Source organism: Streptomyces sp. NPDC087859 (genome assembly GCF_044742595.1).
Classification (GTDB): domain Bacteria; phylum Actinomycetota; class Actinomycetes; order Streptomycetales; family Streptomycetaceae; genus Streptomyces; species Streptomyces canus_F.
This window is the reverse complement of sequence record NZ_JBIUUU010000012.1, coordinates 280558-335658: the sequence shown is the minus strand read 5'-3', so window position 1 is coordinate 335658 and position 55101 is coordinate 280558. Positions and strand designations below refer to the sequence as shown.

General features: G+C 70.9%; 54 protein-coding genes and 4 pseudogenes (2 of these 58 cut by a window edge). 31 read left to right on the top strand and 27 right to left on the bottom strand.

Annotated features, from left to right (window positions below):
• The 4 genes from ACIOHP_RS30065 to ACIOHP_RS30050 form a co-directional block, all read left to right on the top strand.
• On the top strand, window positions 1-153 hold the final stretch of the coding sequence (locus tag ACIOHP_RS30065) for an NAD(P)-binding domain-containing protein (RefSeq protein WP_401892313.1). Its footprint begins 1227 nt before the window's first position; the window shows 153 of its 1380 coding nt (coding positions 1228-1380); the start codon falls outside the window, past its left edge; it ends in the stop codon at window positions 151-153.
• A gap of 28 nt (window positions 154-181) precedes the next feature.
• Window positions 182-652: an ArsI/CadI family heavy metal resistance metalloenzyme gene (locus ACIOHP_RS30060; protein WP_401892311.1), complete on the top strand. Its 471-nt coding sequence runs from the start codon at window positions 182-184 to the stop codon at window positions 650-652.
• 7 nt (window positions 653-659) lie between these two features.
• The gene (locus ACIOHP_RS30055; RefSeq protein WP_401892310.1) at window positions 660-1868 is read left to right on the top strand and encodes an MFS transporter; all 1209 of its coding nucleotides are present in this window, start codon (window positions 660-662) and stop codon (window positions 1866-1868) included.
• Window positions 1869-2003: 135 nt separating this feature from the next.
• Window positions 2004-2564, top strand: coding sequence for a DM13 domain-containing protein (locus ACIOHP_RS30050; RefSeq protein WP_401892308.1), 561 nt, complete (start codon window positions 2004-2006; stop codon window positions 2562-2564).
• Window positions 2565-2701: 137 nt separating this feature from the next.
• Here the strand turns inward: ACIOHP_RS30050 and ACIOHP_RS30045 are convergent, their stop codons facing one another.
• The 4 genes from ACIOHP_RS30045 to ACIOHP_RS30030 form a co-directional block, all read right to left on the bottom strand.
• A complete protein-coding gene (locus ACIOHP_RS30045) occupies window positions 2702-3958 on the bottom strand; it encodes an MFS transporter (RefSeq protein ID WP_401892307.1) in 1257 nt (418 codons plus the stop codon).
• Window positions 3959-4074: 116 nt separating this feature from the next.
• Window positions 4075-4614 (bottom strand): cyclophilin-like fold protein, encoded by a 540-nt coding sequence (locus ACIOHP_RS30040; RefSeq protein WP_401892306.1) that lies wholly within the window; start codon window positions 4612-4614, stop codon window positions 4075-4077.
• 17 nt (window positions 4615-4631) lie between these two features.
• Window positions 4632-5297, bottom strand: a complete 666-nt coding sequence (locus ACIOHP_RS30035) for an SDR family NAD(P)-dependent oxidoreductase (protein WP_401892305.1) — start codon at window positions 5295-5297, stop codon at window positions 4632-4634.
• 68 nt (window positions 5298-5365) lie between these two features.
• Window positions 5366-6382: a zinc-dependent alcohol dehydrogenase family protein gene (locus ACIOHP_RS30030; protein WP_401892304.1), complete on the bottom strand. Its 1017-nt coding sequence runs from the start codon at window positions 6380-6382 to the stop codon at window positions 5366-5368.
• 172 nt (window positions 6383-6554) lie between these two features.
• Here ACIOHP_RS30030 and ACIOHP_RS30025 point away from each other — a divergent pair, with 172 nt between their 5' ends.
• Entirely contained in the window at window positions 6555-7439 is an 885-nt protein-coding gene (locus ACIOHP_RS30025; protein ID WP_401892303.1) for a helix-turn-helix domain-containing protein, read from the top strand.
• Entirely contained in the window at window positions 7436-8305 is an 870-nt protein-coding gene (locus ACIOHP_RS30020) for a helix-turn-helix domain-containing protein (protein WP_401892302.1), read from the top strand. The genes ACIOHP_RS30025 and ACIOHP_RS30020 overlap by 4 nt, the downstream gene beginning before the upstream one ends.
• 41 nt (window positions 8306-8346) lie before the next feature.
• Here the strand turns inward: ACIOHP_RS30020 and ACIOHP_RS30015 are convergent, their stop codons facing one another.
• Both ACIOHP_RS30015 and ACIOHP_RS30010 read right to left on the bottom strand, forming a co-directional pair.
• Window positions 8347-9468 (bottom strand): MFS transporter, encoded by a 1122-nt coding sequence (locus ACIOHP_RS30015; RefSeq protein ID WP_401892301.1) that lies wholly within the window; start codon window positions 9466-9468, stop codon window positions 8347-8349.
• Window positions 9469-9640: 172 nt separating this feature from the next.
• Complete coding sequence (locus ACIOHP_RS30010; protein WP_401892299.1) at window positions 9641-10540, bottom strand: alpha/beta fold hydrolase; 900 nt, start codon at window positions 10538-10540, stop codon at window positions 9641-9643.
• 57 nt (window positions 10541-10597) lie between these two features.
• Here ACIOHP_RS30010 and ACIOHP_RS30005 point away from each other — a divergent pair, with 57 nt between their 5' ends.
• On the top strand, window positions 10598-11206 hold the full coding sequence (locus tag ACIOHP_RS30005; protein WP_401892298.1) for a TetR/AcrR family transcriptional regulator: 609 nt from the start codon (window positions 10598-10600) through the stop codon (window positions 11204-11206).
• Window positions 11207-11452: 246 nt separating this feature from the next.
• Here the strand turns inward: ACIOHP_RS30005 and ACIOHP_RS30000 are convergent, their stop codons facing one another.
• Both ACIOHP_RS30000 and ACIOHP_RS29995 read right to left on the bottom strand, forming a co-directional pair.
• Window positions 11453-11902 carry an SUKH-3 domain-containing protein gene (locus ACIOHP_RS30000; protein ID WP_361546671.1) on the bottom strand — a complete coding sequence of 150 codons (450 nt, stop codon included), beginning with the start codon at window positions 11900-11902 and terminating at the stop codon, window positions 11453-11455.
• A gap of 148 nt (window positions 11903-12050) precedes the next feature.
• A pseudogene (locus ACIOHP_RS29995) lies at window positions 12051-12362 on the bottom strand (GTP 3',8-cyclase MoaA); the annotation flags it as partial.
• 421 nt (window positions 12363-12783) lie between these two features.
• On the opposite strand from ACIOHP_RS29995, the gene ACIOHP_RS29990 reads away from it, so the two are divergent.
• Together ACIOHP_RS29990 and ACIOHP_RS29985 are read left to right on the top strand one after the other, a co-directional pair.
• The gene (locus ACIOHP_RS29990) at window positions 12784-14757 is read left to right on the top strand and encodes a nitrate- and nitrite sensing domain-containing protein (RefSeq protein WP_401892297.1); all 1974 of its coding nucleotides are present in this window, start codon (window positions 12784-12786) and stop codon (window positions 14755-14757) included.
• Window positions 14754-15164, top strand: coding sequence for a roadblock/LC7 domain-containing protein (locus ACIOHP_RS29985; RefSeq protein WP_401892296.1), 411 nt, complete (start codon window positions 14754-14756; stop codon window positions 15162-15164). The genes ACIOHP_RS29990 and ACIOHP_RS29985 overlap by 4 nt, the downstream gene beginning before the upstream one ends.
• A gap of 407 nt (window positions 15165-15571) precedes the next feature.
• Here ACIOHP_RS29985 and ACIOHP_RS29980 read toward each other — a convergent pair whose 3' ends face one another.
• Window positions 15572-16312 (bottom strand): ANTAR domain-containing protein, encoded by a 741-nt coding sequence (locus ACIOHP_RS29980; RefSeq protein ID WP_401892294.1) that lies wholly within the window; start codon window positions 16310-16312, stop codon window positions 15572-15574.
• A gap of 660 nt (window positions 16313-16972) precedes the next feature.
• On the opposite strand from ACIOHP_RS29980, the gene ACIOHP_RS29975 reads away from it, so the two are divergent.
• Both ACIOHP_RS29975 and ACIOHP_RS29970 read left to right on the top strand, forming a co-directional pair.
• Window positions 16973-17347 (top strand): STAS domain-containing protein, encoded by a 375-nt coding sequence (locus ACIOHP_RS29975; protein ID WP_401892293.1) that lies wholly within the window; start codon window positions 16973-16975, stop codon window positions 17345-17347.
• A gap of 402 nt (window positions 17348-17749) precedes the next feature.
• Window positions 17750-18322: a hypothetical protein gene (locus ACIOHP_RS29970; RefSeq protein WP_401892291.1), complete on the top strand. Its 573-nt coding sequence runs from the start codon at window positions 17750-17752 to the stop codon at window positions 18320-18322.
• 105 nt (window positions 18323-18427) lie between these two features.
• Here ACIOHP_RS29970 and ACIOHP_RS29965 read toward each other — a convergent pair.
• The 9 genes and pseudogenes from ACIOHP_RS29965 to ACIOHP_RS29925 all read right to left on the bottom strand — a co-directional run.
• A pseudogene (locus tag ACIOHP_RS29965) lies at window positions 18428-18926 on the bottom strand (DUF3291 domain-containing protein); the annotation flags it as partial.
• A gap of 98 nt (window positions 18927-19024) precedes the next feature.
• Window positions 19025-19708 (bottom strand): HemK2/MTQ2 family protein methyltransferase, encoded by a 684-nt coding sequence (locus ACIOHP_RS29960; RefSeq protein WP_401892290.1) that lies wholly within the window; start codon window positions 19706-19708, stop codon window positions 19025-19027.
• Window positions 19709-20034: 326 nt separating this feature from the next.
• The gene (locus tag ACIOHP_RS29955) at window positions 20035-20763 is read right to left on the bottom strand and encodes a spermidine synthase (RefSeq protein ID WP_401892288.1); all 729 of its coding nucleotides are present in this window, start codon (window positions 20761-20763) and stop codon (window positions 20035-20037) included.
• Window positions 20764-20867: 104 nt separating this feature from the next.
• The gene (locus tag ACIOHP_RS29950; protein ID WP_361551927.1) at window positions 20868-22553 is read right to left on the bottom strand and encodes a ribonuclease J; all 1686 of its coding nucleotides are present in this window, start codon (window positions 22551-22553) and stop codon (window positions 20868-20870) included.
• Between the two features lie 162 nt (window positions 22554-22715).
• The gene (locus ACIOHP_RS29945) at window positions 22716-24296 is read right to left on the bottom strand and encodes an oleate hydratase (protein WP_401892286.1); all 1581 of its coding nucleotides are present in this window, start codon (window positions 24294-24296) and stop codon (window positions 22716-22718) included.
• Between the two features lie 194 nt (window positions 24297-24490).
• A complete protein-coding gene (locus ACIOHP_RS29940) occupies window positions 24491-24865 on the bottom strand; it encodes a hypothetical protein (RefSeq protein ID WP_401892285.1) in 375 nt (124 codons plus the stop codon).
• 37 nt (window positions 24866-24902) lie between these two features.
• Window positions 24903-26117 (bottom strand): globin domain-containing protein, encoded by a 1215-nt coding sequence (locus tag ACIOHP_RS29935; protein ID WP_401892283.1) that lies wholly within the window; start codon window positions 26115-26117, stop codon window positions 24903-24905.
• A gap of 290 nt (window positions 26118-26407) precedes the next feature.
• On the bottom strand, window positions 26408-26821 hold the full coding sequence (locus tag ACIOHP_RS29930) for an ATP-binding protein (protein WP_401892417.1): 414 nt from the start codon (window positions 26819-26821) through the stop codon (window positions 26408-26410).
• 481 nt (window positions 26822-27302) lie between these two features.
• Window positions 27303-27872 carry a hypothetical protein gene (locus ACIOHP_RS29925; protein WP_401892282.1) on the bottom strand — a complete coding sequence of 190 codons (570 nt, stop codon included), beginning with the start codon at window positions 27870-27872 and terminating at the stop codon, window positions 27303-27305.
• Between the two features lie 332 nt (window positions 27873-28204).
• Between ACIOHP_RS29925 and ACIOHP_RS29920 the strand changes: the two genes are divergently transcribed.
• On the top strand, window positions 28205-29206 hold the full coding sequence (locus ACIOHP_RS29920; RefSeq protein WP_401892280.1) for an Acg family FMN-binding oxidoreductase: 1002 nt from the start codon (window positions 28205-28207) through the stop codon (window positions 29204-29206).
• Here ACIOHP_RS29920 and ACIOHP_RS29915 read toward each other — a convergent pair.
• Window positions 29131-29616, bottom strand: coding sequence for an STAS domain-containing protein (locus tag ACIOHP_RS29915; protein WP_401892279.1), 486 nt, complete (start codon window positions 29614-29616; stop codon window positions 29131-29133). The two genes, ACIOHP_RS29920 and ACIOHP_RS29915, sit on opposite strands and share 76 nt — an antisense overlap.
• A gap of 261 nt (window positions 29617-29877) precedes the next feature.
• On the opposite strand from ACIOHP_RS29915, the gene ACIOHP_RS29910 reads away from it, so the two are divergent.
• The 8 genes from ACIOHP_RS29910 to gap all read left to right on the top strand — a co-directional run bounded on the left by ACIOHP_RS29910 (window position 29878) and on the right by gap (window position 37456).
• Entirely contained in the window at window positions 29878-30948 is a 1071-nt protein-coding gene (locus ACIOHP_RS29910) for a zinc-dependent alcohol dehydrogenase family protein (RefSeq protein ID WP_401892278.1), read from the top strand.
• A 20-nt stretch (window positions 30949-30968) separates the two neighbouring features.
• Complete coding sequence (locus tag ACIOHP_RS29905; RefSeq protein ID WP_401892276.1) at window positions 30969-31130, top strand: hypothetical protein; 162 nt, start codon at window positions 30969-30971, stop codon at window positions 31128-31130.
• A gap of 56 nt (window positions 31131-31186) precedes the next feature.
• Window positions 31187-31432 carry a hypothetical protein gene (locus ACIOHP_RS29900; protein WP_401892275.1) on the top strand — a complete coding sequence of 82 codons (246 nt, stop codon included), beginning with the start codon at window positions 31187-31189 and terminating at the stop codon, window positions 31430-31432.
• A gap of 162 nt (window positions 31433-31594) precedes the next feature.
• On the top strand, window positions 31595-32032 hold the full coding sequence (locus ACIOHP_RS29895; protein ID WP_401892273.1) for a pyridoxamine 5'-phosphate oxidase family protein: 438 nt from the start codon (window positions 31595-31597) through the stop codon (window positions 32030-32032).
• A 37-nt stretch (window positions 32033-32069) separates the two neighbouring features.
• Window positions 32070-32894, top strand: a complete 825-nt coding sequence (locus tag ACIOHP_RS29890) for a universal stress protein (protein ID WP_401892272.1) — start codon at window positions 32070-32072, stop codon at window positions 32892-32894.
• 128 nt (window positions 32895-33022) lie between these two features.
• Window positions 33023-35410, top strand: coding sequence for a phosphoketolase (locus ACIOHP_RS29885; RefSeq protein ID WP_401892271.1), 2388 nt, complete (start codon window positions 33023-33025; stop codon window positions 35408-35410).
• 140 nt (window positions 35411-35550) lie between these two features.
• Window positions 35551-36174 (top strand): hypothetical protein, encoded by a 624-nt coding sequence (locus ACIOHP_RS29880; protein WP_401892270.1) that lies wholly within the window; start codon window positions 35551-35553, stop codon window positions 36172-36174.
• A gap of 253 nt (window positions 36175-36427) precedes the next feature.
• Window positions 36428-37456, top strand: coding sequence for a type I glyceraldehyde-3-phosphate dehydrogenase (gene gap / locus ACIOHP_RS29875; RefSeq protein ID WP_401892268.1), 1029 nt, complete (start codon window positions 36428-36430; stop codon window positions 37454-37456).
• Window positions 37457-37658: 202 nt separating this feature from the next.
• Here the strand turns inward: gap and ACIOHP_RS29870 are convergent, their stop codons facing one another.
• From ACIOHP_RS29870 to ACIOHP_RS29860, 3 genes and pseudogenes are all read right to left on the bottom strand, one after another.
• Complete coding sequence (locus ACIOHP_RS29870) at window positions 37659-37961, bottom strand: 2-oxoacid:acceptor oxidoreductase family protein (RefSeq protein WP_401892266.1); 303 nt, start codon at window positions 37959-37961, stop codon at window positions 37659-37661.
• Window positions 37962-38025: 64 nt separating this feature from the next.
• Window positions 38026-38919 carry a universal stress protein gene (locus ACIOHP_RS29865; protein ID WP_401892265.1) on the bottom strand — a complete coding sequence of 298 codons (894 nt, stop codon included), beginning with the start codon at window positions 38917-38919 and terminating at the stop codon, window positions 38026-38028.
• 142 nt (window positions 38920-39061) lie between these two features.
• Window positions 39062-39191: pseudogene (locus tag ACIOHP_RS29860) on the bottom strand (SpoIIE family protein phosphatase); the annotation flags it as partial.
• A 166-nt stretch (window positions 39192-39357) separates the two neighbouring features.
• Here ACIOHP_RS29860 and ACIOHP_RS29855 point away from each other — a divergent pair.
• The 3 genes from ACIOHP_RS29855 to ACIOHP_RS29845 all read left to right on the top strand — a co-directional run bounded on the left by ACIOHP_RS29855 (window position 39358) and on the right by ACIOHP_RS29845 (window position 42016).
• Entirely contained in the window at window positions 39358-40134 is a 777-nt protein-coding gene (locus ACIOHP_RS29855; RefSeq protein ID WP_401892263.1) for a CBS domain-containing protein, read from the top strand.
• A gap of 141 nt (window positions 40135-40275) precedes the next feature.
• Entirely contained in the window at window positions 40276-41697 is a 1422-nt protein-coding gene (locus ACIOHP_RS29850; protein ID WP_401892261.1) for an MBL fold metallo-hydrolase RNA specificity domain-containing protein, read from the top strand.
• A 121-nt stretch (window positions 41698-41818) separates the two neighbouring features.
• Window positions 41819-42016, top strand: a complete 198-nt coding sequence (locus ACIOHP_RS29845) for a hypothetical protein (protein ID WP_401892260.1) — start codon at window positions 41819-41821, stop codon at window positions 42014-42016.
• 526 nt (window positions 42017-42542) lie between these two features.
• Here the strand turns inward: ACIOHP_RS29845 and ACIOHP_RS29840 are convergent.
• A complete protein-coding gene (locus ACIOHP_RS29840; RefSeq protein ID WP_401892258.1) occupies window positions 42543-42656 on the bottom strand; it encodes a hypothetical protein in 114 nt (37 codons plus the stop codon).
• Window positions 42657-42980: 324 nt separating this feature from the next.
• Between ACIOHP_RS29840 and ACIOHP_RS29835 the strand changes: the two genes are divergently transcribed.
• Together ACIOHP_RS29835 and ACIOHP_RS29830 are read left to right on the top strand one after the other, a co-directional pair.
• On the top strand, window positions 42981-43781 hold the full coding sequence (locus tag ACIOHP_RS29835; RefSeq protein ID WP_401892257.1) for a universal stress protein: 801 nt from the start codon (window positions 42981-42983) through the stop codon (window positions 43779-43781).
• A gap of 2 nt (window positions 43782-43783) precedes the next feature.
• A complete protein-coding gene (locus ACIOHP_RS29830; RefSeq protein ID WP_401892256.1) occupies window positions 43784-46468 on the top strand; it encodes a cation-translocating P-type ATPase in 2685 nt (894 codons plus the stop codon).
• A 48-nt stretch (window positions 46469-46516) separates the two neighbouring features.
• Here the strand turns inward: ACIOHP_RS29830 and ACIOHP_RS29825 are convergent.
• Both ACIOHP_RS29825 and ACIOHP_RS29820 read right to left on the bottom strand, forming a co-directional pair.
• A pseudogene (locus tag ACIOHP_RS29825) lies at window positions 46517-46772 on the bottom strand (LuxR C-terminal-related transcriptional regulator); the annotation flags it as partial.
• 200 nt (window positions 46773-46972) lie between these two features.
• A complete protein-coding gene (locus ACIOHP_RS29820; RefSeq protein WP_401892255.1) occupies window positions 46973-47746 on the bottom strand; it encodes a GerMN domain-containing protein in 774 nt (257 codons plus the stop codon).
• Between the two features lie 512 nt (window positions 47747-48258).
• Here ACIOHP_RS29820 and ACIOHP_RS29815 point away from each other — a divergent pair.
• Entirely contained in the window at window positions 48259-48456 is a 198-nt protein-coding gene (locus ACIOHP_RS29815) for a hypothetical protein (RefSeq protein WP_401892254.1), read from the top strand.
• Window positions 48457-48640: 184 nt separating this feature from the next.
• Here ACIOHP_RS29815 and ACIOHP_RS29810 read toward each other — a convergent pair whose 3' ends face one another.
• Together ACIOHP_RS29810 and ACIOHP_RS29805 are read right to left on the bottom strand one after the other, a co-directional pair.
• Window positions 48641-48820 carry a hypothetical protein gene (locus ACIOHP_RS29810; RefSeq protein ID WP_401892253.1) on the bottom strand — a complete coding sequence of 60 codons (180 nt, stop codon included), beginning with the start codon at window positions 48818-48820 and terminating at the stop codon, window positions 48641-48643.
• Window positions 48821-49262: 442 nt separating this feature from the next.
• The gene (locus ACIOHP_RS29805; protein ID WP_267017230.1) at window positions 49263-49490 is read right to left on the bottom strand and encodes a hypothetical protein; all 228 of its coding nucleotides are present in this window, start codon (window positions 49488-49490) and stop codon (window positions 49263-49265) included.
• Between the two features lie 268 nt (window positions 49491-49758).
• On the opposite strand from ACIOHP_RS29805, the gene ACIOHP_RS29800 reads away from it, so the two are divergent.
• The 5 genes from ACIOHP_RS29800 to ACIOHP_RS29780 all read left to right on the top strand — a co-directional run.
• Entirely contained in the window at window positions 49759-50625 is an 867-nt protein-coding gene (locus ACIOHP_RS29800; protein ID WP_401892252.1) for a universal stress protein, read from the top strand.
• Between the two features lie 2 nt (window positions 50626-50627).
• The gene (locus tag ACIOHP_RS29795) at window positions 50628-51389 is read left to right on the top strand and encodes an HAD family hydrolase (protein WP_401892251.1); all 762 of its coding nucleotides are present in this window, start codon (window positions 50628-50630) and stop codon (window positions 51387-51389) included.
• Complete coding sequence (locus ACIOHP_RS29790) at window positions 51386-53755, top strand: glycoside hydrolase family 65 protein (RefSeq protein WP_401892249.1); 2370 nt, start codon at window positions 51386-51388, stop codon at window positions 53753-53755. Before ACIOHP_RS29795 ends, ACIOHP_RS29790 begins: the two co-directional genes overlap by 4 nt.
• A gap of 126 nt (window positions 53756-53881) precedes the next feature.
• Window positions 53882-54154 carry an SHOCT domain-containing protein gene (locus ACIOHP_RS29785; protein WP_401892247.1) on the top strand — a complete coding sequence of 91 codons (273 nt, stop codon included), beginning with the start codon at window positions 53882-53884 and terminating at the stop codon, window positions 54152-54154.
• Between the two features lie 45 nt (window positions 54155-54199).
• On the top strand, window positions 54200-55101 hold the 5' portion of the coding sequence (locus ACIOHP_RS29780; protein WP_401892246.1) for an Acg family FMN-binding oxidoreductase. The gene runs 79 nt beyond the window's last position; the window shows 902 of its 981 coding nt (coding positions 1-902); the start codon lies at window positions 54200-54202; its stop codon lies off the right edge, out of view.

Sequence of the window (55101 nt, the reverse complement as noted above, 5' to 3'; positions counted from 1 at the left end):
GAGTTGACCCTGCCGGAGACCGGAGTCTGCGGCGGCGCGGGCCTGTTCGACGAGCCGGAGAACGCCGAACAGTCCGGCGGCGGATGCTGCGCCGCCCCCACCACGCTCCAGATCGGCACCGCCGCCCCGGCCTCCACGACCGGCGGCTGCTGAACACCCCATCCACACCAGGAGGTTGACCATGACATCCCGCGTACAACTCGCCCTCCGCGTCCCGGATCTCGACGCGTCCATCGCCTTCTACAGCAAGCTCTTCGGCACCGAACCCGCCAAACTCCGCGACGGCTACGCCAACTTCGCCATCACCGAGCCACCGCTCAAACTCGTCCTGATCGAGGGAGCGGCAGGCGAGGCGACCCGCATGGACCATCTCGGCGTTGAGGTGGCGAGCACCGAGGAGGTCCACGCCGCCACCGCGCGGCTGAGCGGAGAAGGCTTGGCCACCGACGTCGAGAACGACACCACCTGCTGCTATGCCCTCCAGGACAAGGTCTGGGTCCACGGCCCCGGCCAGGAACCCTGGGAGGTGTACGTCGTCAAGGCCGACGCCGACTCCCTGGCCAAGCAGCAGGGCAGCACCTGTTGCGCCGACCCGACAACGGCCGACACCAGCGGCGCGAAGGAACCTGTCGCTACGGGCGGCTGCTGCTGATCCGCCGATGACCGGCCTTCACACCAGCGAGGCCGCGACCGGAACGGGAGACCGGTCGCGGCCTCGCGCCGCCCTGCCCGCCCTCTGCGCCAGTCAGATCACCAGCTGGGGCATCGTCTACTACGCCTTCCCGGTCCTCAACGTCCGCATCACGGCCGACACCGGCTGGTCGACGACCGCCACCACCGGAGCCTTCTCCGCTGCCCTGATCGTCTCCGCGCTCGCCGGGGTACCTGTCGGCCGAGTCCTCGACCGTCGAGGCCCACGCGCCGTGATGACCCTCGGATCCGTCCTCGGCGTCGCCGCGGTGCTGGCCCTCGCGTACGCACCGAACCTGACCGTCTTCACCCTGGCCTGGCTGCTCGCGGGACTGTCCATGGCGTCCACCTTCTACCAACCGGCCTTCGCCGCCCTCACTCGGTGGTGGGGAGAGGACCGCGTCCGCGCACTCACCATCGTCACCCTCGCCGGGGGCCTCGCCTCGACCGCCTTCGCACCCCTGACGGCAACCCTCGCCGAACACCTCAGCTGGCGCACCACGTACACCCTCCTGGCGTTGATCCTCGCCACCGTCACCATCCCGGCCCACGCCCTCGGCCTGCGAGCCCCCTGGCCGCCGGCCCCCGCGCACCCCACCGGACAGACCGACGACAACCGATCGGTCGCCCGCAGCCGCCCCTTCCTTCTGCTCGCCGCCGCGCTGACACTGAACGGCTTCGCGATGTACGCCGTCGTCATCGCCCTGGTCCCGCTGCTGACCGAACGCGGCGCGAGCCCCACCGCGGCCGCGTGGGCGCTCGGTCTCGGCGGCGCGGGCCAGACGCTGGGCCGCACCCTGTATTCCGCCCTCGCCCGCCGTACCGGCGTCACCACCCGCACGGTCACCCTGATCACGGCAGGCGGTGCGACAACCGCGGCGCTCGCCGTCGTATCAGGGCCGTACCCCCTCCTGCTCCTCCTGGCGGTCACAGCGGGCATGGTCCGAGGCAACCTCACCCTCCTCCAGGCCACCGCGGTCAGCGACCGCTGGGGCACCACCCATTACGGACGCCTCTCCGGCCTCCTGCTGGCACCCGTCACCATCGCCTCCGCAGTGGCTCCCTTCGCGGGAGCAGCCCTCGCGGGCGAACTCGGCGGCTATCCAGCGCTCTTTGGACTCCTGGCCGGGATCTCGGTCATTGCCGGTGTCCTGGCCGCGACGTCCGTCAGTCGCTGACGAAGAGTTCCATGACGCGAGGGAGCCCGTCCGGGGCCGAGGCGTAAGACTTCCGTCACCTTTCGCGGGCTGTGAGAGGGCCGTTCGCTGCGTTGAATGGGCAATGACAGGAAGCTTGCGGAAGGCGAGGCGGTAATGGGGCGGACGCAAAAGGCGCTGCGGGGGCGGCTGTTCATCAGTGGCCTGGTGGTGGCCGTCGCCGCGGTGGGGCTCGGGCTGTACTGGTTCCAGCCCTGGAAGCTGTGGCAGGACAAGACGGTGGACGAGGCGCTGCCCGGTGCCGTGGCCAGCTCCGCGCCTCCCGCGGTGGCGCCCTCCGCCGGCGACTCCGCGGCTGCCGGGCCGCGGACACTGGCGAGTGGCGAACTCCTCAGCCATGAGCACTCCACCTCGGGCACAGTGAAGCTGGTACGGCTCGCCGACGGCACCCACGTCGTCCGGTTGGAGCACCTCGACACGAGCAACGGGCCGGACCTGCGGGTGTGGTTGACCGACGCGCCGGTGAAGGAGAGGCGGGACGGCTGGCGGGTGTTCGACGACGGGGAGTACGTCAGTCTCGGCAAGCTCAAGGGGAACAAGGGCAGTCAGAACTACACCGTGCCCGATGACGCGGACCTGTCCCGCTACACCAGCGTCAGCATCTGGTGCGACCGCTTCGACGTCTCCTTCGGCGCGGCGGAACTGGCCCGCGCCTGAAGGAGGTTCACGGTCACCAGGGGCCCGGGCCCGTGGGCTCGGCTGAGCTCCTGCCGTGCGGCGCGAGCGTGCCCGGCAGGCTGCTGCCGTCGTTTCCGGGATCCCGCATGGTCGGTTGCTCCGTTCTCACGACTGACTCAGCGACGCGACCGTGTCTGCTCGCATACGTCCGTCAGCGCGTGGGCCGAGGCAGTGCGCTGAGCCACGATGCGGCTCCTGCCGGAGGTGCCGTGGACGGCGAGGGCGATGAGCGGGAGCAGGGTGAGGGCGGCGACGACCGTGCCGACCAGGGGCGGGCCGGTCAGCCCGAGGGAGGAGTCCAGGGCCGCACCCGCGACGAAGGAACCGCCGGCCACGCCGACATTGAACGCGGAGGTGGTCAGTGCGGAGGTGAGGGTGGGGGCGTCGCCGGCGAAGCGCATGGCGAGCGAGGTGACCACGGGGTTCACCGTGAATCCGGTCAGGCCCATGAGGAAGATCAGGACGGTGGCCGTGACCGCGTTGGTGGACAGCGGGATCATCAGGAACAGGACCAGGGCGGTGGCCGCGGCCGCGGTGATGGTGGTGGCCATCGGACGGCGCTCACCGAGACGGCCGCCGGTGGTGGTGCCGCCCAGGGCGCCGAGGCCGAAGGCGATGAGGACGAACGGGACGGCGCCCGCCGGGATCCCGGCACGGTCGGTCAGCAGTGGGGTGACGTAGCTGTAGGTCGCCAGGACACCGCCCATGATCAGCATGGCGGCGCTCAGCGCCAGCCAGAGCCGGCCCTGGCGCAGGGCACTGAACTCGGCGCGCGGGGAGACGGTCGGGCGCTGTTCCTGGGCGGGGATGAAACGCCCGATGGAGACGGCGGCGAGAGCGGAGAGGGCGGCCAGGGCCCAGAAGGGGCCGCGCCAGCCGGCGAACTGTCCGGCGTAGGAGCCGATGGGCACGCCGACGACGTTGGCCAGGGTCAGCCCACCGATCATGACGCCGGTGGCGCGGGTGGCCCTCTCGGAGCCCGCGGCGGCGGTGGCGACGACGAAACCGACGGACCAGAACGCCCCAGTGGCCAGCGCGGTGACGACGCGGGCGGCGAGGACGATGGTGAAGGAGGTGCTGAGGGCCGCCACCACGTGACCGAGGCTGAAGACGGCCAGGGCCAGGATCAGCGTCTGGCGCTGGGGCAGGCGCAGGGTGGCCAGGGCCATGGTCGGCGCACCGATGATCATGCCGATGGCGAAGGCGGTGATCAGCAGCCCGGTCTGGGAGGTGCTGACCCCGAGGCCGGCGGACAGTTCGGGCAGCAGTCCGGCGATGACGAACTCGGTGGTGCCCATCAGGAACGTACCTGCGGCCAGCACCCAGACGACGAAGGGGAGCTTGCCGGGGGTGGTTCCGGATGTGGAAGGCATGCGGAAGGTCTCTCCTTGAGTGGAATGACGGGATGGCGGGATGGCGGGATCGAATGCGGCCATGGGACGGGGAGGCCGCCGGAGTGGCCGGGGGCGGCCACCTGGCTGCCGACGTGTCAGGAGGCGGCTTCGATGGTGATGCGGTCGGCCGTGCCGAGCCGGTCGGTGTCGGCGTCGACGTGGCCGAGGATGAGCAGGTCGGCGGAGGCGGAGTCAGCGTCGCGGTAGAAGAGCGCCAGGTTGCCCCAGGGTGCGTAGTAGGCCAGGTCACCGGCCAGGGGCACGGCTGGGTCCGGGGCGCCGGAGGTGGTCAGCCTGCGCGGCAGGTACGCGATCCGCTCCGTCTGGTGGAAGTCCTCCAGATCGAGGGTGAGCGGGAGCAGGTCGGCGAAGTCGTGGGCGACAGGGCTGTCGTTCAGGGTGGCGTCGACGGGCCGGCCGTCGATGGTGACGCGGATGGCCATGGTGGTGTTCCTGTCGGCTGATGCACCGGGTGCGGCGGACGTCGATGTCTCCGGCCGCTCCGACGATGCCGGGGAGGAGGACCCGGAGGCCTGCGCGGCTGCTGATGAGTCGCCGGTACAGGCCGTCAGGACCAGCAGCAGTGCGGCTGCCGGAACGGTGCGGGCCAGGGCGCGGCGGGCGGCGCGGTTCATGGGAGAGCTCCGGGGACTCAGTCGGGGAGGGGCTCGGCGTAGTGGCGGAAGGCGTCACGCTCGCGGTGGATGGCGTAGAGGCGCTGGGCCAGGGCGTCGGGGCTGCTGTGTTCGGCGTCGGGTCGGATGGCGCCGGGGATGATCAGCTGGGCGACGTGGATGTTCTGCGGGGCGAGTGTGCCGTGGAGCATGTGGGCGTAGGCGCTCTCGGCGGCGAAGGCGATGGAGGTGCCGGCGACGTTCGGGTTGGGTCGGACGGCGCTGGAGCCGTTGACGAACAGCAGGGTGCCGCGCCCGAGTTCGCGCATGCCGGGCAGGACGGCGTTCACCGCGGTGACGGCGCCCTTGACGGAGAAGGCCAGGGGCGCGTCGAGGTCGTCGGCGCTCGTGTCGAGGACCGCCTTCATGAAGTCGGCGCGGGGCACGGGGCTGTACTGGAGGATCTCGATGGGCCCCAGGGCTGCTGCGGCCGCGTACAGGGCCGCGGTCAGGGACTCGATGTCGAGGACGTCGGCGGCGAAGCCACGGGCCTCGATACCCTCGCCGGCCAGTTCGGCGGTCAGGCCGTCCAGGCGCTGGGCGTTGCGGGCGATGAGAGCGACGGAGTGGCCCGCGGCTCCGAAGCGGCGGGCGGTGGAGAGCCCGAGGCCGGGGCCGGCACCGATGAGGGCGAAGGTGGTCACGGTGTGTCCTTGGTGAGGGGGAGGCCGGGCTTCGGGAGCCCGCCCCCGAGAGCGGGACGTGTGATAGGTCAGGGCTTCAGAAGCGCCTTGATGGCGCGGCGTTCGTCCATGGCCTTGTAGCCTTCGGCGACCTGGTCCAGGGGCAGAGTGAGGTCGAAGACCTTGCCCGGGTTGATACGGCCGGACAGGACCCGCTCGATCAGGTCGGGCAGGTAGCGGCGCACCGGGGCGGGGCCACCGCGCAGGCCGACCTGGGAGAAGAACAGCTCCTGGCCGTCGACCTGCACGTCGTGCGGGACGCCGACGAAGCCGACGTTGCCGCCGGGCCGGGCGGAGTGCAGGGCCTGGCGCATGGACTCGGGGGTGCCGACGCACTCCAGGACGCTGTCGGCACCGATGCCGCCGGTGAGGTCCTTGACGCGGGCGATGCCTTCGTCGCCGCGTTCGATGACGATGTCGGTGGCGCCGAACTCGAGGGCGAGCTGCTGGCGGGACGTATGGCGGCTCATCGCGATGATCCGTTCCGCGCCGAGCTCCTTGGCGGCGATGACGCCGCACAGGCCGACCGCGCCGTCGCCGACGACTATGGCGGTGGAGCCGGGCTTGACCTCGGCGTCGAGGGCGGCGTACCAGCCGGTGCCCATCACGTCGGATACGGCCAGCAGGCTGGGCACCAGCTCGCCGGAGGGGTGCTCGTCGGTGGCGACCAGAGTGCCGTGGGCGTTCGGGATGCGGATGTAGTCGGCCTGGCAGGTGCTCATGAACTCGCGGTGCAGACAGTTGGACTGCCAGCCGTTACGGCAGTTGGCGCAGGTGCTGTCCGAGGTGGCGAACGACCCGACCACGAACTGGCCCGGCTTGACGTGGGTGACCTCGCTGCCGACCTCCTCGACGATGCCGACGTACTCGTGCCCCATCGGATGGGGCTCGTCCACCGGCTCAGCGCCGCGGTAGGGCCACAGATCCGAACCGCACACACAGGTGGCGACCGTGCGGATGACAGCGTCGGTCGGCCGGCTGATCCGCGGGTCGTCCAGGGTCTCGAAGCGCACGTCGCCGGGGGCGTGAATGACTGCTCCGCGCATGATGGAGTGCTTCCTTCTGTACGAGGGTGGTGAGCCGCAGTCAAAGACAGGAATGACTGCTCGGAATCGAGCCTCACACTTGAGGGCGCGCGGGAAAAGCGGAGGAATTCATCGGGGGAGAGGAACATCCAGGGAGGAATTTCTCCCCCCTTCCCCGGGTGCGATCGATGTAATGCTGGGAAGCATGACCAGCAATGTCACCCTGAACGAACTGGGAGAGTTCCTCAAACAGCGACGCTCGAAGCTGAGCCCGCGCACGGTCGGACTTCCGTCGACCACCCGGCCGCGCCGCGTCGAGGGACTGCGCCGCGAGGAGGTCGCTCAGCTCGCCTCCATCAGCACGGACTACTACACCCGGCTCGAGCAGGGCCGTATGCAGGCCTCGGCTCCTGTGCTGGACACCATCGCCCGCGTCCTGCACCTGGACGACGACGAGCGCGGCCATCTGTTCCAGCTCGCGGGCAAAGCCACGGTCCGTATGCGGCGCCGTGGCGTGCAGAGAGTCCGCCCGCAATTGCAGCGGGTGCTGGAGGACCTCGCGTCCGTTCCGGCCATGGTCCTGGGGCGGCGCGGCGACATTCTGGCGTGGAACGCGCTGGCGGCAGCCCTGGTCACCGACTTCTCTCGTATCCCGGAGAAGCACCGCAACTACCCGCGACTCCTCTTCACCGAACCGTTGATGCGCGGCCTGTACGCCGACTGGGAGTCCGCTGCGCAGGTGACGGTGGCGCAGCTGCGGAGGGAAGCGGCGCGGTATCCCGAGGATCCCCGTCTGATCGCGCTGGTCGGTGAACTGTCCATGCGAGACCGGCAGTTCGCCCAGTGGTGGGGTGACCACCGGGTCGCGGCCCGCACCGCGGGCACCAAGACCCTGATCCATCCGGTCGTCGGAGAGGTCACCCTCGACTGCGACACCCTCACCGCCGACACCGGCCCCGACCAGTACATGACGGTCTGGACCGCCGCCCCGGGATCCCCCGCGCACGACAGTCTGCGCATCCTCGCCTCCTGGGCCGCCGACCACGACCTGCCGGCCTCATCAGGATGGGAAACATGACCAGCAACGTTCCTCTCAACGAGCTCGGCGAATTCCTCAAGAAGCGCCGCTCCGAACTGAGCCCGCGCACGGTCGGGCTGCCGGAGACGGGCGGGCCCCGCCGGGTGGCCGGACTGCGCCGCGAGGAGGTCGCTCAGCTCGCCTCCATCAGCACGGACTACTACACCCGGCTCGAGCAGGGCCGTATGCAGGCGTCGGCCCCTGTGCTGGACACCATCGCCCGCGTCCTCCACCTCGACGACGACGAGCGCGGCTACCTCTTCCAACTCGCGGGCAAGACCACCACCCGCACCCGGCGCCACGGCAGACAGAAGGTCCAGCCGCAGCTGCAGCGGGTACTCGACGACCTCACCGCCACCCCGGCCATCGTGCAGGGCCGGCGCGGAGACATTCTGGCGTGGAACGCGTTGGCGGCAGCCCTGGTCACCGACTTCTCCCGTATCCCGGAGAAGCACCGCAACTACCCGCGGCTCATCTTCACCGATCCGGCGATGCACGGCCTGTACGCCGACTGGGAGGGCTCGGCGCGGATCGCCGTGGCACAGCTGCGGATGGAAGCCGCGCAGTATCCCGAGGACCCCCGCCTCATCGAACTGGTCGGTGAACTGTCCACCCGGGACCAGCAGTTCGCCCAGTGGTGGGGTGACCACCGGGTCGCCTCCCGCACCGTGGGCACCAAGACCCTCAACCACCCGGTGGTCGGCGAACTCGTCCTGGACTGGGACACCCTCACCGCCAACACCGACCCCGACCAGCACCTGACGGTCTGGACCGCCGCCCCCGGTTCCGCCACCCACGAGCGGCTGGGCATCCTCGCCTCCTGGGCCGCCGACCAGAACCTGACGCCCTCTTCGCCCCTTCGCTGACCGGTGGCCTGGGACGGCAGTTGGAGCCTTGTGGAGGCGCGTCAGCTGCGGCTGTCTCTGCACGGCCCGGACTGCCGCAGCGGTGAGGTCAGGGCGATGCCGGCCGTCCAGGAGCCGATGGCGATGCCCACGTTGGGTGCCGAGCCGCTGAGGCCGGAGACGAGATTGGGGGCGGAGCCGGAGAAGCGCAGAGCCGGCGCGCCGAGCACCGGGGTGGGCGCGAAGCCGGTCGCCCCCAGGAGTACGAGCAGGACGACGGCCGCCACGGGGTTCGGGGAGAGCAGGGTCAACAGCAGTAGCACCAGCGTGGTCATGGCGGCGGAGGCGATGAGGGTGGCGAGTGGTCGTCGGTCGCCCAGACGCCCGCCGATCGTGGTGCCCAGCAGGGCGCCCAGGCCGTAGCCGGTCAGGACCATGGGCACGGTTCCGGCGGGGATGCCGGCCCGCTCGGTGAGCAGGGGCGAGATGTAGGTGTACGTCGCCAGGACACCGCCCATCAGCAGCGTCATGGAGCTCAGCGTCAGCCAGACCCGGCCATCCCGCAGCGCGGCGAACTCGGCCCGCACGGAAGGCGCTTCACGTCGATCGTCGGCGGGGATGTACCGGCCGATGACCGCCGCCGCGCCTGCCGACAGCGCGGCCGGCAGCCAGAACGGCCCGCGCCGGCCCGACAGTTGCCCCAGCCACGCGCCCAGCGGTACGCCGGCCACGGTGGCCACGGTCAGGCCTCCCAGGAGCATGCCCAGGGCCCGTGACGTCGCCGTCGGCCCTGCCGCGGTCGTGGCCACGACCGCACCGACGCACCAGAAGGTCCCTGTGGCCAACGCGGTCACGACGCGGGCCGCGAGCACAAGAGCGAAGGACGAGCTGAGCGCGGCGACCAGGTGGCCAAGGGCGAAGACCGCGAGCGCGAGGATCAGAGTGGAGCGCCGGGACAGGCGCAGCGTCGCGACAGCCATTACGGGTGCGCCGACGATCATGCCCACCGCGAACGCCGTAATCGGCAGACCCGCCTGAGAAAGGGAGACATTCAGATCGCCGGCGATCTCGGGCAGCAAGCCCGCGATGACGAATTCGGTGGTGCCCATGAGAAATGTTCCGGCAGACAGCACCAAGACGACGAATGGCAGCTTGCGAGTTCGGTCGTCGGTCGTCGGTGGCATTCGGTGAAACTCTCTTTTCAGCGCGACGTGCGACCGCTGCGAGGTCGGGACGCACTGGAGCATCGCACCGCACGGCCATTCTGTGAGGGGGAGAAACCTCTCCCTGCTTCGCGGCGGAGGACCAGGGCCTGCCTGGACACCTACGCCGCCAGCACCGCGCTGGACCTGCCTGCTACCGGTCGGCCGTGAGGAAGTCCTCCAGGATCTCGACAAACCGCGCCGGCTGCTCCTCGGCCGGGTAATGGCCGCAGTCGTCGAGGACGACCCCCGTGACGTCGTCGGCCGCCAGCCGCATCGTCTGGGCCGCACTCGCGCCGCTCCACAGCGCGCCGCCGAGGCCGAGTACCGGCAGCGTCAGCCGGGTCCTGCTGCGCTGCTCGTTCTGCGCGATCGTCTCGTCCAGCGCCCGGTAGTACGCGAAGCTCGCCCGCAGTGCGCGAGGGTCCGCGGTGATCGCGTCGACGTAGACGTCGACGGCGTACGAGGGGATCGCGGTCGGCGTGGCGGCCTTGGTGGCGAACTGCCAGCCGAAGAAGAGCCGTTCCCGTCCCCGGACCAGTTCCTCGTTGAGGTCGGTGAGCCGGTTGAAGCCGAACTGCCAGAGCTTCTGGTTGGCCGCGGCCGGGCCGAAGAACGGCGGGGACGGTGTGAGACCGGGGATCACTGCTTCGAGGATGGCGAGGCGGCCCACCCGCTCGGGGTGATCGGCGGCGAGGGCGTATGCGGTCCACGTGCCGATGTCGTGGCCGACCACGTCGAACCGGTCGTGCCCGAGCGCGGTCATCAACGCGACCAGGTCGGCGGCCTGCGTGCCGGCGTCGTACCCGTCGTCGGGCTTGTCGGAGAGCCCGGACCCGCGCGAGTCGACGGCGACGACGGTGTGCCGGCGGGCGAGCGCGGGCATCACCTCCCGCCAGGCGTACCAGGTCTGGGGCCACCCGCCGAGCAGCAGCAGTGCCGGGCCGTTCCCACCGGTGACCGCGTGCAGCCGCAGCCCGTTCACCTCCACGAGCCGGCTGGTGAAGACGTCGAGGAATCCGTCGGGCAGCCGCAGCGAACTCAAGGTTGTCATGCCGGTGACCCTACCCATATTTGAACGATCGGTACAAGATGCGTAGACTGACGGACCATGGCAGGCCGCAAGCAGTTCGACGTGGACGAGGCGCTACGACGTGCGATGCACGTCTTCTGGCGCTGGGGTTATTCGGAGGCCTCGATCGAACGCCTGACCGAGGGCACGGGCCTGGGTCGGGGCTCGCTCTACGGCACCTTCGGCGACAAGAGCGCCCTCTTCCGAAAAAGCCTCCAACGGTACGCGCAGACCTACCACCCGCTGTACGAGCAGGCACTGTCCGGCCCCCACTCGAGCCCGAACGCCGTTGTGGCCGCGTTCCTGCAAGTCGCCCTGAACCGCATCGCCGACCCGACGGTCCCGGACGGCTGCCTGCTCACGGTGTCGGCAACGCAGTTCCCGGCGCTTGACGCGGAGGGCCGGGCGATGGTCCGCGCCCTGATCGACGGTTTGCGGGCGAGGCTGGAGCAGGCGTTGCTGGCGGCGGGGGCCGGCGAGCAGGAGGCGGCGGAGCTGGCGTTGTGCACGCTGGCGACGAACAAATCTCTGGCAGTCCTCAGCCGCGCCGGCTTCTCGGGCGAGGACCTGGCAACGGTCGCGGCAGCCGCCGCAAAGAACGCCAAGGCCCCGCCCAACCGGCCGGCCGAACCGTCGGGGCCGCGGTAGGCGGGAACGACTCCGTCGCCCATGGATCTGCAGAGACCTCGGGGTGGTCGGCGGGCTCACGCCGCCCCGGTACGTCGAAGGAACAGTGTCCCGTCGAAAGCGCCTACGGGGCTGCACCGCGATCCTCGGCCCCAGACGGCGTGGTGAGTTACTTGGCGAACCGCCGTGGGCTCATTCCGGTGAACGGGCTGTCCATGAGGGCTGCGACGCTGTGATCACATGAGCCACGGCAAGATCGTCTCACCTCTAGTACTGGCAGTTGTCGAGCCAGTCTGCCCGTTCCTCACGATTGACGCCGCCGTCGCCGTCCACCACGTAGGCCAACGCCTCCATGAAGGTGGCGCCCAACGGCCAAAGCCAGTGCGGCCCCACGGCAATAACGCGACCACCAGCGGAGATGTACGTAAGGAACTGGTTCGACCACATGCCCAAAGGGCTGAAGTTCTCTCCGTAGTGCCGCTCCAGCGTGGCCGCTTCCTCGGCGGCGTCGATGCAGGCGTCAACGGGGTCCATGTGCAAGCGCGAACCGGGGATACGGGACGAGGAGCTCTTGATCGTCAGCTCGCCGAACTCGGCCCAGACCGCTACCGCCAGGTCGTTGAGTTCGAACCCGGCACTTGTCAGCCGCCGCTTCCAGTGCGCAATGGCGATCTGGCGACCCGCTGTCCACCCAGCAGCACCAAGCGCGTCCAGCACCGACGGACTGCAAGATCTCATCGCATCACTTGTGTGTTCTATGCGCCCTCCCACTCGACCTTGTCTGTTGCTCCAGTCTGCCGCCCATCTCGACCACCAGACAAGGGCATTGACTACAAAGGCCCCGGAGATCATTCATGGGCGGCCTTCAGCCGCCGATCGCGGACATCGGGCGGTCCGGCTGGACGAAGGTCGGGTCGTCGAGGCCCGCGCCCGCCTTCTTGCCCCACATCGCGACCTTCCAGATGCGGGCTATCTCCTCGTCCGGGGCTCCCGAGCGCAGGGCCGCGCGCAGGTCCGTCTCCTCGGTGGCGAACAGGCAGGTGCGGACCTGGCCGTCGGCGGTGAGGCGGGTGCGGTCGCAGGCGGAGCAGAACGGGCGGGTGACCGAGGCGATGACGCCCACGACGTCCGGGCCACCGTCCACCAGCCAGCGTTCGGCTGGGGCCGAGCCGCGTTCGGAAGTCTTGCACCACAGACATCACCCGTGGCAGGGAGACTTTTGTCCCCCCTTGCTTTCCCTTGGCCTTCCCTTGGCTTGTCTCACCCGCGAGCAGGCGTCAGGTGAACGAGGAAAGTGGGGTCGACCACCAAAAGCGCGAGCACCTGTTGTGTCGCCGCGGTCACAGTCTCTGGACCTGCGGTGTGAGGGCGGCGCAACTGAAGTTCCCACGCGGTCTAACAGGTCGGAAACCGGCAGTTACCGCGGTCGGACTAGCTTCATGACTATGAGACTGTGGACGCCATTACGGCCGCTGCTCGGCAGACTCGGCGCAATCGGCAAGGGCGTGTTCGGCAGGGGCGGTTCAGAGCGTCGCCACGGTGACGGAACGGCTCAGGGGCGCCGGCCGATCCCGGGCTGGCGCAGCATCAAAGGCCGTGTGGCGGTGGTCATCACGGTCCCCGTCTGCCTGCTGCTGACGGTGGCAGGCCTCGCAGTTAACGGCCGCGCCGAAGCCCTCGGTGACGCACGGACGACCCGTGCCGAGGTCGGCCTCAGCCTGCGTATCCAGGCCCTGGTGCACCAGCTGCAACGCGAACGCGGCCTGACCAACGGGCTGTTGGGTGGTGAGGAAGACTTCCGCCCCTCACTCGCCGCTACCCGCAAGCGCGTTGACACGGTGCTGCGCGCCATGCGCCCCGAAAGCGCGGTCGAGGACGTCCTCCAGCGTCACCTGCGACGGCTGGCCGATACCCGTGCCGCCGCCGACGAGGGCACCGCCGACCCGGGCGCGGTTCTCACCTTCTACACGCGCGCCGTCGATGCCCTGAACGCCGTCGATCCGGTGGCGGAGACCGCGACGGGCGCCGACCGTCAACTGCGCGACGGCCTGGCGGCGTTGCGGGAGCTGGCCGCGGTCAAGGAGTCCGTCGCTCTCGAACGCGGACTCCTCAACGGCGTGTTCGCCCAAGGCGCCTTTCGCGGCCCCGCGTACCTCGACTTCAGCGAGGTACGCGCCACACGCGTCGCCGCCCAGGCCCGCTTCCGGCAGGTCGCCACCGCACCCCAGCGCGCGGCCCTCAAGAACGCCTTCGCAACCCAGGACGCCCAACGCGCTGTCACTTACGAGAAACAGGCGGAGGACGCCGCCGACGGCTCCGCGCTGCGCGTCGATGTCGGCACCTGGTGGGACGCGATGACCGTACTCGTCGATGACCTGTACACCGTCCAGCAGTCGGTCGGCGACGACGTACGGGATCGGGCCGACCGGCTCAGCCACGACGCCGAGCTGGCCCTCGCCGCCTATCTCGCCGCGGGAACGCTCATGGCCGCCCTTGTCGCGGGGCTCGCCGCTTTCGCCTCGCGTTCCCTCACCCGCCCGCTCGGCGAACTCGCCGAGGCCGCCCACGACGTGGCTCGGCACCGGCTGCCCGAGGCCGTCGCCCGGATCCAGCAATCCCCGCAGGACCAGGCGGAGTTCCACCGCCAGGCGGATGCCCCGGCCAACCCCGACGCAGGGCAGCTGGGCGGGGCCGCGGAGATCGCCGAAGTCGCCGCGTCCCTCCACGAGGTCGAGAACACCGCACTCCACCTGGCCGCCCAGCAGGCCGGCCTGCGCCGCAACACCACCGAGTCACTGGCCAATCTCGGCCGCCGCAACCAGAACCTCGTGCGTCGCCAGCTCAGCCTCATCACCCGACTGGAACGCAAGGAACTCGACCCGGACGCCCTCGCCGAACTCTTCGAACTCGACCACCTCGCCACCCGTATGCGGCGCAACGCCGAAAGCCTGCTGGTCCTGGCCGGGCAGAACCCGCCGCGGCCCACCGCAGCACCCGCCGACGGCCTCGAAGTCGTCCAGTCCGCCGTCGCCGAGGTGGAGCAGTACCGCCGGGTCCTGATCGCGGCCGTGGAGCCGGTGCGGGTACGCGGGCACGCCGTCGCCGATGTCGCCCACCTCCTCGCCGAACTCATCGAGAACGGGCTGACCTTCTCGCCACCGACCGAACCGGTCGAGGTGCACGGCTGGTACGACACCGAGGACGACACATACAGCTTCGCCGTCGTCGACCACGGCGTCGGCATGTCCGAGGCCGACAAGGAACGCGCCAACGCCCGCCTCCGCGATCCCGGGCAGGAGGCATTCCTCGCCGCGCCCACGCGATTCCTCGGCCACCTCGTCGTCGGCCGGCTCGCCCACCGCCTCGGTGAAGGCGCCCAAGTCCACCTCTTCGACACTCCGGGCGGCGGCTTGTCCGCACTCCTTGCCCTTCCCGGACGCCTGCTCGCCCCCGTGGAAGACCCCTCCGCCTCACCCCCGCCCGCCCGGCCCGCTGTCTCCTCCCTGCTCAACGGCTTCAGAGCAGGTGTCGCCCGTGCCGAGGCCCGAACCACCCAAGGAGCGTCATCGTGACCACCGCCGTCCAGAGTTTCGGCTGGCTCATCTCGGAGTTCGCACGCACCACCGACGGTGTCACCGACGCCGTCGCCGTCTCCTCGGACGGCCTGCTCATGGCCGCTTCGGACACACTCGGCCGCGATCGCGCGGATCATCTCGCGGCCATCGTCTCCGGCATCACCAGCCTCGCCCAGAACGCGGCGACGGCACACGGATTCCGTGGCATGAAGCTCGTCATGATCGAAATGCTCGGCGGATTCCTCATGGTCGGCCGCATCCGCGACGGCAGCTGCCTCGGCGTACTCGCCGCCGAAGGGTGCGACGTCGGCCTGGTCGGCTACGAAATGGCCGTCCTCGCCGACCGCGCAGGCGAACTGCTCACTCCACAGTTGGTACGCGCACTCCACGCCACGCCCGCCTGAGCCACGGTGCGGTCGCCGACGACCCGGCGGGACGGCTACTCCACCTGACGCGCGAGAACCATGCGGCACAGGACGGTTCCCGCGCCGGATCGGCCAGAGCGGGAACCCGACGGGCTCCGCGGCTGCCGGTCCGAACCGAGGGGTCCTGGGCGGCTGCCTGGCCTGCAGAGCCCTGCACGTCGAGTGCCCTCAAATCGCTCGGACGACACACTGTGGCGGCCTCCCGACCTGCAGCGGAAATCACTGTGAGGCAGGACAGGGGGCGATCGCGATGGGAGGCTTCCAGTCGTGTCCGTGCGCACGGTGCCCTCCGACGTCGGTGCCGCGGGAGGTGTTCCGTCGCCGGAGGGCGGTGACCGGAGCCGTGCAGTCGGCGATGCGGCTCCCGCCAACCTGCACCTGTCCGGTCAGTCTCGCTTGCGTGGGAACGGTCCGCCGGTGGCGCGGTTGTCGACGATCTGCCTGGCGAGGTCGAACAACTTCACCTGATGGGTGCGGGCGTGATGGCGCAGCAGATCGAAAGCGTCGTCCACGGTGCAGTCGAAGCGTTCGGCAAGGAGGCCCTTGGCCTGTTCGATCAGGACGCGGCTGTCGAGCGCCGCCTGCAACTGCCGTTCGCGTGTCTGCGCCCGGAGCAGGGTGTTGCGGTGGGCCAGGCTGATGGCGGTGGCGGAGGCCAGCAGGCGGCTCCACTCGACATCCTCCTCACGCAGAGGTTCGCGCTGGTGGTAGAGGCTGAGCGACCCCGTGACGCCGACCTCGTGCCGGATGGGCAGGGAGGTGACCGCGGTGAAGCCCGCCTGTAGGACCCGCTGTGTGTAGCGCGGCCACCGGCACCGGCTGTGCGGGTGGGCCATCGGCACGTTCACCAGGGCCTTGTTGGTGCGCGCGCTGTCCAGGCAGGGCCCTTCGAGCAGCTCGCTCTGGGCGCGTTCGAGCCGGTCCGCACTGTCGTGGGTCGCGGCGGTGAGCGCGGGACGGCCGTCGGTGTCGAGGAGGTTGCAGCCGGCCGCCTCCACGCCGGGCAGACCTGTGACGGTGCGGGCGAGGCGGGACAGGAGGTGTTCGTCGTCGTCTCCGCGCAGCGGGGCGTCGACCAGGGCCAGCAGCGCGGGAGCTGCCGAGTGCTCATGCCCGGTAGGAGACATGTCCGTATCCCATGGGTGTGCGGGCCTCCCTGCCGGGAGGCGGGCCTGTGCGGGTCTGTTGGCCGCTGCGCGGCTCGGCTGGCGAATCGCCCGGCGCGACGACACCGTAGCGTGATGCCGCTGAGCTATCGGGCGTCGCCGGCAGGTGGCGGGTTCACGACCGCTGTGCTGCGTTGGAGGTTGCGGTGGACGAGTCGGCGCACGCCGCGGACGTCGCCGGTCTTCTTCGGCCTGCCGCGTCGGCATCTTCCCACCGACGAGAGCGGTCATCCGGTCGGCGAGGCGACCTCGTTCGTACCGCAGGTAGCCGAACACCCTGTACTGGCAGCACCACAATCCCCTTCCTGGGCTGTGTACTTGCCGCTATGAGCGCCTTCCCCGAGTTCGCTCCTCTACCGCATCTGCGCGGACGCCTGTCCACCACCGGCCGGGCCGTCCGCAGGATGGCCCGGCCGAGTGACGCAGGTCAACGTGTGCGAAACGCGGTCGAGTTGACACCGGCCAGACGGTACAAACCTGCCCAGCCGGGGCACCATGCGGATACAGCGTTCTCGCTGAGCCGCCCAGGACCCCGGTGGCGTACGGCGCCACCCCCTGTGGGCCGCGCCGCCGGCAGGACCGCCCACCCATCCATGGGAGGGCACACCACGGGGGAACACCATGGGCACCTGCGATATCCCTTTCACCCTGCATCACTACGTCGCCGACGGAACCACCATCCTCGAACTCAGTGGCGAACTGGACATCTGGGCCGATCACGAACTGGCCGCGCGCATTACCGCGCTCCTCGACCGCCCGCACCTGGACGTGCTCGTCGACCTGCGCGGCGTGACCTTCCTGGACGCCGGCGGCCTGCGCCTGCTCGTACGGATCAGCAACCAGACCGTTCAGCGGGAGGGCACGCTGCACATCGTCTGTGACAGCCCGCGGCTGCGGCGCATCCTGCACATCACCCGCCTCGACCGTTCTCTGCCCCTTATCGACATATCACCCGCCGCGCTCGCCACACCTGGCGAACGGGAAGTTCCGGCCTAGCCCACCCGCTGTCTTGCCCCGGCCACAGACGTACGAGTCCGGGCAACCAGGACCGTGGCGTGCGCGCTGTCGCGGGAGGCGAGGACGGTCGCGCCGGGCCGAAGGGCCCCATCGCCGGGTCGACGAGGGTGATCCGGATGTCCAGGAAGGCGCCCCGGTCACGTCGTCCGCGGGCGGCTTGCCGAGATCCATACCCCGGCGACCTCGGCGCGGATGGATGTACTGCGGCGGTGACCTCGTGGAAGCCGGCATGGCCTTGCTGATGGGGGTGAGTTGGTTCCTCGCCGCCGGACGGGCCCGGGCACCTGGCCGACGCCGGGTTTTCGGGTCAGAGCGGTTGGCGGACGGCCTGGCGGGGGCACTCGGAGTCCATCACCGGACTTCGGCAGCCGGAGGAGAACCTTGAACACGACGACACGGGCCTCCCAGGACGGTCCGACACGGCACAAGCGGCTGGCGATCTACCTCAACGACCACCTGGCCGGGGCGACGGCGGGCGCCGAACTCGCCGCCCGCGCGGCTCAGGAGCACCAGGGACCGCCCTTCGGTGAGGCGCTGGAAAACCTGCGGAAGGAGATCTCGCAGGACCGGCAGGCCTTGGTACGCCTCCTAGGTGACCTCGAAGTCCCGGTCCGGCGTTACAAGGTCTACGGAGCGTGGCTCGGCGAGAAGGCGGGTCGGGCCAAGCCCAACGGGCGGCTGGTGCGCCGTTCAGGGCTCGCGCTGCTGGTCGAGCTGGAAGCCCTGCGGCTGGGGGTGCTGGGCAAGGCGGCCCTGTGGCGCGGCCTGCTCGCTGCGTCCGCGCAGGATGGGCGTCTGGAAGCCGGCCGCTTGGAGGAGTTGCTGCGCAGGGCGGAGCGGCAGATCATTACGCTGGACTCCCTGCACTCCAGGGCCGCCACGGCACTGCTGTTCCCCGCGCAGCCCACGGAACCGCCGTCCACGGCTGAGGCTGGGACCGGCTCGTCCGCCTGACCTCGCCACCCTGACGCCGGACCAGCCACGCGGCCTCATCGCCGGTCCCGTCACCGCCGCCGGGCCGCCACCTGGGCCGGGTGCGAGGGGAGGCGTCCAGGGCGGTCACCGCCCCAGTCCGTTGCCTTTGATCCTGGTTCCGGTTCCCTCCGGGGCGAATGCGTGGTGGAAGGTGAACGCGTGCGGCGCGGCGCCGTGGTCGTGGAGGTGTTCCAGCCGGGAAACCCCGTCCTGCCAGGTGGGTATCACGCCGCCGGAGACCCACCAGAACACGTAATTCGGGCGACCTGTCTTCTCGAACCAGTCGTAACGCCTGTTCCCGGCGCACCACGGTGCAGACGGCGTCGAAGGCAGGGCGCAGATCGGTCCAGAGTGAGAGCGTCGTGGCCAGCGCGGTGGTTTCCGCCGTACGGCCCTTGCCGTACCAGGCCGGTACGGCGAACTCTCCCCAGGCGCCCCAGTCCGCCTCGAAGAGCGCGCCCCGGTCACCGTCTGCCGCCTCAGCACGCGCGAGATATCCAGGGTGCTGACTGAACTCCCGGTAGACGGCCTCACCGACGTCATAGAACTCGCGCGTGAGAGGCGAGGGATCGGCGAGAGGTGACGAGCCATGTCGAAGTTGCGTTTTCCCTGTCCAAGTGGCCCGGCCTGTCCGGGCTCAGAGACCGTCAGCGCTGTTGAGCTGAGATGGCGCCTTCGTGTTCACGGTCGCTCGGCGCGGACGACCACCAGCTCCTCGTCACTGTCGTGCGCTGCTACCAGCCCCTGGCGTATCAGCCAGGGTCGTCGGGAACGTAGGACGGGCCCGTACGGCACCAGGGCGCGGTCGGCGATCGAGGCACGCAGTCCGCGCTCCGCCAGTAGCCGCAGTGTGGTCTCCGTCCCGCACAGGTCGGAGTGCACGATCAGCAGGACCCCTCCCGGACGCAGCACGGTGGGAGCCGCCTCGCAGATGCGGTCCACGAAGGTCCGGCCGTCCCCGCCCGCCTCCCAGGCCCGGGCCGCACCCCGGCGCGGCAGCTGGGCGGTGGGGGAGGGGACGTAGGGTGGATTGCTGACCACCAGGTCGTACGACCGCCCCGTCACCGCCGTCGTGAGGTCGCCGCGCCGGACGCGGACCCGCTGCCTGGCCAGCAGTGCGTTGACGCGCGCGGTGAACACGGCCAGTCGCGAGATGTCGACGGCGGTCACCCGGGCACCCAGCCGCGCCGCCTGCACGGCGACCGCGCCGCTGCCGGTGCCGAGGTCCAGTACGTCGGTCGCGGAGCCGACGTCCTCCTGGCCCAAGGCTCGCACCAGCAGCCCTGTGTCCCACTGCGGGGCGTACACGCCCGGTGGAGTCAGCAACGACACCGGCAGAGCCGGCATCAGAGGTTCCGCCACCATCGGGCATCTCCGTTCGTCAGGTCCCGCCTCTGGCGTCACTCTGGGTGCCCAGGACGCGGTGACCCAACCATGGCGGGGACCCGCTGTCCGTGGTGGTCCACGAAGCGGCACAGCTGGTGCCGGCACCGAGGAATCGGCCGTGGACGAGTGCGAGGGGATGGCTGGGTGAGCCTGACCCCGTCCTGGGGCCGCGTTGTGCTTGCGGGCCTCGCGTTCCCGGTGAGGCGGCAGCCGATCAAGTCGACCGCCCGGGCGGACTGGGTCACGGTGAGACGGGCGGGACGACGCTCCTCGAAGTGAGAGCCAGGGTGCCGGCTGCCGGCGTCCTACGGTGTGGCCGGTGCTGTGCCGGCTAGGTAGACGGTGTTGGCCGAGGTGCCGCCTTGCAGGGGGTTGTCGAAGTCGACGACATGGGCCGCTGCCTGTGCGAAGACCTTTGTGAGGATGGAGGTGAACTCCTCGTCCGGCGGGTCGTTCGACCACAGGGCGAACACCCCACCGGGATGCAGGTGATCGGCGAGAGCGCGGAGCCCGGCGGGCTGGTAGAGCGCGGCGTGGCGGGGGTGGAGGACATGGCGTGGGGAGTGGTCGACGTCCAGCAGGATGGCGTGGAAGCGACGGCCCGGCTCCTGCGGGTCCAGGCCGCGGGGGTCTGCGGCCAGCGCGAAGAAGTCGCCGTGGACCAAGCGGCAGCGGGCGTCCGACGTCAGCCGGGCCCCCAGCGGCACCAGGTGGCGCTGGTGCCAGTCGATGACTTCGGCGAGCGCGTCGATCACGGTCAGCGAGCGCACCCGGGGATCGTCCAGGGCCGCCTGGGCGGTGTAGCCGAGCCCGAGTCCGCCGACCGCGACGTCCAGTTCGGTGTCCGGCAGCTCGGCCAGGGCGAGTTCCGTGAGCGCGATCTCGCCGACGGTGAAGAGACTGGACATCAGGAACTCGTCGCCGAGCTTCACCTCGTACACGTCGTCTCCCGAGACCGGGTGGCGGCGCCTGCGCAGACTGATCTCGCCGATCGGCGTCGGTCGCCAGTCGATCTCCTCGAAGCGCAGGCTCATCCGCTCACCTTTCTGACGTTCGTGAATGTCCGGGGGCTGTCGCCGGTGTGGCGACGCATGCTGCCCCCGGGGCGTGAGACCCGGGGGCCGGTGCGGCGGCCCGGTCAGGCGTCGATGATCACGGGAATGATCAGCGGCCTGCGGCGGTGAGTGCGGAACGCCCAGTTAGCGACGGCTCGGGCGATGAGCTGTTCGAGCTGGTGGGCGTCGCCGACGCCTTCCTCGGCGGCCGTGGCCAGCGTCTTTTCGATGACGGGGATGACCGGCTCGAAGGTGGTGTCGTCGTGGACGAACCCGCGCGCCAGGAAGTCGGGGGCCTCGGCCAGGGCGCCGGTGTCGGCGTCGACGATGGCCACGACCGTGATGACACCCTCCTCGGCGAGGGTGACGCGGTCCTTGAGGGATGCTTCGGTGGCGCCGCCGACTTCCATGCCGTCCACGTAGACGTTGCCCGCGGGCACCTTGCCGGTGATGGAGGCGCGGCCGTCGACGAGGTCGACGACGACACCGTCCTCGGCGATGACGACCCGGTCGGGGTCGACGCCGGTGCGGATGGCGAGGTCGGCGTTGGCCCGCAGGTGACGGAACTCGCCGTGCACGGGCATGACGTTGCGGGGGCGGACGATGTTGTAGCAGTAGACGAGCTCACCGGCGCTGGCGTGGCCGGAGACGTGCACCTTCGCGTTGCCCTTGTGCACGACGTTGGCGCCCCACCGGGTCAGGCCGTTGATCACCCGGTAGATGGCGTTCTCGTTGCCGGGGATGAGGGAACTGGCGAGCAGGACGGTGTCGCCCTTGCCGATGCGGATCTGGTGGTCGCGGTTGGCCATCCGGGACAGGGCCGCCATCGGCTCGCCCTGGGATCCGGTGCAGACCAGGGTGATCTTGTGGTCAGGGAGCTTCTCGAGCTCCTTGGGGGTCACGATCAGGTTGGACGGGACCTTGAGGTAGCCCAGGTCGCGGGCGATGCCCATGTTGCGGACCATGGAGCGGCCCACGAAGGCCACCTTCCGGCCGTGCTGGTGGGCCGCGTCCAGGACCTGCTGGATGCGGTGCACATGGCTGGCGAAGCTGGAGACGATGACCCGCCGCGGGGCGGTCCGCATCACCTGCTCGATCGCAGGGTTCAGTTCGCGTTCGGAGGTGGTGAAGCCGGGAACCTCGGCGTTGGTGGAGTCGGTGAGGAACAGGTCCACGCCCTCCTCGCCGAGCCGGGCGAAGGCGCGCAGGTCGGTGATCCGGTCGTCGAGGGGGAACTGGTCCATCTTGAAGTCACCGGTGTGCAGCACCAACCCGGCGGCGGTACGAAGGGCCACCGCGAGCCCGTCCGGGATGGAGTGGTTGACGGCCACGAACTCGCATTCGAAGGGACCGAAGTTGCGCCGGTCGCCCTCCCGCACGCGCACGGTGCGCGGGGTGATCCTGTGCTCCTTGAGCTTGGCCTCGAGGAAGGCGAGGGTGAGCTTCGAGCCGACGACCGGAATGTCCGCCCGCTCCCGCAGCAGATAGGGCACACCGCCGATGTGGTCCTCGTGGCCATGCGTGAGCACGACGGCCACGATGTCGTCGAGGCGGTCCCGGATCGAGGTGAAGTCCGGGAGGATCACATCCACGCCGGGCTGGTTCTCCTCCGGGAACAGCACACCGCAGTCCACGATCAGCAGCTTGCCGGCATGCTCGAAGACGGTCATGTTCCGGCCGATTTCGCCCAGGCCCCCCAGGGCGGTCACTCGCAGCCCGCCCTTGGGCAGGGGCGGGGCGGCTTTGAGTTCTGGGTGCGGATGGCTCATACCCTCACGTTACCGGGGAGCGGACCGGGATGATCCACTGCCTCCACGGTCGACGCGAGTCACGGTGCGACGCCGGGCGCCTCGGGCGTCCACCTGTCAGGAATCACGCCACTCACAAGGACGGCATCCGCCAGTCGGCCCGACATGTACCGCTGCCTCGGTTCACTCGGCTGAGCGGCGGTGCATGGTTTCCAGGGCGACCGCCAGTACGTGCGGGTCGTGGTGCCCCTTGTGGACCGCGGGCGGCTGCTTGTCGAGACCGAGGAGCTGAGCCACCGCTGTCCAGGCGGTGCGTACGGAGTATTCGACGGTGAAGACGACGTCGTCCGGCACCTCCGCGAACTGGCCGATAAAGGCGAGGTTGACCGATCCCTCCGGTACGACTTTGGGACGGTCGCCGCGGCGCCGAACCAGGAACTGGCTGGTGATGTACGGCATCACGCAGGGCACGACGGTGGAGGTCTCAAGGACACGGGCCGCCGTCGGCTCGTCGAGTTGCAGGTGGTGCAGGACCTCTTCGAGGATCTCCCGGCCGGAGCACATCATCATCGGCTTGGGCGTGTGGTTGCCCGCGCGTCCGGGGGACAGACCGTAGCCCCACCAAACCGATACGCCCTCGGGCTGGTCCCGGTACACGGGCTGGCGGTTGGCGACGATGGTAAGCAGCCAGTTGGAGTCGGTGAAGGTCATCAGGCCGCCCCTTCCGGTCTCGCGGCCGCTGAACTCTTCCAGCGCGCCAAGGAGGGCCGGGTCCCTGGAGGTGACCGTGAACGACTCCCAGCGGGACTCCTTCACATGCTTGTCGAAGACGCCCGGGTCGCCGAAGTTCTCCCGGCCCCGCGCCAGCCGGTGCCAGAGCAGCCAGGCGTCCGAGCGAGGGGGAGCGGGCCGGGGTGCGCTGGTGTGTGTGCCGAGGCTGGAGGCGTCGGTCATGGAACCGTTCGTGACCAGGACCAGGTCCGCGGGGGCGACCGGGATCTTCTCCTCGTGACCGCCTCTGGTCAGGTAGATGGTGTCGACCGTGCCGCTCCGGATCCCCGGAGTGAACCCCAGGTCGGTGACCCGGCAGCCGGTGTGGACGGTGACACCGTGCTTGCGCAGCCAGGCCGTCAGGGGCCGCACGATCGAGTCGTACTGGTTGTAGCGAGTGCGGTGGATGCCCGACATGGAGGCGAAGTCGGGGAACAGGTGGATGAAACGCCTCAGATAGCGACGGAACTCGATGGCGCTGTGCCAGGGCTGGAAGGCGAACGTGGTGCACCACATGAACCAGAAGTTGGTGGTGAAGAAGTGTTCGCCGAAGCAGTCCGTGATCCGCTTGCCGTCCAGGTGCCCCTCCGGGTTCGCCAGGCAGCGGACCAGCTCCAGCCGGTCGCGCTCGGAGAACCCCATCGACCGCGTGTCGACGATCTTCCCGTCGCCGTCGACGAGACGGGCGATGTCGTCCCAGGCGAAGTCCTCGTGGCCGTCCAGGATCTCCTGCGTCACGGACACCGACGGGTCGTCCAGAGTGGGAATGGCGGACAACAGGTCGTATGTGCAGCGGAACTCGGCTTCGAACATCCGCCCGCCCCGCATGGTGTAGCCGGCGTCCGCCGTGCCGCTCGCGTCGAGACTGCCCCCGATCTCGCGCTGCTCCTCGAAAAGGTGGATGTCCGCCCCGTCGAATCCGCCCTCGCGGATCAGGAATGCGGCCGCGGCGAGCGCCGCTATACCGCTGCCCACCAGATACGCCTGTGCCATCACACAACTCCTCGTTCTCGCCGTCGATCGGGAACCGCACACCCCACGGTTTCCTGTGCAAGCCGCCGGCGTCAGTGGGCCATTGGTCACCGGCATGGTCCGGACGGCCCACTGATCGGGTCGCCCCACGCGCGGGCGACAGCGCGACGGCCCGGTCGGCGTGCTGTCCCCGACCGGGCCGCATCACCGTGCACTCACGCGGACTGCTGCCCGCCACGCCACGGAGGGACCGCCGTCCGGTGACCGGTGCCCCCGGAGTGGGCGGCCTTGTCGGTCTGCCGGCGCAGCCGGTCCTGGAGCTGGTCGACGACCTCCGTGCCCGTGGCCTCCTCCGCGAGGACCACGACCTGCCGACCGCCCACGTGCAGGTCGGCCGTGGCCGACCAGGGGCGGTTCGCGTGGTGGGCGGCCGCTCGTACGATCCGCACCTCACCCGTGACAGCGGGCAACCCCGGCCGACTGACGACCGCGTCGATCTTCGTACGCGCGTACGCCAGGGTGTCCTCGTCCACGGCTCCTTCGCTGCGCAGCCGAATAGCGGGTGCCGCTTGAGTGTTGTCGCTCGTCATGGGGATTCCTTCCAGAGTGAGGTAGGGGCGGCGCGTTTCATGCCGCTGTGCCGGGCAGCCACAGGTCGGGGCCGAAGACCTCGTAGCGGATTCGTCGCGCCGGCACTCCGGCGTGCAGGAGCTGTCCGCGTACGGCTTGCATGAACGGCAGCGGGCCGCACAGGAACACTGTGGCGTCGTCGGGGAGTTCGATCCCGTCGAGGTCCATCAGACCGGCGCGGGCGTCGGGTTCCTCCGGGCCGGGCTGCTCGTACCAGAACACGGTGCGAGCGTTCGTGAGCCGGCCGGTGAGCTCTCGTGTCTCGGTGCGCAGGGCGTGGTCGGCGGGGGAGCGGTCGGCGTGCAGGACCAGCACCGGGCGAGGGGAGCCGAGGGCGGTGAGGTGGGCCAGTATGCCGGTCATGGGGGTGCAGCCGATGCCCGCCGAGACCAGGACCAGCGGGGCGGTGGCGTCGGTCGGGTCGTCGAGGAAGACGTCGCCGAAGGGTGCGGAGAGCGTGAGTTCGTCGCCTTGTCGGACCTGCTCGTGCAGCAGACCCGAGACTTCGCCGTCCGGCTCGTCCGCCAGCCCCTCGACCAGCTTCACACTGATCCGCCGAAGGTCGCCGCCCGGGTCCGAGGACAGGCTGTATTGCCGCAGCTGGTGTATGCCGTCGGCCATGCGGACGCGCACGCTCACGTACTGGCCCGCCCGTGCCGGCGGGGCCGGTTCGCCGTCGGCCGGCCGGAGCAGGAAGGAGACCACGCTCGTGGTCTCCGTACGGCGTTCCACGACCGTCCACTGCCGCCAGATGCGTCCGGGCTGCACGCCGGCGTCCTGGTAGAGGCGGGCCTCCTGACCGATCAGGGCGCCGGCCATCAGCCAGTACACCTCGTCCCAGGCGGCCGCGACCTCCGGAGTGACCGCGTCACCGAGGACCTCGGCTATCGCGTCGAAGAGGTACTTGTGCACGATCGTGTACTGATCGTCCGTGACCCCGACGGCCGCGTGCTTGTGTGCGATCCGGGCCAAGAGCGTGTCCGGGCGCGTGCCCGGGTCGTCGAGAAGCGCGGTCGCGAACCCGGCGATCGAGCCGGCCAGGGCGCGGCGCTGCGCGCCACTGGCCTGGTTGCCCCGGTTGAACATGCCGTCGAGCAGTTCCGGCCGATCCCGGAACATGGCGCCGTAGAAACGTGTCGTGATCTCGTCGAGCGCGCCGGCCACAGCGGGGAGGGTGGCACGAACCAAGGCGACGGATTCTGCGGACAGCATGAAGCCTCCCAGGCAGGGCGGAAGGGGGAAGAGCGCCGTATCTGCTGGGGCGCACTTCTGTGTATCAGGCGATGGCCCGCGTTTCGGCGCCGTTTCGTCCCACTCGGCCAAGTAGGGACCAATGGCCCCATCGAATCGGGCGCATCGGCCCAACAGTCAGATCGGTGACAGGGCCGTACGGCGTCGGGTTGTGCTGCTGGAGGGAGCCGCCGAGCGGCCAAGCCGGGACCAACTCGCCCTGCGTGGGACGCATGTCGCCGGACGGTGTGAGGGAGCCGATGGTTCCCCGGTCAGGCGCGGGCCAAGGGGTGCGACCGGGCCTGGTGGCTGAGGGGGATGTGGCAGGACAGGCGGGTGCCGACTGCGGAGCGGCCGGTCAACACGAAAGCGCCTCCGAGTTTCTCTATGCGGCGGCGCAGGTTGGTCAGGTCGCTGCTGTGGGGTACGGGGGGGTCGATGCCGCGGCCGTTGTCGGAGACCTCCAGAAGTAGTTCGTGCCTGGCGCGGACGGCGGCCTGGACGGCGGTGGCATGGGCGTGGCCGGTCGCGTTCGGCAGGGCTTCACGCAGTACCGCGGGCAGGTGGGCGCGGTCTCGTCGGGCAGGGTGGCGTCGACGGGGCTGTGGAAGTCGACTGTGGGGGCGAAGCACAGCCAGTGCCGCGCAACTCCCGGATGGTGCGCTCGAGTTCGTCGACGACCGCATGAACACGGGAGGCGGTCTCCGCCATGACCTCACGGCCTGCGCGGCGAGTTGATGGGTGATGCCCGTGCCACCGTGGCGAAGCCGGTCAGGGCACCCTCCGGGTCGCGCGTCGGCGAGGCCGTGGCGGCCACGTCGCCCTCGGTGCCGGTTCCAGCGGACCACCTCCTCGCCGGGCCCTGGCTTGATGACGGCATGATCGGTGATCGAATCCAGCATCTCCCCGAGATCTCGCAGGTGTGCCAGGCACGCTCTTTGGCGCTTGCCCCGATCCGGGGTTCGGGGACACGGCACCGTTCAAGGAGGGCACATCGCCGGCCCGTAACAGGGTCAGCCCCTGCGCGCCCCTGGCGATCGCCGTACGACGCGACCTCGACGGCCGGGTCACCGGTGTCGAGCCGGGTCGGAGTTCGCCGAGTGAGGGTCCGTCAAGGCCGCGACTCAGCGAGCGGACCGCCCGCTTCGAGGACGGTCCGCCGACGCGTCAGCTCGTCTTGTGCCCCCACTGCGGACCGACCAGGTCCCACTCGCTGTCCCACTCGCCGATGCGCCGCCGGTCGAGGCACCGCCGTGTCACGCCCCAGGCGCCGACCACCAGGCCGGTCACGGCGAGAGCGGCCCCGGTCCCCAGGAGGACCGCTTCGACGGCGGCGTCTTCCCGGCTCGGTGGCGCGGTGACCAGGGCGCCCTGGGTATTGGTCCAGAGCGTGACGCGGGCCCCGGCGCTCTTCCCGCTGCCTACCAGTGTCGTGCCGGTGCGGACGGAACCGTCGTGACCGATCCAGCGCACCTCCGCCCTGGTGCGGTAACTGCTCGACGCGGCCGCAGGGGTGTCCGCGAGGAGGACGGCATCCACGGCGGTCCGCTCGGCCCGCTGCCGCGCGAAGACGCCGTCGGCCGCCAGCGCAGTCACCGCACCAGCCAGAGTGCCGCCCACCGCGATCAGTACGCAGACGGCCAGGACGAGCCATGCCTCGAGTACATCGACGCGCCGGCGCAACGGGTTGCTCCGCCACCTCCAGAACCACCTCTTCGTACGCCTTCCGGTACGCATCGGTCTGCACCCCCTCGTCGTGGTCACCGCGAGGAAGATGACAGGCGGGAGCACGCCTCGGCATGGGCCGATCAGGGAGCCTCGTGGGGCCGATCGGGGTCAAGTCCAGCAAGAGGAGGGGCCGTTCAGCCCTCATGGATCCGGCGGCGTACGAGCATGACGACGCGCAAGTCGACGCAGCGCAACCGCTCCGCACAGCACCGTCGCGGTGGCCGACCGTGGCCTGTCCGGCCACCCACACAGGACCATCGGCCCCTGACTTGGCCCGCCCCCCGCTCCCACCCTTGAAGGACATCGGCACTTGCCCGAAGTCCGTACGGGAGGAGGGCACCATGCGAACCGCGCCCCTCGACGCCGCGACCCTGGAAGCCTGCATTTCGGCAGCCGTGGCCGCGCCCTCGTTCTTCAACACCCAGCCGTGGCGCTACCGGCTGGACCCGGAGGCCGTCGCCTTCGAGGTGCGCGCCGCTCCGGAGCGGAGCCTGCGCCACGCGGATCCGTTCGCCCGCGCGCTGCACCTGTCGGTGGGCGCGTCCGTCTTCAATCTCCGTGTCGCGGTGTCCCACTTCGGCTGGTCACCGGTCGTGCGACTGCTGGCGCGCCCCGAGGACACGAACCTGCTGGCCATCGTCCGGCTCACGGGATCCCGCAGCTCACATCCACCGGGGCACCGTGGGGACCTCTATCCGATGATCTGGCGCAGGCACAGCAGCCGCTTCCCCTTCTCCGGACGGCCGCTGCCGCAGAACGCGTGCGTCGAACTCGCCGAGGCGGCCCACATGGAGGGAGCTTCACTCACCTTTCCGGCGGCGGAGGGGACAGCCCGCGCGCTCCGCGTGGCCGCGGATGCCGAGCAGCGCAACCGTCTCGACGCGGACCGCGGTGCGGAAAGCCGCCGCTGGGTGCACAAGGACCTGGACGATCCCGCTGACATCGGTCTCCCACAGGAAGTTCTCGGCCCGCAGGACGCGCGTGAACGGCTGCCCATGCGGGATTTCACCGCGCAACGGCATAGCGAGCGGTTGCCCGCCCAGGACTTCGAGACCAGCCCGGCCATCGGCCTGTTGACCACCGCGCACGACCGCCGTGCGGACTGGCTGCGCGCCGGTCAGGCGCTGGAACACGTCCTGCTGGTGGCCACGGCATACGGCCTGCGCACCTCTCTGGTGCACCAGCCGATGGAGTGGCCCGACCTGCGGCAGGCCCTGAGCCCCGACAGCGATGGCACCGGGCACGCACAGATGCTGATCCGTCTCGGCTACGGCCCGGAGGGCGCGGCCACGCCACGGCGCGCTCCGCGCGTGGTGCTCGACATGGAGGAGCCCGAGGAATGACCTGTTCCCTGGGGCGGTGACGGGACCGTGGTGGCGGTGGTGTTCTCGAGGGGGACGCCGACCAGGTCCGAGGGCAGGTCGGAGTGGATCTCGAAGAGGTTGGTCAGGAACGTGCTCCGGAGGATCCGCGCGAAGCGGGGGCTGTCGGAGACCAGCCGGAGACGGCCGTGCCGGGTCAGTACCCGGTTCCGTACCCGGCACAGCACACGCAGCCCGCTGCAGTCGATGAAGGACACCGGACGCAGGTCCAGCAGCAGATCGGGGCACGGGCCGGCGGTGAGGGTGTCGAGGCGGGCCGAGAGCGGCGGTGCCTCCAGGATGTCGATCTCGCCACGCAGTTCCACCACGGTCGTACCGCCGATGACGCGCTCCGTGGAACGGGGCGTGTGCCTGCTCTGGTTCTCGGCCATGAACACAGCGAAGCCGGACGTCGGGCCGCGCGGTAGGGCCGGTCGGCCCGTCAATACGGGGTCGACGGGTGCCTTTGCGAGCTCCACCAGGGCCGAAGGGTCCCGTCCGGGCGGCAGATGGGGACGGATGGCCCAAGCGGGAGCCGGCCACGTGGGCCACGCTGGAGCTGAGGGGCAAGAGCGACACCGCACCCCCGCCGCGGCCGGGCCGTCCATACGGCGGCACGCCGCGCAACCGCCAGAGAACAGGGAGGAACGGCCATGAAGGGCTTCGTCTTCCACGGCCCGGGACAGTCCGCCTGGGAGGAGGTCCCCGACCCCGCAATCAAGGACCCCACGGACGCGATCGTGCGCGTCGACGCGGTCACCATCTGCGGTACGGACCTGCACATCCTCAAGGGCGATGTGCCCGAGGTGCGTCCCGGCACGGTGCTGGGGCACGAGGCGGTCGGTGAGATCGTCGAGACCGGCAGTGACGTGCGCACCGTGCGTCCGGGCGACCGGGTGCTGGTCTCCTGCATCACCGCCTGCGGCCGCTGCCGGTTCTGCCGGGAGGCCACCTACGGCCAGTGCCAGGGCGGCGGGGGCTGGATCCTCGGCCACCGCATCGACGGCACGCAGGCCGAGTACGTGCGGGTGCCGTACGCCGACCTCTCCGTGCACCCGCTGCCCGCCGCGGTCGGCAGCGAGGACGCCGTGCTGCTGGCGGACATCTTCCCGACCGCCTACGAGGTGGGCGTCCTCAACGGGTGCGTCCGGCCCGGCGACACGGTCGCCATTGTCGGGGCCGGTCCCGTCGGACTCGCCGCGATCGCCACGGCCCGGCTGTACTCACCCGAGCGCATCGTCGCGGTGGACCTGGCCGACTCCCGGCTCGACGCCGCCCGGCGCCTCGGCGCCGACGCCGTGGCCCGTGCCGGAGAAGCGCCCGAGCAGCTGATCGCCGATCTCACCGACGGGCTCGGCGCCGACGTGGTCATAGAGGCAGTCGGTGTGCCGGAGACCTTCGAGATGTGCACCCGCATGGTGCGCCCCGGCGGCCACGTCGCCAACGTCGGCGTCCACGGCAAACCGGCGACCCTGCACCTGGAAGACCTGTGGATCAAGAACGTGACGATCACCACCGGACTGGTCGACACCTCCTCCACACCGACCCTGCTGCGCATGGTGGCCGCCGGCAGGCTGCCCACCTCGTCGCTGGTCACCCATACGTTCCCGCTGGAACACATGGCGGAGGCCTACGACGTCTTCGCCGGCGCCGCGGACACCGGCGCCCTGAAGGTGGTGCTCGGCGGGCAGCGGCACGACGCCCTTGCCGTCCCGGCGGCCTGACAGCAAAGAGGCGAGGGACCGTGGACGAGAACGCATCGGTGCCCACGGCGTATCCGTCGACGGGACCCGCACGCAGTTACCTCGGGCGCCGCCCCGTACAGCGCCGTACGGAACTCGGCCTGACCCTGCGGGAGACGGCCGACCGGGCGGCCGCGGACAGGCTGCCGGCCATCCCGAGCTGACCGAGCTCGACACCGAGCAGTGCTGGAGTCGGCTGGGCACGCACGGTGTGGGCAGGGTGGCTTCGACCACCGCGGAGGGGCCGATGATCCTGCCCGTCGACTACACCGTCGTCGACGGAACGATCACGTTCCGGACCGCCGCCGAATCCGTACCCGCACACGTCGTGCACACGTCGTGGGCGAGCAGGTTGCCTTCGAGGCGCCTCGCGAACCAGGCGCACGGCAAGCCCTGGGCCGGTGGCCGGCGCGATGTGTGGGTGTGGGTCGACGTCGTCGGTATCTCGGGCCGCGCGATCACCTAGCACCGCGGACCGAGGGGCCGCATGGAGGCCCGGTCGGGCCACGGCGGTACGAGCTTCCGGGGCTGCTCTCCGGGAGGGCAGGGCCCGATGGCCCCTCTGCGGGGGCCATCGGGCCGTCGAGGATGGGACGCGTACCGGTACACCTGGTGAAAGGCGGTGGCCATGTACCCCAACGACGGGTTCCGCGAACTCGACCGGCAGGAGTGCCTGAGCCTGTTGGCGAGGCCGCAGATCGGCCGCATCGTGCACACCCGCAACGCGCTGCCCGCCGTCCTTCCGGTCAACTTCGGCCTCGACCACGGCGCCGTGGTGCTGCGGACGTCGGCGGCATCCGAGTTGGCCCGTGCGATCGACGGCGTGGTCGTGGCCTTCGAGGCGGACGAGGTCGACGCCGTCGCGCAGTCCGGCTGGAGCGTGGTCGTCACCGGCCGGGCCACCGTGGTGACCGATCCAGCGGAGCACGAACGGCTGCGCCGGGTGGGTCCGCGCTCCTGGGCGCCCTCGCCGAGGGAGGTGTTCGTACGCATCGAACCCGAACTGGTCACCGGACGCGAACTGGTCGGCGGACGCACGCTGTACGGCGCGGATCTCCCGGCCTGATCGCCGAGGACGGCATGACAATCAGGGGAGCAGCGACATGACTGCCCAGCACCTGGTCGTCGGAGTGGACGGCTCACTGATCGCGGTGGGCGTGCTGGACCGCGCCGCGGACGAGGCCTTGTCCCGAGGTGCCGCGTTGCGCATCGTGTTCGCCGTGCCCGACCGTGACGAGGTCGGACCGGTCTTGGCTTCGGCCGCCGCTCGGATCCGTGCCCGTCATCCGGGGCTGCCGGTCGTGACCACGGCGTCGGAGGCCGGCGCGGTGGAGGCGCTGGTGCGGGAGAGCGAGGGCGCGGCACTCACCGTGGTCGGCAACCGCGGGCTCGGCGGGTTCACCGGACTGCTCCTGGGCTCGGTGAGCCTGCACCTCGCGGCGCACATCCGCAGCCCGCTGCTGGTCGTCCGCGGCGATCATCCGTGTGACGGCGGCCGGGACGTGCTGCTGTGTCTGGCAGGCGACGCCGACGAGGTCGCCGCGGCCCACGCCTTCCAGGGAGCCGAGCGGCGCGGTGCCCGACCGCGCGTCCTGCACTCCTGGATCCACCGACACGTCGCACCCGAACCGCCCTCGCTGGTCCCCGCGACCAGCCCCGGCCAGCGCGAACTGACTCGGGTCGACGCCGCAGAGGGGGCCGTACCGCGCTTCAGCACGGCCCCGCTGCACGAGCGGTACCCGGAGGTCGAGGCCCGCACGGTCCGCGGGAGCCCGGCGCACGCGCTGCTGGAGGCCACCCGTGAGGCCGGCCTCGCCGTGATCGGTGTGCACCACCACGCCGGCCGGTCGCGCCCGAGCCTGGGTCCGGTCGCCCACACGTTGTTGCACCGCTCCCACTGCCCGGTGCTGCTGGTGCCGAACGGCTGACCGTCCGACCGGGCCCCAGGGGATGGCCCGGTCGGCCCTGTCGGGTACCCGGCGGGCGGGCGCAGGGTGGAGAGACGCATCCCGGCATGCGCCCTCGACACCGAATCCCGCCCCGGAAGGGACCCGACATGTCTGTCGACACACCGCAGGCGTCCACCGCCGAGCTCACGGACGAGGAACTCAAGGCCCTGGACGCCCACTGGCGTGCCGCGAACTATCTGGCGGTCGGCCAGATCTACTTGATGGCGAATCCGCTGCTGACCGAGCCGCTGCGCCCGGAGCACATCAAGCCGCGGCTACTGGGCCACTGGGGCACCTCACCCGGTCTGAATCTCGTGCACACCCACCTCAACCGGGTCGTCAAGGCCCGCGGCCAGGACGCCCTGTGCATCTGGGGCCCGGGCCACGGCGGTCCGGCCGTACTCGCCAACTCCTGGCTGGAGGGCTCGTACAGCGAGACCTACCCGGACGTATCACGGGACGCGCAGGGCATGGCCCGTCTGTTCAAGCAGTTCTCCTTCCCCGGTGGTGTGCCGAGTCATGTCGCCCCGGAGACGCCGGGCTCGATCCACGAGGGCGGTGAGCTCGGCTACTCGCTGTCCCACGCCTACGGCGCCGCGCTCGACAACCCGGACCTGCTCGTCGCCTGTGTGATCGGCGACGGGGAGGCGGAGACCGGGCCGCTGGCCGCGTCCTGGCACTCGAACAAGTTCCTCGATCCGGTGCACGATGGCGCCGTCCTGCCGATCCTCCACCTGAACGGATACAAGATCGCCAATCCGACGGTGCTGGCCCGGCTCCCCGAGTCCGAACTCGACGCGCTGCTGCGGGGATACGGTCATTCCCCGATCCACGTCACCGGCGACGACCCGATGACCGTGCACCGGGCGATGGCCGCCGCGATGGACGATGCCCTGGAACGGATCGCGGCCATCCAGAGCTCCGCCCGTGAGGGCGGCGTCAGCGAACGCCCCCACTGGCCGGTGATCGTGCTGCGCACGCCGAAGGGCTGGACCGGCCCGGCCGAGGTCGACGGCCTGCCCGTGGAGGGCACCTGGCGCTCCCACCAGGTCCCGCTGTCCGCGGTCCGCGACAACCCGGAGCACCTGCGCCAGCTGGAGCAGTGGCTGCACTCGTACAAGCCGGAGGAACTCTTCGACGAGCACGGCCGCCCCCGCGAGCAGGTGCTGGCCTGCATCCCCGAAGGAGCCCGACGCCTGGGCGCCACCCCGCACGCCAACGGCGGGCTGCTGCTGCGTGAGCTGCCGCTGCCGCCGCTGGAGCGGTTCGCCGTCCCTGTCGACAAGCCCGGCGCGACCCTGCATGAACCGACCCGCGTCCTCGGCGATCTGCTGGAACATGTCATGCGCCACACCAGCCACCGCCGAGACTTCCGGATCGTCGGCCCCGACGAGACCGCCTCCAACCGCCTCCAGGCCGTCTTCGAGGCCAGCGGCAAGGCCTGGCAGGCCCAACTGCTCCCGGTCGACGAGCACCTGGAACGCCACGGCCGGGTGATGGAGATCCTCTCCGAACACACCTGCCAGGGCTGGCTGGAGGGCTACCTCCTCACCGGCCGGCACGGACTGTTCTCCTGCTACGAGGCGTTCGTCCACATCGTCGACTCGATGGTCAACCAGCACATCAAGTGGCTGCGCGTGACACGCAAGCTGCCCTGGCGCGCCCCTATCGCCTCCCTCAACTACCTGCTCACCTCCCATGTCTGGCGCCAGGACCACAACGGCTTCTCCCATCAGGACCCCGGCTTCGTCGACCACATCCTCAACAAGAGCCCCGAGGCGGTACGGGTCTACTTCCCGCCGGACGCCAACACCCTGCTGTCGGTGGCGGACCACGCGCTGCGCAGCCGCGACTACGTCAACGTGATCGTCGCCGGTAAACAGCCCAGCTACGACTGGCTGTCGATGGAACAGGCCAAGGTCCACTGTGCCCGCGGCGCCGGAATCTGGGACTGGGCCGGCACCGAGGACAGCACCCGGGATCCGGATGTCGTACTGGCCTGTGCGGGTGACGTTCCGACCCAGGAGGTACTGGCGGCCGCCCAGTTGCTCCGCCGCCACCTGCCGCAGCTCGCGGTACGCGTCGTCAACGTGGTCGACATCGCCCGGCTGCTGCCGAGCGAGGAACATCCGCACGGGATGAGCGACTTCGAGTACAACGGCCTGTTCACGCCCGACAAGCCGGTGATCTTCGCCTACCACGGCTACCCGTGGCTCATCCACCGCCTGGCCTATCGCCGCACCGGCCACCAGAACCTGCACGTACGCGGGTACAAGGAGATCGGCACCACGACCACGCCGTTCGACATGGTCGTCAGCAACGACCTCGACCGCTACCGCCTGGTCATGGACGTCATCGACCGCGTTCCCGGACTCGCCGTGCGCGCCGCTGCCGTACGCCAGTCGATGGAGGATGCCCGGCTGCGCCACCACGCCTGGATCCGCGAACACGGTACGGATCTGCCGGAGGTGGCGGACTGGACCTGGAACGGCTGAACGGGCCTTCAAGCAGGGCCGGTCGGCCCCACGGTCAGGGGCTCGCAGCCCCTCCGGTCCGGGGCGTGGAAGCGGGACATTGATGACGCGACGACAGACATCGAGAACCCGCGCGTGATCCTCTGGAGGGGATGAGCACCATGGCAGTTCAAGACCACTCGCACCGGCACCTGGGATTCCACCTCCCGTCCCGGCACAGGGCCGGGACCGCTGCGGCGACGGCCGACACCACGACCGCCGCGACGACCGCCACCCGTGCGTACGTCTTCGCCGGGCTGCGGCTGCTGACCGGGTTCGTCTTCCTGTGGGCGTTCCTGGACAAGACCTTCGGGTTCGGTTACGCGACCGGTTCCGGCAAGGGCTGGATCGACGGCGGATCGCCGACCAAGGGCTTCCTCAGCGGGGTCGCGGCCGGTCCGATGGAGTCCACGTTCCATGACTGGGCCGGGGCCGCCTGGGCCAACTGGCTGTTCATGCTCGGCCTCCTCGGTGTCGGTGTGGCGCTGATGCTGGGCATCGGCCTGCGGCTGGCCGCCGTGGCGGGCACGCTCATGATGGCGCTGATGTGGATCGCCGAGTGGCCGCCGGCCAAGCACCTGTCCGACGGGTCGCTGAGCATGTCGACCAACCCGTTCGCCGACTACCACCTCGTGTACGCCGTCGTCCTGATCGCCCTCGCGGCCGCAGGCGCCGGTGCCACCTGGGGCCTGGGCAAGGCCTGGGCGCGGCTGCCGTTCGTCAGCCGAAACCGCTGGCTGATCTGACCGGCACGCCCTCCGGGAGCGGGGCACCACCGCGGTGACGCGGTGGTGCCCCGCTTTCAACTCGATCCGGGGCTCCCTGCTGGAGGACCACGAGGTGGTACGCCGCGGTCTTGCGTCCCCAGGTCGCCGTCCTGGCTCGCCGGGTGGGCCGAACGTCCCTGAACCGGCCCCCGTGCGGCCCAAGCCGCATCCCGTGCCGGGCCAGCAGGCTGGGAGCGTAACCGGACACGGATCGATCGGGAGGGTGACGGACATGAGTGTGCGCGTGGGGATCAACGGTTTCGGTCGCATCGGACGCAACTACCTGCGGCTCGTGTTGGAGCGGGCGGAGGCCTCCGCCGGGACACCGGTGGAGGTCGTGGCGGTCAACGACCTCACCTCGCCGGCGGCGCTGGCGCATCTGCTGACGTACGACTCGACGTACGGCCGCATCGGCCGCACCGTCGAGCACGACGAGACCTCCCTCACGGTGGACGGTCACCGCATCGCCGTGACCGCCGAACGCGACCCGGCCACGCTGGCCTGGGGCGAGTTCGGTGTGGACGTCGTCATCGAGTCCACCGGCCGGTTCCGGACCCGGGAGCAGGCAGGGGCGCACCTGAAGGCGGGAGCGCGCAAGGTGCTGCTGTCCGTGCCGGGCAAGGACGTCGATGCCACGGTCGTGATGGGTGTCAACGAGAGCACGTACGACCCGGACAGCGACCACGTGGTCTCGAACGCCTCGTGCACCACCAATTGTGTGGCGCCGATGGTGAAGGTTCTCGACGAGGCCTTCGGTATCGACAAGGGCCTGATGACCACCATCCACGGCTATACCAACGACCAGGTCGTCCTGGACGGTCCGCACAAGGACCCGCGCCGCGGCCGTACCGCTGCCGTCAACATCATCCCGACCAGTACCGGAGCGGCTCGTGCCGTCGGTCTGGTCCTGCCGGAGCTGGCCGGCACGCTCGACGGCATCGCGGTCCGCGTGCCCGTCGAGGACGGCTCGCTGACCGACCTCACCCTGGTACTGAATCGGGCCGTGACCGCGGACGAGGTCAACTCCGCGTTCCGGGAGGCCGCCGACGGGCCGCTGAAGGGCATCCTGCGGGTCTCCGACGCCCCGATCGTCTCCCGCGACATTGTCGGTGACCCCGCCTCCTGCGTCCTGGACGCCCCGCTGACCCAGGCACACGGCAACCTGGCCAAGGTCTTCGGCTGGTACGACAACGAGTGGGGCTACACCAACCGGCTGCTCGACCTCACCGAGTACGTCGCCGCCCGGCTGTCGCAGCCCTGAACGGGCGACGGCGATCCTCGACTGCGGCAGCCGCGCAAGGCCCATGGCGTAGCGGTCCGAACCGCTCCGCGGAGCAATGTAGTTGAGCAGCCCGGCCCCACCACGGTGCGTACTCCACCAACGTGTGCCCTGCCACCGCCAAGCCGATCTGGGAGGTTCCGAAGTCGGGGCCGCAAGACATCGAACTCGCCCTGGACGCCGCTCATTCGGCGAAGAGGCCGCCGAGCAGGACGGCGCTGGGCACCGGCCGGCCTACGTGGCGCAGGGCGAGTGCGGTGGTGGGGACCGTGAGAACCGGCCCGGTGAGCGTCTGCAGCCCCAGGTCGTCGGCACCGCAGGGGGAGTCGATCCTGCAGAACGCCATGACCGGAGCCCCGGATCGCTCCGAGCCGAAGCTCGGAAACGCTTGCGCGTGGCGGCCTCCCAGAAAGGCTGCCACCGACAACAATTCGGCGGCCGTGACGGCGCCTTGGCCGCCGCGGCCGTGGATGCGTACCTGGAACACGGCACCCTCCTCCCGAACGGCACCCTCCTCCCGAACGGGACCTTGTCCCGTCGTACCGCGTGGCTCACTCGTGCGGGACGATGGCGACCGGGCAGCGGACGTGGTGCATCACCGCGTGGGCGACCGGTCCGGTGTGCATGCCGATCCTCGCCGGGCGGACCTTGCGGCCGACGACCAGCAGCCCGGCGTCCTGGGCGGCTTCCAGTAGCTGCTGTGCCGGACGCCCCTCCTCGACCAGTTCTCGGACCTCCACCGTGGGGTACTTCTCCCGCCACGGCCCGAGCACCGCGCCGAGCGTGTGCTCGGCGGCCCGGCGTACGTCCCTGCGCGCCTTGGCCTCCAGCGCCTTGGGTACGTAGGGCAGGCGCCAGGCGTACACCACCGTCAGCGGGGCCGAGCGCAGGCTCGCGCTCTCGAAGGCGAAGGCCAGCAACTCCTCGCACGGAGACGCCGGGTCCACCCCGATCACGACTCCGCGGTACGGCGTACGCGCAGAGGCGTGGCCCTCGGCGTCGGGCACGTGCTCGTCCTCGAGCGTCTGGTCCGCCCGTACGAGCACGACGGGACGGGCCGCATGGGCCACCGTCGACAGGGCGACCGAGCCGGCCATGAACCCGCCGAATCCGCTGAACGCACGGCTGCCCAGGACCAGCAGTTCGGACTCGTCCCCCGCCGCGACCAAGGCGTCGGCCGCGGGCCGGGAAATCTGGTCCGCGCTCAGATAGACCTGCGGATAGCTTTCGTTGAGCCGGTCCATGGCGCCGCGCAGGATCCGCCGCGCCCAGTAGCGAGGCGCCTCCAGCTCGGGCAGCTCCGACTCGTCGGGCGACGTACCGCCCACCCACGCGTGCACCAGACGCAGCGGCAGGCCGCGCCTCAACGCTTCTCGCGCCGCCCAGTCTGCGGCCGCGAGACTCTCACGCGAACCGTCCAACCCTACGACAACGGGACGCTGCACGGCCGTCACCTCCCCGGATCGGTGCCCGCACACTTCTGTACGGGTCCCTTCGGTACCAGAATCCCCCCTGGGTACCGTCACCGGCAGAGGCCGAAGCGGCCTCGGGCCTGGGGCCGAACGGCCCTCTTCTTCTGGTGAGTGGGGCCTGCATCAGCCGACGGGGCTGTCATACCTGTCTTGGCCGGCGCGTGCGCGGCCGAGCACAACCGGCCCATGACGGCGGCGGCTTCCGGATCCGGGCTCATCACGTCGCCGATCAGCACCCCGACCCGTTCTGGCGTACTCGTGCTTCACACCCGCACGGCCCCGGACCGACCGTCGGCACGGCAGCGGAAGCGGACCGATCGGAACCCCGGTCAGGGCCACTCGGCCCATGTCCCGGGCCCGTCCGTGTCCGACGCTGAAGGGGTCGCGGGATCCGAGCCCCGGGAGGACGCCATGCACGACACCGCGCATCTCGTGAGCGATGTGATGACCCGCACCGTCGTCGCCCTCGGCCGGGGAGCGACCTTCAAGGACATCGTCAGGACCATGCACCAGTGGAAGGTCAGTGCCCTTCCCGTGCTGGAGAGCGGCAACCGCGTCGTCGGAGTCGTCTCCGAGGCCGACCTGCTGGCCAAGGAGGAGTTCCGGGGCGACGTCCCGGACCTGTACACCCGGCTGTGGCGCCTGGCCGAACTGGCCAAGGCCGGCGCGGTGACCGCCGAGGAGCTGATGACCTGCCCGGCGATCACCGTCGCGCCGGACACGTCTCTCGCGCGGGCCGCGCGGATCATGGCGCGGACCAAGGTGAGGCGCCTGCCCGTGGTGGACGAGGACGGAGTGCTGAAGGGCATCGTCAGCAGGTCCGACCTGCTCAAGATCTTCCTGCGGAACGACGAGGACATCGCCGAGGAAGTCCGGCGCGAGGTCGTCGGCCTGCTGTTCCCCGCGCCCCTCGAACCGGTCCGGGTGGAGGTGCACGACGGCGTGGTGAAGCTGACCGGACGGATCAAGGACACCGCGCTCGTGCCCGTAGCCGCCCGGCTGGCGCAGGCAGTCGAGGGCGTAGTGGACGTGGACTGCGCGCTGAGCGGCCGGCCCCGCCATCCTGACCTCGACCCGGACCTGCCGGACGAGGAGACCGCCGTGAGGCCTTCCGGGGCCGATGACAGTGACGGAGGAGCCCGGGCAGCAGAGGCGGGAAGGGCCCTACCCGCTTCTCGCGGATCCTGATTGCGCGGTGCACGGCCGCCGGCCGCTTCTCCGCGTCGTTCCGGGTCCCTTCCCGACACCTCCAGCACAACACACCGGCGGCGAGCCCGCCAGGGCCGAACGGCCCCGGAAACCTGCTGCGGCGGGCGAGGAGGAGACATCATGACCGTCAACCAACCGAACCTCGCGCCGCTACGGCCCGCGCTGCTCACCTTCCTGGGCGGGGCGGGCACCGTCACCGGGAGCAAGTTCCTCGTCGAGACCGACCACGCCCGCGTCCTCGTCGACTGCGGGCTCTTCCAGGGCCTGGCCGACCTGCGCAGACGCAACTGGCGGAAGCTGCCCTGCGACGGTGATGACATCGAGACGGTCGTCGTCACCCACGCCCACCTGGACCACTGCGGCTACCTGCCCCGACTGGTGCGGCACGGCTTCCGGGGGCGCATCGTGACCACCGAGTTCAGCGCCCGGCTCATGGAGATCGTGCTCAGGGACAGCGCCAAGCTCCAGATGGAGGCCGCCCACCACGCCAACGAGCACGGCTGGTCCAAACACCGCCCCGCCCAGCCCCTCTACGACGACTCGGACGTGGACCGCACCCTGAAACTCCTCGACCCCGTACCGACCGGTGCGACCGTCGACATCGCCACCGGCACCACGGTCACGCTGCACCCGGCCGGACACATCCTCGGATCGGCCTGGGCCCGGCTCACCCTGGAGGACGGCCGTACCCTCGCCGTCAGCGGCGACCTCGGGCGCCCCGGCCATCCGCTGCTGCGCCCGCCGGAGCCGTTCTCCGGGGCGGACGTGCTGCTCATGGAGTCGACCTACGGCAACCGGCACCACGAGGAGGACGCGGCACGCGCCCACTTCGCGAGCGTGCTGACCCGCACCCTGGCCCGCGGCGGCACCGTCGTCATCCCGGCGTTCGCCCTCGACCGTACCGAGGTCGTCCTGCACGAACTCGCCGAGCTGCGCCGCAGGGGCGGCCTGTCGGCCGGCGTACCGGTGTACGTCGACAGTCCCATGGCGCTGGCCGCTCTCGACGTCTACCGCGACGCCGTCCTTTCCCAAGCCCCCGAATTGCGACCCGAGGTCACCGCCGCCGGCGTGGCCGCGCTGAGCCCCGAGCCGTTCCTGGCGGCCCGCTCCATCCAGGAGTCCGTCGACATCAGCCGGGCCGGCGGACCGGCCGTCATCGTGTCGGCGTCCGGCATGGCCACCGGTGGCCGTGTCCTGCACCATCTGCGGCGACTGCTGCCCGACCCGCGCAACGCCGTGGTCGTGGTGGGCTTCGCGGCACAGGGCACCAGGGCCCGCGACCTCGTCGACGGTGCCAAGGCGCTCAAGATGTTCGGCGAGTACGTCCCGGTGCGCGCCCAGGTGGCCGACGTACCGCACTTCTCGGCCCATGCCGACGCCGGCCAGATCATCGACTGGCTGCGGGGCGCCCCGGCACCCCGCACCACCTACCTCGTGCACGGCGAGCCCGATGCGGCCGCCGCGCTGCGCGACCGCATTGACCACACGCTGGGCTGGAGCGCCGTCGTCCCACGTTCCGGCGAACACGTTCTCGTGCGGTGACCCGGTTCCGCGCAAGGGCCGTATGCGGCCCGTGTTCGGGCCGGTCGGCTCAAGCGCCCCTCCTCGTAACGGAGTTGGCTGGTGGTGAGGGGAAGGACCCCGACCCGAGGGGGCGAGGACGGTGGGCACGAGCCTGACACCGGAGTTCTGGGAGCAATTCACGATTCTTCTCGTCGCGGCCATGGGCGTGACCATCGTCCTCACCGCGGCGCTCGACGCGCTCGCCGTGCGGTTGCTGCGCCGGCGCGCAGGCCGGACACCGCCGCCGAGGCGGCCTCGTCCGACGACCACGCACCACCGCACGATGGTCCACGGCTGAGGGCCGTACGTCCCGGACAAGGGCCGAACCGCCCCTGCACGAGTGCCGCATGGGCGTGCCACGGTGAGGGTGACCCCTCCCCGCTGCGCGATGCGCAGCAACCCGACGAAAGGCGGTGGGACCACGAGGGCCGACCGGGGGTGTCCGGGAGTCCAAGAGGCCCTGGCTTCAGACCGCCGGTGTGGCGTCGTGGAGCGGGGCGTTCGGGGGGAGCCGGGACGGCGTCCCGAGGCTGCGGTGCCGCCGCGTTCTCCTGGGGGAGCCGGCCGGCCGTACGGGGCACGTCCGTGGGGTCGGACAGGCGCAGCCCCGTCGCCGCGGAGAAACAGTGCACCGCGTCCGCGCGCAGTTCGGCGCCCCTTGCTGTGCGCGGGCCGGCCCGGAAGCCGGACCAGCCGCGTCGAGGTCGAGCAGCGCCTGGGCGGCGGGTGCCGAGACCAGTTCCGTGTTCACGGTCAGATCGCCGTGGCGATGACGCAACTCGGCCTCGGCCCTGTGCAGCACACGCCCCCGTACTGCTGCTTGCTCAACTCCTTCTGGGGGCGGTCACGTCGAGCGGCCGGGACGTCCAGGAGTGGAGCAGCAAGACGGGCAGGTGCCGCCGTGCCGCCTCGTGGGCCGCCCACCACGCGGCCGTCATGCTCGCCGGTGAGCCGTCGATTCCGACGACGACAGGTCCGGTCCTGGCGCACCTCCGGTTCCGGCACGGGGCCGATCCCCGTGTCGCGCGCATCGATCCCCACTTTCGGAGTGAGCGCGACACGGACCGCGGGAGGGGGCCGGACGGTGCGCCCTTGGGGACCGTACGGCCCAGTGCGGACGACGGCGCGCAGGCCGGAGGGTGGGGACGTGGACGCGAGGTGGGGCCGGCCGGCCGATGAGGCCGGGCCCGGCCCTGCCGCGCGGTGCCGTCATCGGCCCCGTCCCCCTGCGGACGGGGCCGCACGGAGAGGGGAGGACCACCATGACCGGTCCGGTCGTCGTGGGAGTGGACGGATCGGCATCGAGTCTGGCCGCCGTGGAGATCGCGGCCCGCGAGGCGGACCGGCGTGGTGTGGCCCTGCGGTTGGCTCACGCCTTGGGCCCTGAGCCCGGAGAGGTGGCGCCGGGTGTGCCGCCCTGGGACCCCGGTGGTGTCGAGCAGTGCGACCGGGTGAACGGGGCGCTCGGCGACGCGGAGTGGCGTGCTCGCCGGGTCGCCCCGCGGGTGACGATCACCCGTGGCGTCCTGGTCGGCGCGCCCGAGACGGTACTGGGACTCGAAGTGCGCTCCGCGTCCCTCGCCGTGCTGGGCAGACCTCACCGCGGCGGGCTGAACGGTCTGCTGCACGGCTCGGTCGCCGCGCGGCTCGGCGCCGACGGCGGCTGTCCGGTGCTCGTGGTGTGCGGCAGGCCGTCCCGGACCGGTTCGGTCGTGCTGGCCGGCGACGCCTCCCGGGTGTTCCGGAAGGCGGCCGAGTTCGCCTTCGCCGCAGCCGCCGAGCGCGGCACGGACCTGGTGGTCCTGAGCCGGCGCGGCACTCGGGCCGTGCGGGCATTGTCCGACCTGCGCGAGAAGTACCCCGACGTCGTCGTACGCGCCTACCGGGTGCGGGGACGGACCGGCCGCCGCCTCGCCGAGGTGAGCGTCGGCGCGCAGCTGATCGTGGTCGGAGTCCGGCGGCGCGGACACGGCGCGGTCCGCGTACCGCACCGTTCCGCTGGCCGGAAGGTTCTGCGGTACGCGCACTGTCCCGTTGTCGTGGTGCCCGGAGAGAAGGCGTGATCATGGACGTGACTGCCCCGCCGGTCGTTCCGGCCGGAGCACCCGACGCATACCGTCTGACCTCTACCGAGGTGGCGGCCCGCCTCGGTGTGGATCCGGCGATCGGCCTGAGCGAGCGGGTGGCGGCCGAGCGGATGGCGGCCCACGGACCCAACCGGCTGGCCGAACCCGCCCGGCGGCCGGAGTGGCTGAAGTTCCTGGACCAGTTCCGCAACTGGCTGATCGGGATTCTGCTGATCGCGGCCGTCGTCGCCGGAGCCATCGGCGACATCAAGGACGCCGTGGTGATCACCGTAGTCCTGCAGATCAACGCCGTCCTCGGCTATCTCCAGGAGCGACGCGCCGAACGCAGCCTCGAAGCGCTGCGCCGGATGCTGGTGCCCAGCACCCGGGTCCGCCGCGACGGTGCGGAACGGGTGGTGGAGGCCCACACGCTTGTCCCCGGAGACGTGGTCCTGCTGGAAGCCGGTGACCGGGTGCCGGCCGACGGACGGCTGGTGGTCGCGGAGTCGGTGGAGATCGCTGAAGCGGCCCTGACCGGCGAGTCACAGCCCGTCGCCAAAACCACCGCGGCGCCGGCCGGCACGGCGTCCCTGCCGCTCGCCGAGCGCACCGGCATGCTGTTCATGAACACCGCCGTGACCCGGGGCCGCGCCGAGATGATCGTCACGGCCACCGGCATGCTGACCGAACTGGGCGCGATCGCCGAGGAATTGCGCACCGGCACCGAGCCGCCCAGCCCCCTCCAGGTGCAGTTGGACAGCCTCGGCCGCAGGCTCGCCCTGCTGAGCGGTGTCGCCGTCGTCGCGTACGCGCTCGTCTCCCTCGTACGCGGCGAGGCCCTCGCGGACATCGCCTTGCGGGCGGTGGCGCTCGCCGTCGCGGCGATCCCCGAAGGACTGCCCGCCGTCCTGGCGCTGACCCTCGCGCTCGGTGTGTACCGGATGGCCCGACACGGTGCCATCGTCAAGCGCCTGGCCTCCGTGGAGTCACTCGGCTCGGCCACCGTCGTGTGCAGCGACAAGACCGGCACCCTGACCCTCAACGAGATGACCGTCCGGGCTCTGTGGACCGGCGGCAGGCTCTACGACGTCACGGGCCAGGGCTACGACACGAAGGGTGCCGTGCGCGGCGCCGAGGGACACCCCGATCGACTCCTCGACGCGGTGCTGCCGTTCGCCGTGTGCAACGACGCGCATGTGACCGACGACGGTTTCGTGGGCGATCCGATGGAGGCCGCACTGGTCGTGCTTGCGGCGAAGGCCGGCATGGACGCCGACGGACTACGTGCGGAACTGCCGCGCACCGGCGAACTGCCCTTCGACGCCACCACCAAGTACATGGCCACCTTCCACACCGAACCCGGCGGCCGCACCCGCGTCCACGTCAAAGGCGCGGTGGACGTGCTGCTGGGCCTGTGCACCGAAGTGGTGACCGAGGACGGCGTGTGCGACCTCGACGACCGGCACCGCAAGGAGATCCTCGACGTCACCTCGAGCCTCGGCGGCTCGGGGCTCCGGGTGCTGGGCGCGGCCACCGCCCTGGTGGACGGCCCGCCCGAGCCGGCCGCGCTGCCCGGACTGACCCTCGTGTCCGTCGCCGGGATAGCCGACCCGCCCCGCCCGCAGGCCCGCGACGCGATGGCGCTGTGCCGCTCCGCCGGGGTCGCCGTCAAGATGATCACCGGGGACCACGCCGCCACCGCGGCCGCCATCGCCCGCGAACTGGACATCACCGGCGAGGTGGTCACCGGCGCCGAACTGGACCGGATGACACCGGACGAGCTTTCCGAACGCATCGACGGTATCGGGGTGTTCGCCCGCGTCGCCCCCGAACACAAGGTCACGATCGTGCGGGCGCTGTCCGGCCGAGGCCACATCGTCGCCATGACCGGCGACGGGGTCAACGACGCACCGGCGCTGCGGGCCGCACACATCGGGGTGGCGATGGGCCGCGCGGGCACGGACGTCGCCAAGGAGGCCGCTGACCTGGTCCTCACCGACGACGACTTCTCCACGATCGTGCGGGCCGTGCGCGAAGGCCGGGCCATCTACGACAACATCGTCAAGTTCGTCCGCTTCCAGCTGGCCACCAACGTCGGTGCGATCCTGACACTGCTGGGCGCCTCCCTGGCCGGCCTGCCGGCCCCGCTGACGGCGGCCCAACTCCTGTGGATCAACATCATCATGGACGGCCCGCCCGCCATGGCCCTGGCCGTCGACCCCGCGCGCGACGACGTGATGCGCCATCCGCCGCGCGACCCGCGGGAGCGCATTCTGGACGCCCGCCGCCTGCTGGCCATCGGCCGGGCCGGAGCGGTCATGGCCGTCGGCACCGTGGTCCTGCTGGCGCTGGCCCGCCCGCGCTTCGGCGCCGACACCGCCGCGACCATGGCGTTCACCACGTTCGTGTTGTTCCAGCTGTTCAACTCGCTCAACGCCCGTGCCGAGGAAGGCCCGTTGCTCGGCCGCTACCAGCTCCGCAACCGCGCCCTGTGGCTGTGCCTGGCCGGAGTCCTCGCGATCCAGGTCGTCGCGATCCATCTGCCCTGGGCCCGCACGGTCTTCGGCACGGAACCCCTCGACGCCGTCCAGTGGGCTCTCTGCCTGGGTACTGCATCCACTGTGCTGCTGGTCGAACTGGTGGTGCGTGCCGCGCGAGGGCACACCGCTCGACGAGCAGTGTGACGGTGGCAGGACGCCGGACGGCTGCCGCGCAGTGCCTCCCCGCGCGAAACGGTCCTCAGCCTCGGGCTGTTCCACGTGCGCGGCGAACACCGAGGCCTGCACCCGGCGCTGCACGCTCAGCTCGGCGGCAGCCGCGAGATGTGGTTCTTGACGGTTCTCTCCGACAGCTGGAGATTCTTGCCGATCTCACGGTGGGCCAGGCCGTCACCGATCAGCGCGAGGATCTCCCGCTCGCGCGGAGCAGCCCCGCCGGCTCGGTGCGCAGTGAGCGCATCGGCCGGGCCGCCGTGACCGGGTCGACCATGCGGACGGCGATCGTTGCGGGCCCGAGGCGCCGCCCGCACTGTCGTGTGCCGACCTCGCCATACTTCACGGCTGTCCTTCTCACCGGGCGATCACCGCATCAGCTGACCGCTGACGGGAGACGTCCACGGGTCCGGCATGCCGGTATGGAAGCCCCCGGCGCGGACGTCGCGCCGGGGTTCTCGCGTGTCGCGGCCGGTGTCAGCGGTTCACCGTCAGCGGCACGGTGTCGACGGTTACCGGGCGGCCGTCCTCGGGCGAGACGAAGTACGCCGTGAGGAGGCCCGGCCCGCTACGGGTGGCCTTGTAGGGGAAGGTGACGTCGAAGGTTCCGCGCGTGCCGGTGCCCGACGTCGCCCGCACCTGGACGTCCGCGGCGGTGCGCCCGGCGGTGTCGGTGACCTTCAGCTGGAACTCCGCCTCGAAGGTGTCGGCACTGCCCCACACCCTCAGCGGGGTGCGGACGGTGTCGCCGATCATGGGGGACTCGACCAGGACGGCGGGGCACAGGTCCTCGAAGTCGGCCCGGCCGACGGGCCCGTCCAGCACGACCCCCTCGCCGCCCAGTTGCTTCACCGGCTCGCCCTCGATCTCGAAGGAGACCTTTTCCACCGTCGGGAAGCGGGTCAGGGTGAACACGACCTGCGCCAGGCGGGCCCGCATCGACAGGCTGCCGCCTCCGTCGTCGTAGCGTCCGGACAGGTCGACCGTCGCGATCCGGTTCCGGATGACGACGGAGCGCAGCTCGGTACCGGACGGGATGGCGGTGGTACGCCCGTGATCGATTTCGGCGCGGTCGGGACCGGCCAGCAGGGCGCGCATCGCCGAGGCAGCGGTCGAGGGCGCCGACACGGTACGCGGGGCGGCCGAGACCTTCTCGCGGTGCAGGAAGTACACAGCCGTACGGATCTTCTTCGCGGGAGCTTCCGATGTGCTGCCGGACGTTCCGGCGGCGGGCGGTGTGACGCTGGACATGGCATCCTCCTCCGACACTGCCAGCGAACCGCTCGCCGAGGCTGTTCCCCAGTGTCTGGACGGCACCCGCCTAGGGCCGAACAGCCCTTGCGGAAGTGGCTGTTCGGGCCCCGTGCCCCGGACTCGGTCAACGCGCCCCGGGGCGGTGACGCGGGGCGGTTCAGTACGGCAGGGGCCGGCCGGACGGCGTGCGCAGGTCGGGAGGCTCCGGCTGTCGTGGAGAGGCGGGGCGCCTGGTCTGGTAGGTCCGCTTCATGATCGTCACCTCCGGAACCCTCCCGGGCGGGGTGCCGCCGACCTCGGCACCGCATCTGTTCGCAGCCTTGTCCGTGCGGCCGCGCCGCACCATGAGGCGACCGACCCCGGCGCATGGGCCGACCGGCCCTGTGGACGTCCCTCGTGCGGGGACCGTTGCGGCGCCCTGCGCGGGCCGGTCGGCTCACGCCGTGCGCCGCGGATCGGAGTTCCATGTCAGTGACGACAACGGAGCACGTCGGAGGGGAGTGAGGATCGTGGGTACGAGTCTGACGCCGGAGTTCTGGGAGCGGTTCGCCGTGTTGCTGGTGGCGGCCATGGGTGCGACGTTCGCTCTCACGGCTGCGATGGACGCACTGGCCCTGCGGGTGGCGCGCCGGTGCGCGCGCAGGGGCGTCGAGCAGACACCGTCCCGGCCGGTGGCCCCGGCCCCACGCACTGCCGTCCGCCTCTGACCGGACATCGCCCAGGGAGCTGCCAGGGCGCCGGCACGACACCCCGGATCTGTTGCCCGAAGACCTCGCGGACCGTCGGGGCGAGCACCTCGGCGGCCCGCTCTTGCTGCTGCTCGACCGACTGCCGCTGTCGCGTGCGGACACGGCGGCTTCCCCGGGATTGACTGCGCCCCATCGGGCCGCCTCAGTACAGCGAGGCCGGCCAGTTCGTCAGTGCGGCCGTGATGACGCCGATGTCGAGCAGGATGCCGAGCGAGAGCCAGGGGTTGAACCACAGGGCCTTGAGGACCAGCCCGACCGAGGCCGCGAGGGCCGCCGCGGTGGCCCAGCCGTCGGCCTGCGTCGCGGCTGCGGCGCCCGCCATGATGTAGAGCATGGTGGTGACCGAGGCGAGCCGGATCGCGACCGTGCCAGGGATCCGAGGCCCCGCACGCCGGCTGCGGCGAGCGCCCAGGAGTGCCTCGGGTCGAACGACTCGCCGGGGCTCGTGCGGCGCAGCCAGACCGGCAGATGAGCGAATCCGTGCAGGAAGAGGAAGACCGAGACGAGTGCGGTGGTCATGACGGGTACGCCTCCGGCTGGTGGCCGACCCTGCCGGGCAGGAACGGCGGGGGCGCGCGTCGGTGAGTGAGCACGACCAGGCGCTGGGCCGAGGCCGCGATCGGCGAGTGGGGCACCGCTGCACCGGCCGCGACGGGCATGGCGGTTGCGGAACGCGGCACGCGGTCCGGCGGCGGGGCGGATCCGGGCGACGAGTGGACTGATGTCGTGCGCGAGGGAACCGATGCCTTCCGGACCGGGTGGGGTCACATCCGGTGCCGGCGGTCGTCGCGCGGGGTGTCGCCCATGTAGTGCCGTTCCTCGATGACCGTCCCTCGTTCGCCGGGACGCCGGACCATGCCGACCGTGGACATGAACGTGATGAGACCGAGCACGCCGACGAACATGAGTACGAAGCCGACGACGAACGAGCTGTAGCCGAACACCAGGCACGCGCCCACGACGGCCGCGCCGATCAGGATGAGAGGAACCATGACTGCCCTCCCCGGGATTCTGCTCACCATGCCGGGACCCGTCGGGAGACGGCCCGGCCGTACACGGAGTGTCGAGCGGCCGGATGAGATGAGCACCGTCCCCTCTGGGCCCCGGCTTCAGCGTCCGGCGGATCGGGCAGGGGGCCCAGAGGCCGAACGTCCCGAGCCGTGGCCCGACAGCCTCTGCGGTCCGGGGGCAGGTGATGGGACCGTGGAGACGGAGCCCGGTGCCGCACGGTATGCGGTCCGACGAGAGGCGGTGGGGACGATGGACCTTCCCCTGGTCGTGGGAGTCGACGGTTCGGACGCGAGTCTCGTGGCGGTCGACTGGGCGGCGGACGAGGCGGCCCGGGGCGGACTGCCTCTGCTGCTGGTGTACGCCTCCTTGTGGGAGCGCTACGAGGGCGCCGTCCAGCCCGACACCGACGCACGCCCGTCCGAGCAGGTCATGGCGGAGACCATCCTCGCCACCGCCGCAGAACGTGCCCGGCGGCGCGACCCCGAGACCAAGGTCTCCACCCAGGTGGTGCCGGAGGAAGCGGTCGACGCACTGCTGCACGAGAGCCACCGCGCCTTCGCCCTGGTGACGGGATCCCACGGTCGCGGAGGGCTGGCGGGTCTGCTCCTGGGCTCGGTCTCGCTGGCCGTGGCCGGACGCGCGCACTGCCCGGTGATCGTGGTCCGGGGCGGCGCTGCGGGTGACCGCGAACGGATCCTGCTCGGCGTGGGCGACCACGCCGCCGACGGCGAGGCGGTGCGGTTCGCGTTCCGCGAGGCCGAGGCGCGCGGGTGCACGCTGGACGCTCTACGAGCCTGGCGGCGCCCTGGACACAGGGCCGCCGACCATCCCCTGTTCGCCGGGCAACCGGCGCATGAGCACGAGCGGCAGGCTTCGGAACTGCTCGACGCCGCACTGCGCGAAGCAGTGGCGGACCACCCCGCGGTCCGGGTGCGCCGCACCACCGTCGAAGGGCCGGCCCGTGAGGCGCTGCTGACCAGGTCGGGCGCCGCCGATCTGGTGATCGTCGGAGCCCGGCGCCGACACGGCCACCATGGCCTCCAACTCGGCCCGGTGGCGCACGCGCTGCTGCACCATGCCGACTGCCCGGTCGCCGTCGTGCCGGAGGAGGGATGACCATGGGCCGGTCCCTCGCCCCTGGGACGCTCGCTGTGTGCCTGCGGGACGTGCGCGCCGTCGTCTTCGACACCGACGGAGTGATCACCGACTCGGCGCGGGTGCACGCCGCCGCATGGAAGACGGCGTTCGACGCCCATCTGCGCGCCCACCCGCCCGAGAATCCGGACCAGCGCCGCCCGTTCGACGTACGGGACGACTATCCGCGCCATGTGGACGGCAAGTCCCGTCTCGACGGCGCCGCCGCCTTCCTGGCCGCCCGTGGCATCGACCCGTCGCCCGAGACGGTGCGGGCCGTCGCCGCGGAGAAGGAACGCCTCTTCACCGAGCAACTCCGCGAGCACGGCGTCGACGCCTACCCGGGGACGGTACGGCTGGTGCGGGCCCTGCGTCGGGCGGGCGTGCCCTGTGCGGCGGCCTCCGCATCCCGGCACGCCGGTGAACTGCTGGGCAGGGCCGGGGTACTCGACCTGTTCGACCTCCTCGTGGACGGTGGTGAGGCGGCACGGCTCGGCCTGGCCGGCAAGCCGCAACCCGATCTGTTCCTGGAGGCGGTTCGGCGGCTCGGTGTTCCCGCCCGGCGGGCCGCTGTCGTCGAGGACGCGCTCGCGGGCGTCGAGGCCGGCCGGCGCGGCGGATTCGCCCTGGTGATCGGCGTGGACCGAGCCGCCGCCGAGGACACCGGCGCGAGACTGCTGCGGCACGGCGCCCACGTCGTCGTGAGGGATCTCGGAGAGCTGGTCACGCAAGGAGAGCCGAAGTGACGGGATGGAGTTGGGAGTACGAGGGATACACGCCCGCCGACGAACGCCTGCGCGAGTCGCTGTGCACCCTCGGAAACGGCTACTTCGCTTCACGTGGCGCGCTGCCGGAGTGCGCCGCCGACGAGGTGCACTATCCCGGCACCTACGTGGCCGGCTGCTACAACCGGCTCACCTCCGAGGTGGCCGGACGGCAGGTGGAGAACGAGGACATGGTCAACGTCCCCAACTGGCTGCCCCTGCGCTACCGCCTGCCGGGCGGGCCATGGCTCACTCCCGACACCGCGACGGTGCTCGACCACCGGCAGATGCTGCACCTGTCCGCAGGGCTGCTGGAGCGCCGCACACGCTACGACCTCGGCGAGGGTCGTGAATTGACGGTACGTCAGCAGCGGTTCGTGCACATGGCGGATCGCCATCTCGCCGCCCTGCGCACCGAATTCACGGCCGAGGGATTCTCTGGCCCGCTGGAGGTCGAGGCGGCCCTCGACGGCGGCGTCACCAACGCCGGCGTCCCGCGCTACCGGGACCTGGACGGCCGCCACCTGACCCATGTGCACACCGGCACCGCGGCGCCGGACACGGTGTGGTTGCGTTGCCGTACCCGCACCTCCGATGTCCGCATCGGCATGGCGGCCCGGCTCACCGTCGACGCCCCCCTCGCCGTGCGCCACGAAGGCCGGCGAGCCGTCCAGCAGGCGGTCCTGGACCTCGCTCCAGGTCGCACCGTCACCGTCGACAAGACCGTCGCCCTGCACACCTCCCACGACCCGGCGATCAGCGACCCGCTGTACGCCGCCGTCGACAGGGTCGGCCAGGCCCCGGGCTTCGACGACCTGCTCGAGTGGCACCTCACCGCATGGGACCAGCTCTGGCGCCGGGCCGACCTCGACGTCCCCGGGGAGGCCGGCCGCATCCTGCGCCTGCACCTCTTCCACGTCCTGCAGACCCTCTCCCCGCACACTGCCGACCTCGACGTCGGCGTACCCGCCCGGGGCCTGCACGGCGAGGCCTACCGTGGGCACGTCTTCTGGGACGAACTGTTCGTCCTGCCCTACCTCGACCTGCACTTCCCCGAGGTCTCCCGCGCTCTGCTCCGCTACCGCCACCGGCGCCTCGAACAGGCCTGCACAGCCGCCCGGTCGGTGGGCCGCAAGGGAGCGATGTACCCCTGGCAGAGCGGCAGCGACGGCCGCGAGGAGACCCAGCAGCTGCACCTCAACCCGCGCTCGGGGCGTTGGATGCCCGACCACTCCCACCTCCAGCACCACGTCGGCTCGGCGATCGCCTACAACGTGTGGCAGTACTGCGAGGCCAGCGGGGACACGGAGTTTCTGCACACCAAGGGCGCCGAGATGCTGTTGCAGATCGCGCGTTTCTGGGCGGACTCAGCCGTCTACGACGACAGCCTGGGCCGCCACCGGATCAAGGGAGTGGTCGGCCCCGACGAGTACCACGAGGCCTACCCCGACGCGCAGCAGCCGGGCCTCGACGACAACGCGTACACCAACGTCACGGCCGCCTGGGTGCTGGCCCGCGCCCTGGAGCTGCTGCGCACGCTCCCGGAGCCCCGCTGCCGCGAACTGGTCGAGCGCACCGGCCTGGACGGTGGCGAACTCGAACTGTGGGAGGACGTCTCCCGCACCCTCCACGTGCCGTTCCATGACGACGTCATCAGCCAGTTCGAGGGCTATGGCGAACTCGCCGAGCTCGACTGGGAGGCCTACCGCGCCCGGTACGGCGACATCCGGCGGCTCGACCGGATCCTGGAGGCGGAGGACGACAGCGTCAATCGCTACCAGGCGTCCAAGCAGGCCGATGTCCTGATGCTCGGCTACCTGTTCTCGCCGGCCGAACTCCGTTCGCTGTTCGGCCGGTTGGGGTACCTGCTCGACGAGGACACCTGGCGGCGCACGGTCGACTACTACCTGCGCCGCACCAGCCACGGCTCGACCCTCAGCGGCCTCGTCCATGGCTGGGTGCTGGCTCGGGACCGGCGGGCGGAGGCCTGGAAGTTCTGCCAGGAGGCCCTACAGGGCGACATCGCGGACGTGCAGGGCGGCACCACCGGCGAGGGCATCCACCTCGGTGCCATGGCCGGCACCCTGGACCTGGTCCAGCGCGGACTGACCGGGCTGGAGACCCGCGGCGGCGCCCTGTGGCTCGATCCGGTGCCTTTGCCGGAGCTCTCGTCGTACGGGTTCGCCCTGCGGTACCAGGGCCACTGGGGTGTACGGCTGCGCCTGGAGCGCGAGCGGCTGGAGATCGCCGTACCGTCCTCCGACGCCTCACCGATCGACATCCGGCTGCCCGACCGGAGGGTGAGCCTGCAGCCGGGGGAGACGGTACGGCTGTTGCTCCCGGACTGAGCGCGGAACCGGGGCCGAACGGCCCCGGAGGGGGACCTGGAGGCCTCTTCTCGCCGGTCGTGCGAGGCTGGAAGCTGGTCCTGAAAGAAGTCCGAAGGCCGCCCTCGCCGTGCGAAGGAGCCCGAGATGTACTGGAACCGTCATGACATGAATGGCTGGGACTGGTTCGCGATGTCAGCAGGCACGATCCTGCTCTGGGCACTCCTGATCACCGTCGCCGTGCTGCTCTTCCGCACCCTGAACCGCACCCCTGAGCCCCCGCACCGCGAGCCCTTGCACCGCGAGTCCGCCGAGCGGTTGCTCTCCGAGCGCTTCGCCCGCGGAGAGATCGATGAGGAGGAGTACGGGCACCGCATGTCCGTGCTGCGCGGAAATGGCGTCAGCCTGACCAAACCCTGACCGCGACCGGACGGCCGGCTCATCCCGCAAGGGGAGGTGCGCGCCATGCCGACGCGACCCGACGACAGGACATACGCCACGGCCCTGGTGACCGCTGCCACGGCCGCGCCCTCACTGCACAACGCCCAACCGTGGCGGTTCCGCTACCTCCGAGCCGAGCACACCGTCGAGCTACGGGCCGACCTCGGCCGGGCGATGCCGCGCACCGACCCCGACCATCGCGCCCTGCACCTGGGCTGCGGAGCGGCCCTGTTCAACCTCCGCGTCGCCGCGGCCCACGCCGGAGAGCGAGCCGACACGAGCCTGCTCCCCGACCCGGCGGACCCGCTGCTGCTCGCCACCGTGCGACTCGCCGGCACCGACCAGCCCGACCGCGACCTGGCGCTGCTCTTCCCGGCCGTCGCACGCCGGCACACCAGTCGGCATCCCTTCCAGGACGAGCCGATTCCGGCCGACATCAGGGACGCGCTGTGCGACGCGGCCGAACGGGAGGGCGCGCGGCTGCTGTTCCCCGACCCGTGGCATGTGGAGTCCCTTCTGAACCACGTCCGAGACGTCGAAGGACGCGACACCCTCGACCCCGAGCGGTTCGAGGACATACGACAGTGGACGCGCACTGGCGCGGAGGCCGCGGTCGACGGGATCCCGGAGGGCGCATTCGGACCGCGCAGGCGCGGGGGCCGGGCCCCGGTCCGGGACTTCGCCGGCCGACGCACCGTGCCGGGCCGCCCGGCGGCCGACTTCGAGAGCGCACCGCAACTGGCGCTGCTGGGCACGACCCACGACCGCCCCGAGGACTGGATGCGCGCCGGACAGGCCCTGGAACGCGTCCTCCTGCTGGCCACCCACCACGGCCTGGCCACGTCCCTCACCTCACACTCCCTCGAACGGCACGACCTGCGCGAGCTTGCCCGGGACCCCGGGTCGGCCATGGGTTTCGTCCAGAT

What these genes read in the sequence shown, in the direction of transcription:
- ACIOHP_RS30060 (WP_401892311.1), top strand. Translation starts at nt 182, where the DNA reads ATGACATCCCGCGTACAACTCGCCCTCCGCGTCCCGGATCTCGACGCG.
- ACIOHP_RS30055 (WP_401892310.1), top strand. Translation starts at nt 660, where the DNA reads ATGACCGGCCTTCACACCAGCGAGGCCGCGACCGGAACGGGAGACCGG.
- ACIOHP_RS30050 (WP_401892308.1), top strand. Translation starts at nt 2,004, where the DNA reads ATGGGGCGGACGCAAAAGGCGCTGCGGGGGCGGCTGTTCATCAGTGGC.
- ACIOHP_RS30045 (WP_401892307.1), bottom strand. Translation starts at nt 3,958, where the DNA reads ATGCCTTCCACATCCGGAACCACCCCCGGCAAGCTCCCCTTCGTCGTC.
- ACIOHP_RS30040 (WP_401892306.1), bottom strand. Translation starts at nt 4,614, where the DNA reads ATGAACCGCGCCGCCCGCCGCGCCCTGGCCCGCACCGTTCCGGCAGCC.
- ACIOHP_RS30030 (WP_401892304.1), bottom strand. Translation starts at nt 6,382, where the DNA reads ATGCGCGGAGCAGTCATTCACGCCCCCGGCGACGTGCGCTTCGAGACC.
- ACIOHP_RS30025 (WP_401892303.1), top strand. Translation starts at nt 6,555, where the DNA reads ATGCTGGGAAGCATGACCAGCAATGTCACCCTGAACGAACTGGGAGAG.
- ACIOHP_RS30020 (WP_401892302.1), top strand. Translation starts at nt 7,436, where the DNA reads ATGACCAGCAACGTTCCTCTCAACGAGCTCGGCGAATTCCTCAAGAAG.
- ACIOHP_RS30015 (WP_401892301.1), bottom strand. Translation starts at nt 9,468, where the DNA reads ATGCCACCGACGACCGACGACCGAACTCGCAAGCTGCCATTCGTCGTC.
- ACIOHP_RS30010 (WP_401892299.1), bottom strand. Translation starts at nt 10,540, where the DNA reads ATGACAACCTTGAGTTCGCTGCGGCTGCCCGACGGATTCCTCGACGTC.
- ACIOHP_RS30005 (WP_401892298.1), top strand. Translation starts at nt 10,598, where the DNA reads ATGGCAGGCCGCAAGCAGTTCGACGTGGACGAGGCGCTACGACGTGCG.
- ACIOHP_RS29980 (WP_401892294.1), bottom strand. Translation starts at nt 16,312, where the DNA reads ATGTCTCCTACCGGGCATGAGCACTCGGCAGCTCCCGCGCTGCTGGCC.
- ACIOHP_RS29975 (WP_401892293.1), top strand. Translation starts at nt 16,973, where the DNA reads ATGGGCACCTGCGATATCCCTTTCACCCTGCATCACTACGTCGCCGAC.
- ACIOHP_RS29960 (WP_401892290.1), bottom strand. Translation starts at nt 19,708, where the DNA reads ATGGTGGCGGAACCTCTGATGCCGGCTCTGCCGGTGTCGTTGCTGACT.
- ACIOHP_RS29955 (WP_401892288.1), bottom strand. Translation starts at nt 20,763, where the DNA reads ATGAGCCTGCGCTTCGAGGAGATCGACTGGCGACCGACGCCGATCGGC.
- ACIOHP_RS29950 (WP_361551927.1), bottom strand. Translation starts at nt 22,553, where the DNA reads ATGAGCCATCCGCACCCAGAACTCAAAGCCGCCCCGCCCCTGCCCAAG.
- ACIOHP_RS29945 (WP_401892286.1), bottom strand. Translation starts at nt 24,296, where the DNA reads ATGGCACAGGCGTATCTGGTGGGCAGCGGTATAGCGGCGCTCGCCGCG.
- ACIOHP_RS29940 (WP_401892285.1), bottom strand. Translation starts at nt 24,865, where the DNA reads ATGACGAGCGACAACACTCAAGCGGCACCCGCTATTCGGCTGCGCAGC.
- ACIOHP_RS29935 (WP_401892283.1), bottom strand. Translation starts at nt 26,117, where the DNA reads ATGCTGTCCGCAGAATCCGTCGCCTTGGTTCGTGCCACCCTCCCCGCT.
- ACIOHP_RS29930 (WP_401892417.1), bottom strand. Translation starts at nt 26,821, where the DNA reads ATGCGGTCGTCGACGAACTCGAGCGCACCATCCGGGAGTTGCGCGGCA.
- ACIOHP_RS29925 (WP_401892282.1), bottom strand. Translation starts at nt 27,872, where the DNA reads ATGCGTACCGGAAGGCGTACGAAGAGGTGGTTCTGGAGGTGGCGGAGC.
- ACIOHP_RS29920 (WP_401892280.1), top strand. Translation starts at nt 28,205, where the DNA reads ATGCGAACCGCGCCCCTCGACGCCGCGACCCTGGAAGCCTGCATTTCG.
- ACIOHP_RS29915 (WP_401892279.1), bottom strand. Translation starts at nt 29,616, where the DNA reads ATGGCCGAGAACCAGAGCAGGCACACGCCCCGTTCCACGGAGCGCGTC.
- ACIOHP_RS29910 (WP_401892278.1), top strand. Translation starts at nt 29,878, where the DNA reads ATGAAGGGCTTCGTCTTCCACGGCCCGGGACAGTCCGCCTGGGAGGAG.
- ACIOHP_RS29895 (WP_401892273.1), top strand. Translation starts at nt 31,595, where the DNA reads ATGTACCCCAACGACGGGTTCCGCGAACTCGACCGGCAGGAGTGCCTG.
- ACIOHP_RS29890 (WP_401892272.1), top strand. Translation starts at nt 32,070, where the DNA reads ATGACTGCCCAGCACCTGGTCGTCGGAGTGGACGGCTCACTGATCGCG.
- ACIOHP_RS29885 (WP_401892271.1), top strand. Translation starts at nt 33,023, where the DNA reads ATGTCTGTCGACACACCGCAGGCGTCCACCGCCGAGCTCACGGACGAG.
- ACIOHP_RS29880 (WP_401892270.1), top strand. Translation starts at nt 35,551, where the DNA reads ATGGCAGTTCAAGACCACTCGCACCGGCACCTGGGATTCCACCTCCCG.
- gap (WP_401892268.1), top strand. Translation starts at nt 36,428, where the DNA reads ATGAGTGTGCGCGTGGGGATCAACGGTTTCGGTCGCATCGGACGCAAC.
- ACIOHP_RS29855 (WP_401892263.1), top strand. Translation starts at nt 39,358, where the DNA reads ATGCACGACACCGCGCATCTCGTGAGCGATGTGATGACCCGCACCGTC.
- ACIOHP_RS29850 (WP_401892261.1), top strand. Translation starts at nt 40,276, where the DNA reads ATGACCGTCAACCAACCGAACCTCGCGCCGCTACGGCCCGCGCTGCTC.
- ACIOHP_RS29840 (WP_401892258.1), bottom strand. Translation starts at nt 42,656, where the DNA reads ATGACGGCCGCGTGGTGGGCGGCCCACGAGGCGGCACGGCGGCACCTG.
- ACIOHP_RS29835 (WP_401892257.1), top strand. Translation starts at nt 42,981, where the DNA reads ATGACCGGTCCGGTCGTCGTGGGAGTGGACGGATCGGCATCGAGTCTG.
- ACIOHP_RS29830 (WP_401892256.1), top strand. Translation starts at nt 43,784, where the DNA reads ATGGACGTGACTGCCCCGCCGGTCGTTCCGGCCGGAGCACCCGACGCA.
- ACIOHP_RS29820 (WP_401892255.1), bottom strand. Translation starts at nt 47,746, where the DNA reads ATGTCCAGCGTCACACCGCCCGCCGCCGGAACGTCCGGCAGCACATCG.
- ACIOHP_RS29810 (WP_401892253.1), bottom strand. Translation starts at nt 48,820, where the DNA reads ATGGCGGGCGCCGCAGCCGCGACGCAGGCCGACGGCTGGGCCACCGCG.
- ACIOHP_RS29805 (WP_267017230.1), bottom strand. Translation starts at nt 49,490, where the DNA reads ATGGTTCCTCTCATCCTGATCGGCGCGGCCGTCGTGGGCGCGTGCCTG.
- ACIOHP_RS29800 (WP_401892252.1), top strand. Translation starts at nt 49,759, where the DNA reads ATGGACCTTCCCCTGGTCGTGGGAGTCGACGGTTCGGACGCGAGTCTC.
- ACIOHP_RS29795 (WP_401892251.1), top strand. Translation starts at nt 50,628, where the DNA reads ATGGGCCGGTCCCTCGCCCCTGGGACGCTCGCTGTGTGCCTGCGGGAC.
- ACIOHP_RS29785 (WP_401892247.1), top strand. Translation starts at nt 53,882, where the DNA reads ATGTACTGGAACCGTCATGACATGAATGGCTGGGACTGGTTCGCGATG.